Genomic DNA, 57,671 nt, shown 5'->3' on the forward strand with positions numbered 1-57,671 from the left:
AACTCTTCATCGTTGATTCTTATATTACTTCGATCAACCCGTAAAAGCATTTTTCCCGGCCCGTTATTTCGATTTATTTCTCTGCGCCACATCCCCGTTACCGGGTATGTGGCACGCTGTCTTCACAATATATCAATGAACTTGTTTCTCTTCTTTTCTACTCTCGCTCTTTCTCTAAGCGGGTGCAAATGTAGGATACTTTTTTCGTTTACGCAAAACCTTTTTCGGTTTATTTTTAAAAGATTTTTCAATTACGCTGTAACAAGCTGATTTGCAGATGAAATATTTATGTATTTTTTTTTACGTTCCAAGAACACCAAAAGACAATCCTTTCAAAAACCCGAATAATATAAACATTGTACTATGAAAAGAAATTCCAAACCAACCCAAATCGAATCACAAAATCCCTGTAAGGATAATTCGGAGCAGCATAAAAATTGTTGCCGGAAAATGAAGAATTGAAGTGTTCGGCCTTTAAGAATATCCTAGTTTGCTGCACCCTGGCATTAATAAAAAAGTCCAACATCGGGAAACCACCCAATTCCTCTTGGTTCTGCAAATAGAATTCCCCCAACACCGGATTATAGGCATCCGCGTTGTAGGCAGTAAAATATTTCAGGGTAACCCCTGTCTGAAAGTATAGCGCCTTTTTAAACCCGAAGTTCGAATAATACAAAGTATTTCTTGTAACCACTTGTGGTACGTTTAAAACATTATTGGCCTGGGAAACATCCTGATACATTACAGTATTATTGAGTGCAAAACCCTTCCATTTAAATTCCTTGGCATATTTGACCTTAAGAATATTAATGGTACCCCCCTCCTGAAACGGTTTAACAAATGCCTGCTCCCCACCTTCAACCACAGTTTCCGAAGGGTCGGAAGCAAAGTAGGTGTAATTGTCCAAAGAAGTGTATTTAGCCATTAAATTGCCAAAAACCTTGGATTCCAGATCAAATTGAAAACCGTTATTGTTTATCTTATTAAAGTCGCCAGTATGTTGCCAGTTGTAATTACTGTAATCACTTTGATATAACAAGAAATTAAAATTGGGCATACGCGAAGATGAGTGCAAGGAAAATTTAAGCTTATTGTTCTTGTTAATGTCGTAACTGGCGAAGGCGTCCAATAAATTCCCCGACAGATCCCCGGATACATTGACCTGTGCCGACCCATTCAACTGAAAACCACCGATCTTCTTTACGTATTTGGCCCCGGCAGAGATTTCATCGCCACTTAACTGGCTTTGAATAAGCTGGGTAGGCGTTTGCAATACCGAATTAAAAAAATAGTTGTAATGGTAATGATTGATAAGCCCCGTCAATACCCCTAATGTCTTATTTGAAAATTGGGCATAGACCTGATTATAGGTCGTTTTTAAGCTAGCCTTATCCGATATACTGGAATCATAGCCATCCCCAAAATAGTCGTTTTGGGCGGTTTGTTTATATTGATAGTATTTGGTCTCATAAGTAAATTCATGTCCAAGCGCCAAAGAAGTTGTCCTAGTCTTGCCCGAATCTATCTTACTGCCAAACAAAATATACCGATGATCCAAATAATACCTTTTCCCCAATAGGCGGTTGGTTGCATTGGAAAAAAGCACATCCAATCTTGAGCGGTCCTTAAAATCGGAATCCCCGGATTCAAATTGCAGTTCCTTATTGGACAATCCGCCATTTTCCTCTGCCAAGGAATTTTGAGCCGCGCCGTGCGCCCTTAAATTATAGCGTTTGTCCTTGGTCTCATAGTTGGCAGTCATCTTAAAATTCCCAGACTCAGCTTCACTATATTGATATTTGCCCAGAGACCTAAAACCCTTAAAACCTATTGAAAAATTTAATCTTTTAGAGGTATTAAAGGCCAACAATGCATCCAGAAGCTGTCCTTGCTCAAACGTGGTTTTAAACATTAGGTCGCTCATTGGGGTTGCCACATTATAATAATCAACATCCCGGACTTCCATATAGTTATAGTGCTTCGCACTGGCACCCAACTTGGGATAGGTATCCTTTACATCAAAATTAACCCCCAATTTATTATAAGGTTGCCCGACATTGGCAAACGGCATCAACTCAAAATCGTCCTTCCGCAAAAAATTATATTTATACTCCTTCTGTATGGAAATCGTCGTATCCAAAAAGGTAGTATCCCTTTCATAACCAATGATCTTGTAATCCCTGATGGTCACATCCTGCCCCTTGTCCCCCTCCTTCTTTTTAGGCGGTAGATTTCCAACTTTACGCCCCATATTAGCCTCACCTGGGTTTCCTGGAGGGGCAACAGCATCTTCCTGTGCACTAATGGCCTGACTAAAAAACACTATTAAAAGTGCCAACAAATATCTCATGCTACAAACTTACGTCGACAAAGTTAATTTTTTTGTCCTTAATGAAATGTGAAAGTTTAAAAAACAGAAAAACAACATCTTATCTGCCATAGAAATGCTAATGCCAACAGCACCCAATGCACAGTACCTATCCCATTTTAAGAACAACAAACGAAAACGACAAAAAAAACCTGCAGGGGATACCTGCAGGTTCTTAACCCTATCAAGAAGGAATATTCTAGTTCAAATCCCAGAACAATTTAGTCTCCGCCTCATCGCCGCCTATGGCAGCAGAAGCAGTTCCATAATTGGCTCCGTTTAAGGATTGTTCTATAATTGGATAGGTATATCTGTTTGGAAAACCTGAAACGGCATCAGTAGGAACTGCCATAGCCGGATAATCCAATAACCTGATGGATGTCCAAGCCTCCAAGCCTCTATTGTATAAGGCAATCCACTTTTGGGTTCCAATAACCTCTTTCCAAGGTGTGGTAGCCGTACTTGCCAAAATAGACAGGTCATAATCCACATTAGGCTGCGCCAAATAATCGGCCGCCTCTGTAGCAGTTCCTCCCCAATCCAGAATGGAGGCCGTTATAGCCGCATCATAATGTTCTTTGGGAGTTCCACCCACCTCAAATAACCTTGCCCGTGCTTCCGCCAATAAAAATCGCACCTCGGCATAATCCAAAATTATCCCAGGAAAAGTTGCTTCCTCCACTTGGGCAGAGACATGTGAATAAGTAGTATAACTGGATGTTTCCCCTATGTTACCTCCTTTGTAGGTACCGTCTTCGGTGGGAGTAAAATAAAGGGGTCTTCTTGGGTCGTCCAAAGCATTCATAACGTCGATGATCGTAGTGGCGGCAACAAAATCCTTTCTTCCGCTCAATACCAAATTATCGTGAATAGGGTTTGTATTGGGATCTGACCCCAAATAGGTATAGGATGCATTGTCTGCATTACTTGTAAACACCCCTGTTGCAACGGCACTCTCCACAGTGGACTTGGCAAATGCAGCATCCTTATCGGACAAAAGTATACCCATTCTCAATTTTAGGGAAGCAGCAAATTTCTTCCATTGTGCCACGTCACCTCCATATATTCTATCGGCACTACCAAAACTTCCTGTATTAACATCCAAAGCACTTATTGCAGCAGTCAATCTACCAATCAAATCCTTATAAATGGTTTCACCGTCATCATACTTCGGTAGCAGGTTGTTAATATCCAAAGCTTCTGAATAAGGAACATCCCCAAAGGTCTCTACCAGGATACTGTAGGTGTACACATTAAGAATTTCGATAATGGTCAGCTTGTTAGGTTTTAACTCTTCTAGTTCCGCCGTAAGATAGGTGGTTTCAGAAATAACCCTTTTTGCCTCATCCAAGTCCTTTAAAACATCTTTGTACAAAACACTCCAATGCTTTTCAGGAATAGTTCTGGTAACCTGATCATAGTTACTTTCGTCCGTATAGGTGGTTTCCTGTAAGTATTGTGCCCAAAGTTTAGTATTGTTATTGTTCACATTTAGATCCACCACTTGGTCTACCAAACTTTTCTGCGCTCCGGTGAATAAACTTTCGCCCGGCACGGCCAATGGATCCTTAATATTCTCGTTCAGACTCTCCAAATCACTGGAACAAGAAGCAAAAATCACGGCAGTAATTAATATTGCTAGTTTTTTCATTTTTATTTTTTTTAGAATTGTAATTTAAGATTGACACCAAGATCCCTTGTAGTTGGTAATGATCCAACGGAATAACCTTGAAGGTTACCGGCAGACAAACCACTTTCTGGATCTGCATGAGGCAAGTTTTTATCTATAATCCAAAGGTTTGATCCAATAACGCTTAAACTAGCATTGGTCAAGAATGTACTGGCCAACAATTTGCTAGGCAAATTATAAGTAAGTGCCACTTCACGTAATTTTACATAACTGGCATCATAAACAAATGCTTTATCCGGTAAACCTCTTCTATATCCAAGAGCTCCGAATCGGTCGGCCCTGATCCTAGAAGTGTTTGTTGTTCCATCAGGATTTACACCTTCATTGATAAATCCACCACCATCGGCCAAGGTATTCCTTACGGGATTACCCAGATCGTTAATAAAGACAGTCTCGGCATACAGACCTGTTGCAAGGCCGTAGTATTGATCCAAGGAGAATATGCTGCCCCCTTGTTGAATATCGATCAAAAAGCTTAACGAGAAATTCTTGTAATTAAATTTATTGGAAATCCCCATCAACCAATCTGGATTGGTGTCTCCAATTTTTTGATCCGAAGTAGACGTTTTAATATACTGTCCATCCGCTGGATCAACTACCCTTTCACCATTTAGATAGGTGTAATCCGTTCCATAAATTACTCCATAGGGCTGTCCTACTTCCGCATTAAGGGTTACACCTCCTTGGAAATCTCCCAATTGCAAGGTCTGGATTCCATCTTCCAATGATACCACCTCATTTTTATTCTTGGTCCAGTTGACCATGGCTGTCCAACTAAAGTTATCGGTCCTGACTGGATTTCCGGAAATGGAAAGCTCCACACCCTTGTTCTCAATTTCACCTGCATTCAATATCTTTTTTTCATAACCTGTGGCTCTAGACACCGGAACTCCAAAAATTTGATCAACAGAATTGGTCTGGTAATAAGCAAGATCAAAACTCAATCTATTACGTAAAAACTTCATTTCCAAACCAAGTTCAAAGCTTTCGGTTTTTTCGGGCTTCAAATTAGGATTCTTTTTCTCATTGTCAACAGAAGTACTTGGCGCCCCTGGTGGAATGTTCACGTTATAGGTATCGTATAGATAATCGAAAGGTGCACTGTTCCCCACTTCCGCATAGTTAGCCCTCAATTTACCAAAGGTTACAAAATCAGCATTCAAAAGATTGGTAAAAACGAAACTAGTGGCTACGGAAGGATAATAAAAAGTACTATTGTCCTCAGGCAATGTAGAAGAGTGATCCCTTCTTATGGTGGCATCCAAGAAAAGTATACTGTTGTAACCCAAAGATGCGCTGGCATAAATACCATCTATACCTACTTTTTCATCATTTTCAACCGGAAGTCCAAGTGGTCCTGTACTGTTCTGCAAAGAGTAAAGTCTTGGGACACTCAGCCCGCCACTCGTAGCAGAATAAATAGATTGAAATTCACTTCTTCTAATGTTGGTACCCAATATCCCTTTCAAATTAAATTGATCGGAAAGGTCCTTTTGAAAATTAAACATGAAATCGTAGTTGGTCTCTGTAACTTCCAGATTTCTTCTTCCATAACCTGAATCCACGTTACCCCTGTTTCCTGCACTATCCGGAATACCAAATTCTGTTGGCACACTACCGTTGGCCCTTCTTTCCTCTTGTATCTCGGAATAGGTATCTGTCGCCGCTCTTGCAGTAAAGTTCAACCAATCCGTAAACTTATAATCCAAGGATACATTACCTATAAAACGATTTCTAGAATCGTTTTGGTAATTCTCGTAACGGGTCCAATATGGATTGTCCCAATAAATCGGTGCCGAACCGGCATCAGTACTTGCAGGGTTCCACGTTACGTTCCTTTTCGTATTAAAATAGATATCCTTTAAATCCTTAATATCCACGTTGGTCTGCCACCATTGCTTAAAATTACTGACAATGTTATCACTATAACCCGTAGAGTTACGGCCCAATGCCTTTGTATTGATATAATTGGCATATCCAGTAACCGTTAATCGATCCGTCAATTTAAAGGATCCACTCATGGAAAAATTGTGTTTTTTAATGGAACTGTTCGGCATTAAACCGCTCTGATCAAATTGGGTGTAATTCAATCTAAAAGAACCATCATCCTCATAAGACCTAGCAAAAGAAACCGAATTGGTCGTTGTAACCGGAGTCTCAAAAAATGTGATTGGCCCGTTCTTGGCATTTACCCATGGGGTAGCCGTTCTATAATTTGGAGAATCCGGATCCAAGGCATCCCACTGGTAGATCAACAGATTTGGGTCGAACCTTCCACCATAGGAAGCATCTTCTGTAAACGGCACGGTTAGATCGGCAACACCATCACCGGTAACATCCTGCATATTATAAAAATCATCCTCATCAGGCCCGTAATAAGGTCCATAACCTGCACCGTATTGGTTTTGGTACTTGGCAAATGTACTTTTATCTATGGAGCCTATTGTAATTCCAGAACTAACAGTAACCCCAATGCCTTGTGCATCCTTTCCTTTTTTGGTGGTTATCATGATAACCCCATTGGCTGCCCTTGAGCCATATAAGGCAGAAGCGGCCGCTCCCTTTAAAACGTTTACCGATTCAATATCATCAGGGTTGATATCAGAGGCGGTATTACCGTAATCATAATAGTTACCACTTGCCTCACCTTGATATTTGGAATTGGTATTCGTATTGTTTACCGGCACACCATCTATAACGAACAGCGCCTGGTTACTCCCGGTCAACGAGGCATTACCCCTAATCACCACATTGGTGGAACCCCCCAGGTTGTTATTTTTTTTGATCTGAATACCGGAAGCCTTTCCCGAAAGGGCATTTACAAAGTTTCCGCTCTTCACTGTATTCAAGTCCTCACCTTGAACCTCCTGTGTAGCATATCCCAAGGATTTTTTATCCCTTGAAATACCCAAGGCAGTAACTACTACCTCCTCCAAGGCCTGGGCATCCTCCTGCATAACAACATCGATTGTGGACGTTGCGCCTATTACTTTTGTAACACTCATTTGTCCTATATAACTGAACAATAAGGTTTGCCCTTCACTCCCTTGAATGGTATAATTACCATCAAAATCAGTTTGTGTTCCATTAGTGGTCCCTTCCACCAAAATGTTTACGCCAGGTAAGGCCAGACCCATTTGGTCGGTCACCGTACCAGAGATAGTTTTTTCCTGCGCGTAGGAAAAACTCATAATTAGCCCCATGATCGGAACTAAAATCCAAGTTAGTTTTGATTTCATTTACTTTTTTTTAAGAATTAGTCTGCCACAAACTTGTAAAAAATTCGTTAAAAAACCTAAGAAATTTAACAGAAGGATTACAATTTGTTAAACTTATGCCTATTATTATTTTTTTGTTAATATTTTAATGAATTAACAGCGTTTAATTTAAAGAATATTGCCAAATTCTTATATATTCTTAACCTAAGAAGATTCCTACTATGTGTGTTGTAGATACTTTAACAGTTTTAAATAACCCAATAAATCCTATATTGCCTTTTTAGCCCCTGGATATTTTCTTGTCCCTATTCTTCCGTGGTCACTTACCAACTTCCTTCATTCCAGAATTAGAACCCAATCCGGGACAATTCCATACCGTTCTTAAGAATTTGTTTACAATGGGCATTCAACCCTTTTTTAAATTTTTATATTTGACTTTCACAGAAGAAAAGCACTCACTTTTGTTAGGCTTGACTCACATGCAACTATCCAAATTCAGGAAGTATTTGCATACCCAAGAACAATAGAACCATGCATAAATGCTAAAAACTTTCTACAAATACGAACTGGAAGCAGGAACCGATGAAGCGGGTCGTGGTTGTTTGGCAGGACCCGTAACCGCTGCAGCCGTTATTTTACCAAAAGAGTTTTCGAACAGCACCCTTAACGACTCCAAAATTTTATCCCCTGCCAAAAGGGATTTACTTAGGCCAATAATAGAAACCAATGCCAGTAGTTTTGGAATTGCCCATGTTTTTCCAGATGAAATTGACAAAATAAACATTTTGAACGCTTCCTTTTTGGCCATGCACAAGGCCTTGGATCAATTAAACACGGCCCCCGAACTTATCATTGTAGACGGCAATAGATTTAATCCCTACAAAAACATCCCCCACGCCTGCATTATAAAAGGAGATGGAAAATACCTAAGCATTGCGGCCGCTTCCATCCTGGCAAAAACCTTCAGGGATGCCTACATGGAGAAAATCCACTTGGAATACCCCATGTACAATTGGATAAAAAACAAAGGCTATCCCACCAAGGAACACAGGGCGGCCATACGGAAGTACGGTATTACCAAATATCATCGAAAAACTTTTAGACAATTACCCGATCAATTAAAACTAGACGTTTAAAAATCCTAAATTTGTTGAAAGATTTATTTATGAAAATCAAATTATTTGCGGTACTCTTCTTAATATTGACCGGATGCTCGAAACAAAGCCCCAAAACCTCCCCAATACTCTATTACGTTCCCCAGAATAGTGCCATTATTATAAAAATAAATGACAAGCCCTCTTTTTCCAGTGAACTGGAGAACAGCGACCTTCTTAAGACCTTGTCCGCTACGACCTCCTATAACGCCATTCAGGAAAAGCTGAAAGCACTGAAATATATCCAACCCAATGGAGAGAGTATTTTGGCCTTTGTGGAATTGGGAAAGGCAAATTTTGAATTGTTATTGATTGCCGAAAACAGTGATGACCTTTTCCAAATTGCCGAAGGAAGCAATAAAGTAATTGAAAACGTAGGTTATGAGGGAAAGAACTTTGACAGCTACAGTGTGGACGGGGCAAATTTCTTTTCAACGGTTTTAGACGACAAAATTATAGTTAGTACCGCCCAAATGTTGATCGAAAATATTTTGCGCAATGAACAGGATTTAACGGCAGACGAATCCTTAAATAAATTGTATCAGATTGCCAATAACCAGAGCAGTGCCAATATTTTCATAAACACCAATAAAAGTAATTCCTTGCTCAACCACATTATGTCCGATGGGCATCAAATTGACATTTCCAAATTTACGGACTGGATATCCCTGGATTTTAACACCAATAAGGACCACCTAAAACTCAATGGCATTAGCATGGCCAACGATTCTATCATAAACTTTAGTAATCTTTTTAAAAACAGCCATGCCCTAACGCCAAAGACACCAACTCTGGCCCCAATGAACTCGGATGCCATTTTGGCCTTTACTTTTGACAATTATAAAGACTTTGCGTTAAACCAAAAAAAATATTTGGACCGTTCCACAGTTATAGACACTACCTTTAAGGCAGTGGAAGAAATTGGATTCGTGTATCTGAACAATGAAAAGGCCGCAATTCTCCACACCTACGGCTCCGAAAATATCCTTAACTACCTGGATAAATTGGAGAAAACTTCAGAAGAATACCAAGGCAATGAAATTGTTGGACTCTCCAAGTCCGACTTCCTTAATCATTATTTCAACCCACTAGTACAGGATTTTGAAGCAAATTATTATACGATCATAGAAAATGCTTTTGTGTTCTCCCCTACTCCGGAGACCTTAAAGACCATCATTGGTAATTTTAAAAATGTTTCCACTTTTGAAAAAACATCTGTTTACAAAACAGCAAAAGAGCAATTGGCAGACGAATCCTCTATGCTCTTTGTCTCCAACGCCAAGGGTATTGAATATTTTTTGGACCAATACATAGTCAAGGACATCGCTAAAAATATTAAAACCAAGGAATTAACAGAATATTCCTTTGCCGCGCAAATGGTAGCGGACGATAATTTTCATCATACCAATATACTTTTTCAAAAAATCGCCCACGAAACTACCCTCAACAAAACCATTCCCTATTTCACCCTACAGTTGGATACAGAAATCGTGACACCTCCCCAATTTGTAAAAAACCATAGGACCAACAAGGAAGAAATTATAGTTCAGGACCAGGACAACAATCTCTATCTAATTTCTACGGACGGCAAGGTAATTTGGAAAAAACAACTAAGTGGTAGGATCCAAGGACGTGTAGAACAGGTAGACCTATACAAAAATGGAAGATTGCAACTCGCATTCACTACGGACAATCAGTTTATGATAGTAGACAGAAATGGTAAGGATGTGCCCCCCTTTACCTTCACCTACGAAGGAGGCAACTTAAACCCCTTGGCTGTATTTGATTACGACCGTAGAAAGGATTACCGGTTTTTGGTAACACAGGGAACAAAAATATTTATGTACAATAGCTCGGGACAAATTGTAAAGGGCTTTAAGTACACGAAGTCGGCAAATCCCATCCTGGGCACACCCAAACATTTTAGGGTAGGCAAAAAAGATTATTTGGTCATGAAACAGGAAGGCGGAGAACTAAAAATATTGTCCAGAACCGGTGATACACGGGTTAATGTCTCGAACAAAATTAGCTTTTCCGATAATGAAATACTGCTACATAAAAACAAGTTTACCGTTACTGACACCAAAGGACGTCTTTTCCAAATAGACGAAAATGGCAAAACAAATGCAGCCAACCTAAACCTGCTCCCCGACCACGGTTTGGATGCCACAAGTAATACCCTGGCCATTATGAACGACAATGTGCTGACCATAAGGAGCAAAAAGGTGGAGTTGGAGCTTGGGGTATATTCAAAACCCAAGATTTTCTATTTAAACGACAAGATATATATCAGCGTTACGGATATACAGAACCAAAAAATCTATCTTTTCGATAGTCAGGCAGAAGCTATTTCCAACTTTCCCGTACCCGGCAATTCCAGTATCGATCTAATTGATATGGACAACGATCATAAGCTGGAGCTTGTTGCAAAGGATCAGGATAACTCCATAATAGTTTATAAAATAAATTAGGAAAAACACATCATTTAAATATTCCTGACAATTGATAAAAAGGTGAGAATTTTCTGCTTTTTTTAATCTTAAAAATAATACTCAATTTCCCCATTAATCCTACATTTTTAGGCTTATCAATGCCTAGTGGCATTTCTTTTTTTACAAATATTTCCGATGTAAATGTTAAACATTGGTTGTAACACACCATTAATACATAAAAACATGCAAGATATACACCTATCTCTGCACAAGCCCGAAATTTTGTTAAATTTAGTTGGTTTATCGACCTAAAGTTGATTGAGTCAAAAACACTACGAGAACATAAAAAACGAAAGATTATGAATCCCTTAAAGGCATTCCCCAAAACAATTCCAGCTATTCTATTGGTTTTCTTTTTTTCCGCCTCCCTACAAGGCCAAATCTTGAAAAAATTGGGCAAACGTGCAGAAAGGGCCGTGGAGCGGACCGTAGAAAACCGTGTAGATAGGGAAGCTTCAAAAAAAACAGATGCCGTATTGGACAGTATATTGGAACCTGGCTCTAAAAAACCAACTTCCAACCCACAAATAGACAGCCCATTACCTCCTTCGGACCAAGGCAATCACGGAAATACCGGCGACAACTCGGGCAACGGAACCAAGGTTGCCCAGGGTACTGCCAAGACAATCCAAGTATATAGTAAATTTGACTATGTCCCCGGAGACAAACCTCTATTTTTCGATGACTTTTCCAACGATTTTATTGGTGACTTCCCTTCCAAATGGGATACGAACGGGAGTGGGGAAGTGGTAACGATCAATGAGTCTTCCGAAAAATGGTTGGAATTCTTGCCGGGATGGAATACCTATTACATTCCCATTGCTCCCAAACTTCCTGAAGATTATACCATTGAATTTGATTTGTTGACCTCTGGACTGGATCAGAAAACTTCCTCTACAGCAGGTATAAGCTTAACCCTCAGTGATGACCCAAAATTCAAGGCAGGCCAGTATTACGGTTATGTATGGTTCCCTGTAGGACAATATGGCGCCTTCAATATAAGGGTAAAGAACTTCGATAAAGTAGCGGGAAGTGAGATAAACAATGCCATTAGGGCCGATATAAGGGACGAAGTACTAAATAGACCCCATATATCCATTGCCGTTAATGGTCAGAGATTCAGGGTCTGGGTCAATGAGCATAAATACGTTGATATTCCAAAATTTATCCCTTTGGGAGAACATATTTCTTCCTTAAAATTTAATGTCAACAATTTAAAAGATGGAAAGGAACGAATATTTATCACCAATTTAAAAGTGGCCGAAGGAGGGGTAGACCTCAGACGCAAATTGATTGCCGAGGGGGAAGTTTCCACCAATGGCATTCTGTTCGATTCCGGCTCGGCCAACATCCAACCTCAATCCATGGGGATCATACGACAAATTTCGCAAGTTTTGCAGGAAGAAAAAGGAATGAACCTTATGATAGTTGGACATACGGACGCAGATGGATCCGGTGATGCCAATTTAAGCCTATCCCAAAAACGAGCTGCTGCGGTAAAAAATGCCCTAGTAAATGTTTATGGCATTGCAGACGGCCGTTTACAAACCCAGGGCAAGGGAGAAAGCGAACCCATTGGGGACAATAATACTCCAGATGGCAAAGCCCAAAACAGGCGTGTCGTATTCAAAAAAATATAACTTAAAAAAATATTCAATCTAAATAATAAATATGAGAACACTTACCTTAGTTTATAGTTTTTTTCTTGTAGCCACTACAACTTTTTCACAGGAATGTAGCAAATACTTCCCAATGGATGAGGGTACCAAATTCCAAATTACCAATTATGACAAGAAAGATAAAGTGTCAGGAGTATTGGATTACGTGGTTAAGGAATTTGTTGGCAATACAGCTACCTTATATTACGAAATGCACGATGAAAAAGGCAAAATGATTTTGAGTTCGGATTATGGAGTTACTTGTACGAATGAGGGGATTAAAGTAGATTTTAGTTCCATGATGTCGCCCGAAGTAATGGGGCAATACAAGGATTTGGAAGTGGAAATGACCGGAACCGATCTTTTATACCCCAATAACCTCAATACCGGACAGTCACTACCCGATGCCGATGTATTGATGACGGTTAAGATGCCTCCCCTTAATATGAAAATGAATATGAATTTTTTCAACAGAAAAGTAGAAGGCAACGAATCCATAACCACCCCAGCCGGCACTTTTGATTGCTATGTAATTACCTTTGATACGGAGGCCAAAATGGGTATTAAGATGACGAACAGCAATAAGTTGTGGCTGGCTGAAGGTTACGGCATGGTACAGCAGGAAACCTACAATAAAAAAGGTAGCCTAATAAGCAAGAGTGTGCTTACCTCTTTTGAAAATTAAGTTAAAACAATAATGGAATCAAGTACTTTTCCCGGGGTTTAGCTAGGGACAAGGTTATTTATGGAATTGAATACATTTACACGTATTAGCCAGATTAGCTTTAAGACAACTGTAATCTAGTTCCCCAATAGCTCTAAACATAAAGGAGTTTACTCTTAAGACAGTATCCTGCGACAAACACCGAGACTTACACTTCGGCTTTTTGTTCTATAATCCCTGCTTCAAAAAGTGTTGCAAAATGTCCAAGAAGCCTTTGCTTCACCTCGGCCATATCCACTTCCCGTACGCCAAGCTCCACATTTAAGGAAGTAACGGCCTTCCCTTTGATACCACAGGGAATCATCAAGTCGAAATAGCCCAAATCCACATTTACGTTCAAGGCAAATCCGTGCATGGTAACCCATCGACTGGCCCGCACCCCCATGGCACATATTTTTCGTGCAAACGGTGTACCCACATCCAACCAAACACCTGTTTCCCCTTTAGAACGCTCCGCTTTAAGTCCGTAGTCAGCCAAGGTCAAAATAACCATCTCCTCCAAAAGCCTCAGATATTTATGAATATCTGTAAAAAAATTATCGAGGTCCAGTATAGGATAACCAACAATCTGTCCCGGGCCATGATAGGTTATATCCCCGCCCCGGTTTATCTTGTAAAATTGGGCACCTTTTTCATTAAGTACATTTTCATCCACCAACAGATTTTGCATGTCACCACTTTTTCCCAAAGTGTAGACATGCGGATGCTCTACAAACAAGAAATGATTGGGTGTTTCCAAGTGGGAACCCTCCCTCCTATTCCTTATTTTTAAATCGATAATAGATTTGAACAATTGTTCCTGGTAATCCCAAGTATCCTTGTAATCCTTACATCCCAAATCTTCTAAGAGAATACTTTTATTCATGTGGCAAAGATACAAACTCTCCCCATAAACCAAACCACAAAACCCTAGCTTGGATTGTTAAGAATGACCAATGCTGCAATTACACCGGGCACCCATCCACATAGAGTAAGCAGAAAAACTATTACAAAGGAACCGCACCCCTTGCCTATTACGGCCAGGGGTGGGAAAATAATGGCCAATATGACCCTAAAACAGCCCATGGTTATTTCGATTTTTGATTGATGAAGTCCCATTACGGGACAAGTATACCAATAAGACTAAAAAACGAACATTTTGTTACAAGAAATTGGGAATAATTTGAATATGCTATTTTGAAAACGATCAATTCTGATTTTAGGATTGATAGATTAATGCAGAGTACCTATATTTGCAGCCTTAATTTATAAGAATATGCAGCTTTCGGAACAAGAAGTGATTAGAAGGGAGAAACTTGGCAAGCTAAGGGAATTGGGCATCGATCCCTATCCCGCGGCTCTATACCCAGTAGATAGCACTTCTAGAAATGCCAAGGAAAATTATGAAGAAGGTAAAAAGGTAGTGCTTTCCGGAAGACTTATGTCCAGAAGAATCCAAGGCAAGGCTTCCTTTGCCGAACTACAGGACAGCGAAGGCCGTATACAGGTCTATTTTAATAGGGACGAAATTTGCACTGGAGAAGATAAAACCCTGTACAACGATGTATATAAAAAATTGTTGGATATTGGCGATATTATAGGGATAGAAGGGGAACTTTTCACCACACAGGTTGGCGAGAAAACCGTCATGGTCAGGAATTTTACTTTGCTAAGTAAATCCTTGCGTCCCTTGCCCTTGCCCAAGGTAGATGCCGACGGAAAAGTTTACGATGAATTTAACGACCCTGAATTGCGCTATCGTCAGCGATACGTGGATTTGGTAGTAAACCCAAGCGTTAAGAAAAACTTTATTAAGCGTACTAAAATAACCAATAGTATGCGCCAGTTTTTTAACGATGCCGGCTATTTGGAGGTCGAGACCCCTATTTTGCAACCCATTCCTGGAGGCGCCGCTGCCCGTCCGTTTATGACGCACCATAATGCACTTAATATTCCTTTATACCTAAGGGTAGCCAATGAGCTATATCTAAAGAGACTGATTGTTGGTGGCTTTGATGGCGTTTATGAATTTGCCAAGGACTTTAGGAACGAAGGCATGGATCGCACCCATAATCCTGAGTTTACGGTCATGGAACTTTATGTGGCCTACAAGGATTACAATTGGATGATGGACATGACCGAAAAACTTTTGGAAAAAGTAGCCATCGATTCCAACGGCACTTCCAAAGTAACCGTTGGCAAAAATGAGATCGAATTTAAGGCCCCTTACCCTAGGGTCCCTATTCTGGAGGCTATAAAAATACATACCGGTTTTGATGTTGCCGGGATGGACGAGGTGGAACTCAAGGAAGTTGCCAAAAAACTAAATATTGAGGTAGATGATAGTATGGGTGTTGGCAAGCTCATTGATGAAATTTTCGGTGAAAAATGTGAACATCACTACATACAACCTACCTTTATCACGGATTACCCCAAGGAAATGAGTCCTTTGTGCAAGGAGCACAGGGACAATCCCGCATTAACCGAACGCTTTGAACTCATGGTAAACGGTAAGGAATTGGCCAATGCCTATTCCGAGCTGAACGACCCCATTGACCAACGGGAAAGGTTTGAGGAACAACTTCAACTTTCAGAAAAAGGCGACGACGAGGCCATGTTCATTGATCAGGATTTTCTGAGGGCCTTGGAATACGGAATGCCACCTACAAGTGGTATTGGCATAGGTATTGATCGCTTAGTGATGCTGATGACCAACAATGCCTCCATACAGGAAGTTCTGTTCTTCCCACAAATGAGACCCGAAAAGAAACAATTGGAGCTTAGTGAGGAAGAAAAAGAGATACTTGCCCTTTTAAAACCAGAAGGTAAACTAGCGTTGGACGAACTTAAGACCCAAGCCGGACTAAGCGGCAAAAAATGGGACAAATCCATGAAGGCCCTTTCCAAGCACGAGTTAATAAAGGTTGCCACCGAAGGCGAAATTAAAGTGGTTCTTTTAAAGAAATAATCTCCAAGGAATTCAATACAAAATTCCAAAATTGTTTTAAGTGATTCTATTCTTGGGATAGAATCACTTAAATCCTTATCCCTTTTAACCATCCTCCCCTCTCGGGACAATAATTGTGGTTGACAAAGCCTTTGCAATTCCATATTTTTATAAGCACATTGTTCCAATGTAATTGGAATTATAGATTGAACAACATCCGGAATTAATAGAGAATATCCAACAACGACGTCATATTTGATAACAAATGGGGCTTATTTCCCACACAATTGCCGAAAATACCCCCTATTTATTATCCCAAAAATAGGATATTGCAGGTTGATGGGATTGGATTCTTGAACTGAAGTAAATAACGGAGGCTAATAAAAAACCTTTATATTAGTCTGGTGCAAAAAAGTATTGGCATTAGACAAAATCCGGGTTGCACCCAATTTTATGAAGCAGTATCATTATAATCTTAAAATATATAGCCGAGCTTCTTACTGCTATCCTACCCCAAATATGAAGAAGTGTATGGGTTTGAAAACATGGATATTGAATAAAGATAAAAAAACAATAGCGTGAAAAAGAAAGTATCATATGGTCTTTTATTTATAGGTATCATTATACTTATTATTTCTGTCTGGAGCCTTCTTAAACCCTCGGACACCGTTGATTTTAGTGCCGATATAAAACCCATCCTGAACAAGAACTGTATTACCTGCCACGGAGGGGTAAAGAAAAGTGGCGGATTTAGTCTATTATTTGAAGAGGAGGCCTTTGCCGATACAGAATCGGGAGGGCCCGCCATTATCCCCGGCAATGCCGCCAAAAGTCCGTTCATCCAGCGCTTAAAGGAAGATGACCCGGAATTGCGCATGCCCTATAAAAAATCCAAACTTTCAAAAGAGGACATAGAACTATTGACCAAATGGGTCGATCAGGGTGCCAAATGGGGCAAACACTGGGCCTATACCCTACCGGAAAAAGTGGACGTTCCCAAAGCTGCCCAATCGGCCGGTATTTCTTCCAGGGATGCCCAAGGATTTATTAAAAATGACATAGACCACTTTATTTTAAGAACCTTGGAAAATAACGGCTTGGAACCAAGTCCGCCTGCCGAGCAAAACGTATTGGCGCGCAGACTGTCCCTGGATATAACGGGACTACCACCGGACGATTCCCTGTTCACTGATTTTACCTCCGGAAAAATTACGTACGAAAATATGGTGGACGAGCTTCTCTCCAGGGATGCATATGGTGAAAAGTGGGCCAGCTGGTGGTTGGACCATGCGCGTTATGCGGACACCAAAGGCTATGAAAAGGACATGGGCAGGACTATGTGGCGATATAGGGACTGGGTAATAAAGGCATTGAATAATGACATGCCCTTTGACCGGTTTACCATTGAACAACTTGCGGGCGATCTTTTACCGGACCCTTCCGTGGATCAACTTATAGCTACAGCCTTTCACAGAAATACAATGAACAACGACGAGGGCGGGACCGAGGATGAGGAATTCAGGGTAGCCTCCGTAATAGACAGGGTAAACACCACCTTTGAAGTATGGCAGAGCACCACCATTGGATGTGTACAGTGCCATAGCCATACCTACGACCCCTTTAAGAACAGGGAGTACTACAATCTCATGGCTTTTTTTAACAACACCAGGGACGAGGACACTTCAGAGGATGAGCCCAATCTACGATTTTACTCCGGGGAACAACAGGAGGAAGTGGATAGGATTTTCCAATGGATCGCCAAAAATGAGAACAGGGAAGTGGCCAAGGCCTATTACAATTTCCTACAATATTCCGAACCGATCTACCATGCCCATTTGGCCAAGGATTATACCAATGGAAATTTGGCGGACACGAAATGGCTGGCCCTAAGGGACAATGGCTCCTGCTACCTCCCCGATGTCCATACCCAAGGTGCCGACCATATATACCTGAAGTATTCCTCCTCTATAGATGGAACCAAAGTGACCATCAGAAAGGATAATGCGCAAGGGGAGATCCTGTCCCAATTTACGACGAACAGGACCAAGGGAAGGGAAATCCAAAAGTTCCCGTTCAAAAGAACAGACGACAAAATAAACTTATATATAGAGGCCGATAACGACAGGATTTCTCCCAAAAGCGCCACCAGTTATATCTCCTGGTTTGCATTTCTCCCGGAAATAAAGGCCGGGGATAATTCCGGATACTCCCAGATCGATGACAGCTTTATGAAACTGTTGAACTCCAACACCCCTACACTGCCCATCATCATTGAAAATCCCGACTACCAAAAAAGGGCCACCCAGGTCTTTGAAAGGGGCAATTGGCTCATGAAAACCGATACCGTTGAGCCCGCCACTCCACAAAGTCTCAATGCCTGGAACGATGCCTGGCCAAAAAATAGGCTCGGGCTGTCCAAATGGCTGGTCAGCAAGGAGAACCCGCTAACGGCACGTACCCTTGTAAATAGGGTATGGCAGCAAATTTATGGCCGCGGCATAGTAGCCTCCCTGGAAGATATGGGGTCACAGTCCGACCCGCCATCGCACCCCGAATTATTGGACTGGCTGGCCTTAAGGTTCATGAACGAGCACAATTGGAGCATAAAGGCCCTGGTAAAGGACATTGTTATGTCCGGTACCTACCGCCAGAGTTCCAAGAACAATGCCAGGTTATACAATTTGGACCCTGAAAACCAACTCTATGCACGGGGCCCCAGAATTCGATTGGGAGCGGAACAAATTCGCGATCAGGCCCTGGCCGTCTCCGGACTCTTAAGCACCAAAATGTACGGACCAAGTGTTATGCCGCCACAACCGGAAGGCATTTGGCAAACGGTGTACAATGGCGGCAATTGGTTGGAAAGCCAAGGGGAAGACAGGTATAGGAAGGCCGTATACACCTATCTAAAAAGAACCAGCCCATACCCTTCCTTCCTCACTTTTGACGCCGGGAGCAGGGAAGTATCAACGGTACGCAGGACCGTGACCAATACCCCATTACAGGCCCTGGTCACCCTAAACGATCCCGTTTATCTGGAAACGGCCTACCATCTGGCCAAATTTATGGCCCAGGGAAGCAATGTGGACAATAGTATACGCCATGGCTACAGGAAAGCCGTTTTGGCCGATATTTCGGACGAGAAACTTAACGTCCTAAAGGAACTGTACAACACTTCACTTTCCGATTTCCGGGAAAAACCGAAGAACATCAAGGAATTCATTCCTTTTGAAACCGGTACGGATGCCAATTTGGCGGCATTGACCGTGGTGGCCAATGCCATTATGAACTTGGATGAATTTTTAACAAAATCGTAGCTATGAACAGTTTGGACCGATTGATAAAAGAAAAATTACAACGGGAAATCCAGGCCAGGACCCGTCGACATTTTATTAAAGATTGCGTCGCCGGGATGGGCGGTTTGGCCATGGGCTCCTTCTTTATGTCCTGCAATTCCTTTCTCGGCAACAATGAAAAAGGAAAAATCGCCCTTACAGAAAGGGATGTCAACCCATTGGCCTCCATGGCCCCTCCTTTCCCTGCCAAGGTGAAGTCAGTTATTTACCTGCACATGGCAGGTGCCCCCTCCCAACTGGAAATGTTCGATTACAAGCCCGCCCTCCAAAAGCTGGACGGACAGGTCACCCCACAATCCATGTTGGAAGGCAAGAAATTTGCCTTTATCAGGGGAACGCCCAAACTTTTGGGGCCACAGGCGGAATTTAAACAGTACGGGGAATCCGGGAACTGGGTCTCCAACTTCTTGCCGCACTTTTCCAAAGTTGTGGATGAAGTCGCTTTCCTAAAGGCAGTGAACACCGATCAATTCAATCACGGGCCCGCCCAATTGTTCATGCACACCGGAAGCCCCAGATTGGGCAGGCCAAGTATAGGGTCATGGGTCACCTATGGCCTGGGTTCCGAAAATCAGAATTTGCCAGGATTTGTAGTACTGACCTCCGGGGGGAAAACACCGGATGCGGGAAAAAGTGTCTGGGGAAGCGGTTTTTTACCATCGGTCTACCAAGGGGTCCAATGCAGGTCCAAAGGGGATCCGGTTCTGTATATAGACGATCCCAAGGGCATTGCGCGAAATCTTAAAAAAAGCACCATCGATGCCATAAACAATATCAACAAAAAAGAGTTCGACGAATATTCCGACCCCGAGATCCTGGCCAGGATCAATCAGTACGAAATGGCCTACCGTATGCAGACCGCAGTGCCGGAAGTAATGAACATCAACAATGAACCCGAACATATCAAGGAAATGTACGGGGTGCGACCGGGCAAGGAATCCTTTGCCAACAATTGCCTTCTGGCCAGAAAGCTCGTTGAGGACGGGGTGCGTTTTGTACAACTGTTCGATTGGGGCTGGGACAGCCATGGAACAGGCCACGATACGGCCATAGACCTGGGGCTGAGAAATAAATGTACCGAAATAGACAGGCCCATGTCCGCCCTTCTCCTGGATCTTAAACAAAGGGGGCTATTGGACGAGACCTTGGTGGTCTGGGGAGGCGAATTTGGCCGGACCCCAATGCAGGAAAACCGGGAAGGTCAGGAAATGGCCTATAAGGGAAGGGACCACCACGGGGATGCCTTTACCATGTGGATGGCCGGTGGGGGCATAAAAAAAGGCGCCAGTTGGGGGATCACCGATGAAATCGGGTTTTCCGCCCTGGAGGGCCAGGTCTCCGTGCACGATGTACACGCCACTATGATGCACCTTCTAGGTTTTGACCACGAACAGTTTACCTTTGATTTTCAAGGAAGGCCCTTCCGGCTTACCGATGTGGAAGGACATGTAATACACGAAATTCTCGCCTAAAACACAAACCGACCAAACCAATATAATGCGATTTATCATCATACTTTTTGGATCCTTACTATTCTCCTATGGTCAAGAAAAGGTCCTTTTTTTTCAAACCGATTGGGGGAAACAATTGTCCTGGGACCGATTTTGCGAACAGGCCAAGACCTCGGGCTATGACGGAGTGGAGTTAATTCCTTTAATCAACAAGCTTAAAAAGAACGCCTAAAATTGAACCAATAATCTATGGAAATTATTCAACAATTGATAGGGCGCCTGCACCCCCTTGTAGTACATTTACCGATAGGGTTCATAATGGCCGCCCTATTATTGCAATGGTATGACAGAAAAAATAAGGAATGGTCCAAAATAATAGGGATCCTGTTTCAATGGGCCTTTATTTCAGCAACCATAGCCTGCATAAGTGGATATCTGCTTTATACAGGCGAAGGGTATTCCTTTGATACCATAAAATTTCATTTGTGGTTCGGCATTGTTACCGCCTTGTTTTCCCTGTTGATGTATTTGCGACTGGCGGCCCCTTCTAAGATGGACTTCCTTAAGCGGGTACCAGTGGTCCTTTTATCTTTCTCGCTATTATTCCTGATTTCGTTCACCGGCCATCTTGGGGGAAATATTACCCATGGATCGGATTACCTCATCGAACCACTGCCCAACAGCATTAAATCCCTTTTGGGCGCTGGCCCAAAGGTTTATGAAATGCCAACTATAGAGGAGGAAAATTGGGAGGAGGCCGTACTCTATACGGACCTGGTACAGCCCATATTGAACAACAAATGTGTTAGCTGCCATAATGCCAAAAAAGAAAAGGGGGAATTGCAATTGGAGGAAGAAAATGGGATCCTTAAAGGGGGTGAAAACGGTGCCGTCATAGAACCCAATGATCCCCAGAACAGTTCTTTGTACGCCAGGCTGGTACTACCACTGGACCATGAGGACCATATGCCCCCAAAGGACAAGACCCAACTTTCCAAAGAAGAGATCGACATCATTGAAAGTTGGATCGCCAACAGCAACTCTTTTGACAAAAAAATCGGGGAACTGGGGTTGAAAAAAGAGTTGTTACAGGCCTTTTTCCCCAAGGCAAAGGATAACACCTACCCTGATGTCAAGGTTGCCGAAGTTCCCAAGGATACTATTTCCGCCATAAAGAAAAAAGGTTTCCATGTGGAACGGGTAAGTGAAAACAGTAATTTTATACGCGTATCCTGCATCAACAGACCCACTTTTAAGGATAAGGATTTTGATTTGCTGTCCCCTGTCAAGAATCAAATTGTTTATCTTGATCTTGGCAAGACCCTTATCACCGATGCCGTTTTTGAGAAAATAAGCACCTTGCCCAACCTTACCATACTAAAAATGGACAATACCGGAATAACAGGTAAAAATATTGAACATTTGGAAAAACTTGAATACTTAAGAAAACTCAACCTAGTGGGCACCAATTTTCAGGAGGTTCATCTGGCCCATTTAAAAAGGTTCAAAAAATTACAAACAGTTTATCTCTTCAACACACCTGTTAAAAAACCCGATTATGTTGACAGACCAAAGGAAGGGGAATTGTTCATTGATTATGGAGGTTACGATCTGCCTAAAATAGCTACCGATTCCATAGTTTTCTAGTTTGTCATCCAACTTGTTATTTTGATCGTAAAATACTGGTTTACTTTAAAATACTGAAATGAGAACGGTATATTGATGTCTGTACCAACGTATTCCAAATTAATCTGGTTTGAAAATCTTCTACGCAGTTGTTTTAAGCCTTTTTTTTGCCGTTTGCCCTATTACACAAAACAATTTTTGTGGACTCCCCCAGTGGAATCCTAACACCTCATTCAATTGTCCTACGGCAACTTGGTTACCTATAGGAAGGCCGAACCCGGAATTACGGATAAAATACTCTACATTGGGAAATGTCCATCCTAAAATATTTTACGGTACAGTGGACAACAATTAAAATTTGATTAGCTTGGGGATAATTTTTAATTAATTGGAATCCAAGCCACAAAAACTAAAGCTACTTATCGGTTACATTTTTATAAATGACAGAAATAACCTAGTTTAGAACACCATAAACCTCCCATATGGATTTGAGCAAGAAATTAGGATTATTATTAGGCCCCATCATTTTTTTTATTCTTTTAAATTTACCCAATACCCTAGTCTCAGAAAAAGGCGATGCAGTAATAGCGGTGGCAGTTTGGATGGTAGTTTGGTGGATTACCGAAGCTGTTTCGATTTCGGTAGCGGCCTTGTTGCCCCTTATTTTGTTTCCCCTTTTAAAGATTATGCCCATTAGCGAGGTAGGAGCCAATTATGGGAGTCCCATCATTTTTTTGTTTTTTGGAGGATTTGTGATGGCCTTGGCCCTAGAAAAAGTAAATTTACATAAACGCATTGCCCTTAACATCATTAGAATTACCGGAACAACACCGAACAAGGTAATCCTGGGATTTATGATAGCTACAGCTGCTTTAAGTATGTGGATAAGCAATACGGCCAGTACGGTTGTTATGCTTCCCATTGCCATGTCTGTAATTGGTCTTTTGATCAACGACGCGGACGGCTTTACCAAGGATGATCGCAACTTTGCCCTCAATGTAATGTTGGGAATCGCGTTTTCTGCAAACGCCGGGGGAATTGCCACCGTTATTGGCACCCCTCCCAATTCAATTTTAATTGGCTTGCTGGAAAATGAATACAATATTGAAATCTCTTTTCTTAAATGGATGCTTATTGGGTTACCATTTTCAATTCTCTTGGTAACCATTTGTTATCTGGTCCTGGTAAAGTGGTTTTTTCCCAATAAGCAATTAAAATTTACAGGTTCCAAACAGATTATTCAGGAAGAATTAAAAAAATTGGGGCCAATGAGCCGAAAAGAAAAAATGGTACTCACCATCTTTGGAATAACGGTTTTCCTATGGATTTTTAGAACATTGATCAACGGTATATTCCCGTCCCTGGGACTATCGGACACTATCATAAGTATGATAGCCGCCGTTTCCCTTTTTGCCATTCCCTTTAACCTTAAAAAAGGGGAATTTATAATAGGCTGGAGCGATACTGAAAAATTGGCCTGGGGAATTCTGATATTATTTGGCGGTGGACTGGCCTTAGCGGAAGGTATGTCTACAAGTGGTATTGTAGATATGGTGGCAAACGCCATTTCCACTAGCGAAATAAGTATATTATTTACGGCATCCTTGTTAATACTGCTGATGCTCTTCATGACAGAACTAATGAGCAATGTAGCCTTGGTTGCAGTACTTGCTCCAGTAGTTGCGGGAATAGCGATAGGTCTAGAGGTTCCTATACTCTATTTACTGATTCCTGTGACCATAGCCAGTAGCTGCGCCTTTATGTTGCCCATGGCCACACCTCCCAATGCCATTGTTTTTGCCAGTGGTTATATAAAGGTATATCAAATGGCAAGGGTAGGAATAGTTCTTAACCTTATTTCTGTGGTATTACTGATCCTTTTGTTCCAATTTGTAATTCCCCTACTCTTTTGATTTTTCAGCATCGGAAAGACATCAAAAAAGTAAAGTCTTTGTTCCCACAAAGACTTTACACATGCTTAATTCAAATAAACTATAAAAAGAAATTCTCTATTCAAATAGACTTGTAAACTGTAAAAATGTTACAGATTGTTTGTAATTTTTTTCTTTGGACCGATATAATGCAAGAATCCGGGCCCTAGATTCCATAAAAACTCACATTTTCGTTAATTATTTTGTAATTGGACAATAATCCAAACCTACTTCCAAAATTTAAATTATTTTTAGTTCTTTGAAAGATTACAAAAGCAGCCTGAAATATGATTAAAAATTTACTCGCGAAAGTGTTATTTACATTTTTACTTATTGGATGTTTCCATACTACGGAGGCACAAATATTTAAAAAGAAAAAATCCGAAACATCCGACACCAAGGAAAAATCCAAAAAAGGAGAAATAGAATCCTACGAAAAGGTAATCACCAAAGAAGCAAAGACGGACAAAGGCCTTTTTGATGTACATATAGTTGATGACAATCATTTCTATGAAATACCGGACTCCCTATTTAACAAGGAAATGCTAATGGTCAGTAGAATTGCCAAAACAGCTACAGGCATTGGCTTCGGAGGGGGAAAAATAAACACCAAGGTCCTTAGATGGGAAAAATTACCAAAAAAGGTCTTACTTAGAGTAGTAAGCTATGATATTGTGGCTGCGGATTCACTACCGGTAAGTGAAGCCGTGGTAAATTCCAATTTTGAACCCGTACTGTATTCATTCAATATAAAGGCTTTTAAAAAAGACAGCCTGAATCCCGCTACGGTAATCCAGGTAAACGATCTATTTGAAAAAGATGTAAATGCCCTGGGCATGCCAGATTATTATAGGAAAGAATACAAGGTGTCGCGTTTGGATGAATCCAGAAGTTATATCAGTTCCTTAAAAAGTTACCCCTTGAATATCGAGGCAAGACATGTAAAGACCTATGTGGCAGGCAATCCTCCTTCCAATGGAAGTTTGGGATCCATTTCTATTGAAATAAATAATTCCATAATTTTACTGCCGGAGGAACCCATGAAACGGAGATATTTTGATAAGCGTGTGGGTTGGTTTGCCCGTGGCCAGGTAGATTATGGCTTGAATGCACAGGAAAGTAAGACCGTGCGTTTTCTTGATCGTTGGCGACTTGAGGTGAAGGAAGAGGATATAGAAAAATTTAAAAATGGAGAACTTGTAGAGCCTAAAAAACCCATTGTCTATTATGTTGACCGGGCTACGCCCAAAAGTTGGGTGCCCTTTATAAAACAGGGAATTGAGGATTGGCAGGTGGCTTTTGAAGCTGCCGGCTTTAAAAATGCTATTTTGGCCAAAGATCCCCCCACCCCGGAAGAAGACCCTGAATGGTCCCCTGAGGATGTGCGTTATTCTGTAGTCCGCTATCTGGCATCACCAATTCCCAATGCCAACGGACCACATGTAAGCGACCCAAGGACCGGTGAAATATTGGAATCCGATATTAACTGGTACCACAATGTAATGACCCTGTTAAGAAATTGGTTTTTTGTACAAACGGCTGCCATTAACCCCGATGCCAGGGGCGTTGCTTTTAAAGAAGAGGTTATGGGCCGCTTAATCCGATTTGTGTCCTCGCACGAAGTTGGACATACGTTGGGACTGCCCCACAATATGGGAAGTAGTATAGCCTATCCTGTTGATTCGCTCCGCTCTGCTTCCTTTACCCAAAAATATGGTACGGCACCCTCCATAATGGACTATGCCAGATTTAACTATATTGCCCAACCCGGAGATGAGGGTGTGGCCCTAATGCCAGAGATTGGGGTCTATGACAAATACGCCATTGGTTGGGGATATCGCCCCATATTGGACAAATCCGACAAGGAGGAAAAGGAGATTCTGGATAGCTGGATCCTAAAACATTCGGGCGACCCACTATACCGCTTTGGCCACCAGCAGGTAGGCGATGTTGTTGATCCAAGTTCCCAAACCGAGGATTTGGGGGACGATGCCATAAAAGCTAGTGCCTATGGTATTGAAAATTTGAAAAGAATAACTCCAAAACTCATTGAATGGACCGCGGAAAAAGGCAAGGATTACGATGATCTAAGCACCATGTACGGGCAGGTAATTGCACAATTTAACAGGTACATGGGCCATGTCAGCAATAATATTGGTGGTGTTTATGAACAGTATAAGACCTATGATCAGGAAGGAGCTGTATATACTCCCGTAGATAGGGAGCATCAAAAAAATTGTTTGCTATTTGTGCAGGAACAATTATTTCAAACCCCTCATTGGTTGATCGTCCCAAACATATTTAATAAAATAGAGTATTCGGGTTCCGTGGAGCGCATAAGAAACCTACAAGTTAGAACGCTGGACAATATTTTGAGTCTGGGCAAATTGGCCAGATTGATTGAGAACGAAACTGCTAATGGCAAAGACGCATATTCCATACTGGAAATGATGGGTGACTTAAGAAAAGGGTTATGGTCCGAAACACGAAATGGGAGAACAATTGATACCTATAGAAGAAATCTTCAAAAAGCGCACATAGAAAGATTGGCCTATCTGATGACCACTGAAGATAATTCCAAAAAAGGAAATTCGGGTGGATATCAAAAATCCACCCCGATCAATACCAGTCAATCCGATATACGCTCCATTGCAAGAGCGGAATTGAATATTCTTAGAAAAGACCTAAAAAGTGCAATCAATAGAACAACGGACCCTATGAGCAAGTATCATTTACAGGATGCCGTGGAACAGATAGAACTCATTTTAAACCCCAACAGTTAGATTCATCATAAATTGAGGGCTACCATTAATATTATGAATATCAACTTTGTATATAAATGAAAAGGGCTATCTTTCTCCATAGCCCTTTATAAATACCTAAATTCCTGATTTTTCCGTTGAATGGACACCTTTTAACGATAAAATGTAAAATTTAACAATATTTATTTCCTAGCATTTAATATTTTTCCTACTTTGAGACCATTATTAACACCCCCCAAATTATGTCTTATAAAATTAAAAGCTTATTATATTTTGTTGGTTTTTTAGCCTCGGCTGTGCTTTACTATGCCTTGGAGCCTGAATATAACAATAATACCAATCGGGATTCAGCTGAAGTTATACATCTACAGGCCGATGATCTGGATATTGACACTAAGGTTGCCAAACTGGAGAACATTCAAGAATAGCCCCGCTTATTCCTTATTGGCATATTCCTGACCACATTAAATGATATTTTTACAACAATTATAAAAGGGTTTCACAACATTCATCATTTTTGAGACAATAGATTATATATCTTAGAGGTGTTATAAAAAACCCCAAATCTATGTCCTACAAAATAAAAAGTCTTCTATATTTTATTTGTTTTTTGGTGTCCGCCTTGGTTTACAATAAACTATCGGACAACACCGAGGTAAAAAAAGACGTAATCTCAACTGAAAAATCAACGGTTACCAATGAAGCTTTGGCCGATAATTCGGAAAATCAATTCATAAACGTACAATAATAAAAATCCAATAACCTATTTTCAAAAAGGGCATAAACCAAGGTTTATGCCCTTTTTTTTATTGACTATTACAGCGGTAACCAATCCATTGGGATTAATAATTCTCCTCGCTATAACAACTTTACTCCCCATACCCACAAAGGCCATCTGTTAAAATTGCCCTAAAAAAAACTTTCCCATTAAACCAATCCGTTAATGTCATGTCCTATATACATAACAGAAAATATTAAACAGATGAAAAAATTAGTTGTATTAATTGTATTAATGGCAGGCATAACTGCCATAGCACAAAAACCTGAGCGCAATAGAGGAGACAGAAACCATATGAAGGATATGACTCCTGAACAAATTGCCACCTTGCAAACGAAGCAGATGACCTTGGCCTTAGACCTTACAGATGCCCAACAAAAGGAAATTCAAAGTCTAAACCTGGAAAATGCATTGAAGCGTTCAGAGAAAAAGAAGGAAATGAAGGCTAGAAAGGACAGCGGTGAGACGAAGAAATTAACTTCTGAAGAACGATACGCTATGAAAACCGCCATGCTGGATCATCAAATTGCCCAGAAAGAAAAGATGAAAAAAATATTGGATAAGGAGCAATATGAGAAATGGGAGAAAATGAAAAAAAACCGCGAAGGCCATAGAAAGGGAAGGGGAATGAAAGACGATACTAGGAGGTCCGGAAGAAAATAAAATTTATTATCTTCTAAAATACAGAAGGCTAAATAAGCAAAATGGTGCTTATTTAGCCTTCTTACTTTTGTAGATCAATGTAAGTCATTGACTATATTGGATAGTGCAGCGATGGTCTCATCCAAATCTTCATAACTGAGGGCATCGTTTAAAAAGTAACTCTCAAAGGCACTTGGCGGCAGATAAATCCCCTGGTTTAGCATACCGTGGAAATACTTCTTAAAAACGGCATTGTTTCCTTTGGCCGAAGATTCAAAATCTACCACTGGTTCTTCCGTAAAATGGATTGAGATCATGGAACCAAACCTGTTCATCTGAAAAGGAACATTATTATCGTTCAATACCTGTGCCATTCCTTCCCCCAAGTATTTGGTCTTATCGGCCAAACTTCTAAAAACTTCCGGATTATTGTTCAATTCGGTCAACATGGCCAGTCCGGCACTCATTGCCAAGGGGTTACCGCTTAAGGTTCCCGCCTGGTACACAGGACCATCCGGAGCTAAATGCCCCATAATCTCCTCTCTGGCCGCAAAAGCCCCAACAGGCAATCCTCCTCCAATTACCTTTCCGAAAGTCACAATATCGGCATCTACAGCCAATACTTCCTGTGCACCCCCTTTGGCCAATCGGAATCCGGTCATAACCTCATCAAATATCAGCAGTATATCCTCTTGATCACAAAGATTGCGCAACCCCTTTATAAAGTTTTCGTCAGGAATAATACAACCCATATTCCCAGCTATAGGCTCAATAATAATAGCAGCAATTTCTCCTTTATTCGCAGTGGTCAGGGCCTTAACACTTTCCAGATTGTTATAGGTCGCCAAAAGGGTATCCTTTGCAGTTCCCTGCGTAACTCCTGGGCTATTGGGACTACCAAAGGTAACCGCACCACTACCCGCCTGAATTAAAAACGAATCGGAATGTCCGTGATAACATCCCGCGAATTTTATTATTTTATCCTTACCTGTAAACCCCCTGGCCAAACGCACGGCACTCATGCAGGCTTCCGTACCACTGTTAACAAAACGGATCTTATCGATATTGGGAACCATGGAAACTGCAAGCTTGGCCAATTGGGTTTCTATTTCCGTTGGCATTCCAAACGATGTTCCCTTTTTTGCTTTCTCAATTACCGCGTCTATTACCGGAGCATAGGCATGACCTAAAATTAACGGCCCCCAGGAGGCAATGTAATCTATTAATCGATTACCGTCCTCATCGTACAAATATGCTCCTTTGGCTTCCTTTACAAAAACAGGATTACCTCCAACGGCCTTAAAGGCCCTAACAGGGGAATTGACTCCTCCAGGAATATAACGCTGTGCCTCGGCAAATAAAGCACTGCTTCTTCTATAAATCATAGATTATCTAATTTTTTCTGATTTTACAGTCAATTTCTGGCCCTCGGCCAAATTGCTATTGTTCATATTGTTCAACTTCATCAATTCCGGGATGGAGACAAAATAGCGCTTGGAAATGGAATATAAGGTATCTCCCTTTTGAACAACATGGATTTTATGTTCGTATTGTTTTGGTTCCTTTTTTACAATACCGCCCGATTTTAAAACGGTCATGTCATATTTATCCAATCCATACCGCTCTATAAGTGCAATCAACTTATGCGGATACTTACGATCCGTTGCATAACCGGCCTCTTTTAATCCATAGGCCCATCCTTTGTAATCATCATGATCCAAATTGAACAAAAACGCATATCTGGCCCTGGTGGATAAGAATATACTGTGGTCCCTAAACGAATACATGGGATGGTTATATTTTCTAAAGCACTCTCCTTTTGCGTCGTCATCATGAAAATCATAATCCCCATCCCATCCTGTATGGCATTTAATTCCGAAATGATTATTGGTTTTGGCACTAAGGACACCTCTACCCGCCCCACTTTCCAATATGCCTTGGGCAAGCGTGATACTCGCTGGTATTCCATATGCCTTCATTTCAAATTGGGCCATTTCCGCAAAGGTTTCTATATATTCTTCCGTGGAATTTACTGTAAATTTCACAAAATTACCATTGTCCTCCGGAAGGGAATAGGCGCCCTCACTTTGTGATTCTCTTAGTGGTTTGGTATCCCTATTGGTTGTGGAAACGGTTGTCCTTGGATTTGGCTTTTTGGCATAAGTGGTTCTCTTTTTAACACCACAACCCACTAGGAACAAACCCAATATTGTTGTAATAGCAATTCTTTTTATCATACTTTTATTAATGGAAGATTCTTCTTTTTTAATACCAAATTCATTCCTGCTATCCCCTGTAGACCACCACTATGTATGGCCAAAATTTTGGTTCCAGGTTTAAAATAATCATTTTTTACAAGATCCAAAATTCCGTACAAAAGCTTTCCCGTATATACCGGATCTGTAGGAATATGGGTCTTTTCCTTAAAATAATTAATAAAGTCTATAAGCGTTTCAGAAACCTTGGCATAACCCCCAAAATGATAATCTGTGTTGATTTCCCAGTTTTCTTTGGTTGTAAAATTACAAATATCTTTTCTTAAAAAATCACCTTTTAGTGAGGGAAACCCTATAATTCTCTGATTACGAAGGGAAGAATTGATAATTCCGGCCAGGGTACCGCCTGTGCCCACACTGGAACATATAACATTAAAAGCCCTATCCTCCTGGCTTAAAATTTCTTCACAACCTTTCACGGCCAACAAATTTGTACCCCCCTCGGGAATTAAATAATTTGGCCCAAATTCCTTGTTTAACACTTCTAAAAATTCCCTATTCGACTTTTCCCTATACGCAGATCTAGAAACAAATTTAAACCCCATCCCGTGTTTATGTGCCTGGGACAGCGTAGGGTTATGCCTCCAGTTTCCACTAAGCTCTTCACCCCTAATTACTCCAATGGTTCTTATTCCGTGTATTCTTCCGGCATAGGCAGTAGCAGCAATATGATTGGAATAAGCACCTCCAAAGGTAAGAATGGTGTCCAAGCCCCTTTGTTTGGCTTCCAAAATATTGTACTTAAGTTTTCGGTATTTATTGCCTGAAATGAACGGATGTATCAGGTCCTCTCTTTTTACGGATAGAGCTACTTGTTTTTCAACTAAAATAGAAAGATCTACTTTTTGATTTATTCCCTGCACGTTGAAGGCTTTTCGGCCCAAAGATATTTAATAAAGCTAAACGGTCTTCTCTCCTGTAGATAATTTAAATTGGATTCATTATCATAGGCCTCACGTTCAAAGCTGATATTTTGGTAAGCTCTATAGGCGTCAAAATAAATTAGAAACCGAATAAGGCCCTCTAGCGAATACAGCAAATAAAAAGGAACTATTAATAATTCCCGTTGTTGTCTTAAATGTATTCTTTCATGATTAAGCAGAGTGGTATCCTTTTTTAAAGAAGCGTTCTTTAAAATAATGAAGGGCCAGAGAGACAGTCCAACGTAATTCTTATAAAACAAATGCTTAAATACTACAATCATTAATTCGGATAAATAACGCGCTCATCAAATATAAGGGGGTACGATCCAAAATATTTTCCATAATCGGCTTACTACGAACAAAATAGGTTAAAGTGCAAAAAGCATGCTAAACTCTGTTAAATAACCCTCACTTAACAGCCCAGCTAAAATTATTTGATAGAAATCCCATAAATTTACATCAATGAAGAAATTTATACCAATTGAGGAAGGGGATTTTTACCTTTCAGAGGAGGGATACAAAGTGTTCACCGAACAATATCATTTAAAAAGGGGGTATTGTTGTGAAAGTGGCTGCAGACATTGTCCTTACGGCTACAACCAAAAAACGAATGCACAGCGCCACAAATAAGGTATTCGGCATGATTTTTGAGTTTGATTATATTGAATATCACAAGTACTAATTCAAATATTAAAGCTATGAAAAAAATTAAATCTTTAGTCGTTCCGGTCTTGGTGCTGCTCTTTGCCAGTTCCTGTACATCGGTACGCGTATTATCGGATTACGATAAAGAAGCAAATTTTAATTCGTTTAAAACCTATGCCTTTTACAAGACTGGTATAGACAAGGCCCAAATATCGGATTTGGATAAAAAGAGAATATTACATGCCATAGATGATGAAATGAGTTCTCGAGGTTTTGTGAAATCTGAAAACCCTGATATTTTATTGAGCATATTTACCAAAGAGAAACAACAGGTAGACGTATACAACAACTATTGGGGTGCGGGTTATTATGGCTGGGGCTGGTCTCCATTCTACTGGGGATCTCCATATTACGGAGGAAACAATGTTAGCACGAGGACAGAAGGCTCTTTATATATTGACATCATCGACGCCAAGAACAAGGAACTGGTTTGGCAAGGAAGGGGCGTTGGCACCTTGAACAACATAAGGAATATGGAAAAGAAAGAGAAAAGGATACAAGAATTCGTTTCTGAAATATTGGAAGCCTATCCTCCTGGATCTGCTTCAAATTAAATATTCTGTAGATAAAACACCCATTGCCTCTAGCATCTTTAGATAATATTTAGCATAAATTACCCTAAAAATCCCCCTTATAGTCAAAAGGGGGTTTTTTATATCCATCCCAAAAATTTCATTGCCCATAGTGTTATCTACCATTAACCCATTTTTCAAGCAACCAATTACTACATCCAACTATATAATAATAGAAGGTCGCCCTTTGCGACCATAGGTGCTTTTTGTATCTTTAATAGGAATAAAACAACATCTATGTCTTTTGAAAGCAACTACATTCTAGATAAGCTTCCCAAGCATTTGAAGCAGTATATAAAACCGCAGAATTATGAGGATTATTCCCCTATAGATCAGGCGGTATGGCGTTACGTAATGCGAAAAAATGTAGATTATTTAAGTAAGGTGGCCCATAAAAGTTATTTGGAAGGGCTAAACAAAACAGGGGTTTCCATAGATTATATCCCCAATATGTACGGAATGAACCGTATTTTGAAAGAAATAGGGTGGGCGGCCGTGGCCGTGGATGGCTTTATTCCCCCTTCCGCCTTTATGGAATTTCAAGCCTACAATGTGTTGGTCATAGCTTCTGATATTCGGCAATTGGAACATATTGAATATACCCCTGCACCCGATATTATACATGAAGGGGCGGGTCACGCCCCCATCATAGCCAATCCCGAATATGCGGAATACCTGCGCAGGTTTGGGGAGATAGGATCCAAGGCCATTTCCAGTGCCAAGGATTACGAACTATACGAAGCCGTAAGACATCTGTCCATTATAAAGGAAGCCGAAGGCACCCCTACAGAAGACATAGACAAGGCCCAAAAGAAAATTGAAGACCTGCAATTGAATATGGGGGAACCCAGTGAAATGGCCCTGATACGAAACCTTCATTGGTGGACCGTGGAATACGGGTTGATCGGCACCGTGGAGCAACCAAAAATTTACGGGGCCGGTTTACTATCCTCTATCGGGGAAAGTGCTTGGTGCATGACGGACAAGGTTAAAAAAATACCCTATTCTTTAGAAGCGGCACATACTTCCTTTGACATTACACAACCGCAGCCCCAATTATTCGTTACTCCGGACTTTGCCTATCTGAACCAGGTGCTGGAGGAATTTGCCAACACCATGTCCTTGAGGCAAGGTGGCCTAAGTGGCTTGGAAAAACTCATAAATTCCAAGGATTTGGGAACAGTGGAACTAAGCACCGGTCTCCAAATATCAGGAAATTTTAAAAGTGTAATTGCCCAAGATGGAAAACCGGTTTATATGCAAACCAAAGGCAATACGGCCCTTGCCTACCGTGAAAAGGAATTGATAGGACACGGCATTAAGCAACATTCAAACGGATTTGGTTCGCCCATTGGAAAATTGAAAGGCATAAATCTCGCCATAGAGGATATGAGCCCCCGCGATTTAAAAGCCTATAATATCTATGAAGGTGAAGTGGTGTCCCTTGAATTTGTAGGTGACATAAAAGTTTCCGGGGAAATTATTACGGGCACCAGAAACCTAAAAGGTGAAATTATACTGATTACCTTGGCAAATTGTACGGTTACCCACAATGAAAAAACACTTTTTCATCGGGACCAAGGCCTTTACCATATGGCTGTAGGCGAGAATATTGTTTCCGTATTCAATGGCCCCGCGGATTTAAAGAGCTTTGACCTAATTACACATAAGGTAACGGACACCACCATAAAATCGGTCAAAACGAACCAAAGGAAACAGTTGGAACAATTATACAAGCAAGTCAGGGAATTCAGGGAAGGTAAAAACGTAACCATCTCTAGAAACAAAATTTTTCAGGAAATAAAAGCCAACCACCCAGAAGATTGGCTGCTTGCTGTAGAATTGTACGAATTGGCAAAAAATAATGACGATGTAAATTTTGCCAAAGAATTGAAATCGTATTTGGAAGCCCTTAAACACCAAAAACCCCAACTTGGCCACCTAATAGATGACGGTCTGGAATTGGTTGACAAAAGTTTGGTAGTATAACCTTGTACCTAATTTTTCATTTGGATTCCCTATATTTATGCCCCTACCCTTAATAGATCTGAAATGAAGCTTTTAACTTGTTTTGTGTGTTCCCTTTTTGTTTTATCCATGTATACAGCGCAATCCCAAACCAATTATGACGAAAGTATGGTCCCTTCCTTTGAGATCCCGGATCCGTTACTAACCTTTAATGGGGAAAAAATAAAATCGGTTAAAGAATGGGAAAAAATAAGACGCCCGGAGCTACTTCAATTTTTTGAAAACAACGTTTACGACAAGATTCCAAAATCCCTTAAGATAGATTCCTATACCATTTTAGAACAGGACGACAACGCCTTAAACGGAAAAGCCAAGCGCAAGCAAGTAGAACTTACTTTTAAGAACAATGGTAAAACCTTACGTTATACCATTTTGATTTATCTCCCGAAGAATAATGTAAAGGCTCCTGTTTTTTTGGGTTATAATTTTTATGGCAATCACACCATCACAGAGGATAAAGCTGTAATAATTTCATCGGCTTGGGCCAATAACAATGAATCATTCGGAATTGAAAACAATACCTTGACCGAGGAGTCCCGAGGCAAAAGAACACATCGTTGGGCAGTAGATAAGATATTGGATGCCGGTTATGGCCTAGCTACCATATACTATGGTGAAGTGGATCCTGATAGAAATGATTTCTCGGACGGGGTACATAGTTTATTGTACCAAAAATCCCAAAATCAACCTAAACCTGCTGAATGGGGCAGTATTGCGGCTTGGAGTTGGGGCATGGCAAGGGCATTGGACTATTTTGAAAAAGACCATGATATAGACGCTTCCAAAGTAATTTCCTTCGGCCATTCGCGATTGGGCAAAACATCGCTTTGGGCAGGCGCTACGGACCAAAGGTTTGCCGGGGTAATTTCCAACAACTCAGGCTGTGGGGGTGCCACTCTTTCCAAACGCAAATTTGGAGAGACCTTAGCGGTCATAAATGAAAGGTTTCCACACTGGTTTTGTGACAATTTTAACCAGTACGGCAACAATGAAGAGGTCTTGCCCATAGACCAACACCAACTTTTATCGCTTATTGCACCAAGGCCGCTCTATGTAGCCAGTGCAGAAGGTGACCAATGGGCCGACCCCAGGGGCGAATTCCTTTCCGCACATTATGTAACACAAGTTTACAACCTATACGGCAAAAAAGGAATAGAAACCATGGAAATGCCCAAGGTAAACGAACCCATCCATAATACCGTCTCCTACCACATCCGCACCGGCAAGCACGATGTTACCGACTACGATTGGGACAACTATATTAAGTGGGCCAATGTCTTTGTAAAGTAAGGGAGGAGTTGCCCATATGGGCAGTTTTTTAATCCAGCAACTTTAATTCTTCAAAATTTTGGATGTTCCTATCCCCATAGGTCAGTGTCCAACCCATGGAATTGGTAAGTACCAAAAATTTGGACAGCTCACTTAGAAGTCGGTTCTGGGCATTGGACTTTAAGGTTGAGGCCTCAATTTTTTTCAGGAGGGACGCATTAACATTCCGTTTAATTTTGTTGTAATCCTCTGCATTGAACTGGTTTAAATAATCCGAAGTAACATCATAATATTCAAAATCGGGGTTTATCTTAATTTCCGGTTCCGGGATACTTATTATCCGTAGGGTCTTGGTTGTCTCGTCGATGTCAAATTTTATTAGACTTAGGTCATAGGCTACGGTCACCTCGGCATTGACCACCACCAATGCTTTTTTATCGGCAGTAATCAAAGCACCAAATAATTGCTGGGAATCTTTATAATTATACACTTCGGCAAAGTGTCCTTCGGTAACGATCAATTTGGAAACGTTATTGATCTGTTCCTGAATAAGCATTGAATTCTCCTTTAAAATGGATTTCTTTTCTTTCTCCTCCGAACAGGAACGAAAAATTAAAACAATAGCCAACGTAAATATAACACCAACAAAAAACCTTTTCATATCATTAAATATATGTTATAATCAAGAATTATAATGCTAATTTTTAAATAAGATTATTGCGTTTTGCTTTTTCTACCGCTTCCAATTTATTATGCACTTGAAGTTTTACATATATGTTTTCTATGTGCTTTCGAACGGTACTGGGTGATAAAAAAAGATTTTCTGCAATTTTAGTATAACTAAGGCCTTTGCCCAATTGCTCCAAAACTTCCACCTCACGGTTTGTCAGGAAGACTTCTTCCTGGGTCGCAATATTTTGCAAAGCTATTGGGTTTCTAAGTAATTTAAGGGTTCTTAGTGCTACTGAAGGAGTCATGGCCGCTCCTCCATTTAATGTGTCCAAAATTCCTTTGTATAAGGTATCTGGGTCAACATCTTTTAGCAAATACCCATCAGCCCCTACTTTTATAGCATTAAAAATATTCTCATCATTATCAAAAACCGTCAGCATAACAATTTTAATCTGGGGGTATCTCGTCTTTATTCTTTCGGTAGTCTCAATACCACCTAAAATAGGCATTTCTATATCCATCAAGATCAGATCCAAATGGGGATTTTCTTCCAGTTTTTCCAAGCATTGCAATCCGTTGACCGCTTTCCATTTCACCACTATAGCCTCAAAAAAAGCAAGCTTATCCTCTACTGCTTTTAACAGAAAAGAACTATCATCTACAATAGCTATTTTAATTTTAATTTTCATTTTCTAATCTCTAACAGGTATATTAAAAACAATTGAAGTTCCTTGGCCCAACATTGAAGTCAATTTTAATTCACTATTTAAATCCTTAGCTCTTTTTTGCATATTGGACAGGCCATTGCCCAACGTAACTTCGGAAAGTTCAAAACCTACGCCATTATCGGTTACTTCTACATGAAAATAATCCATTGTTTTATGAATGCTGACCTCCATAGTATGTTCTAATTCTTCACTATTTGCAAAAGCGTATTTTAGGGCGTTATTAACAGCCTCTTGAATGATTCGGTATAGATTTACCCCTTCTTCGGCAGTAAAGGAATAGGTTGGGTCTATATCCGAATCTACCGTAAAATTAAATTTTATATGTTCTGATGCTCTGGTTACGGTTGCCATAAAGATGTTCAACCGATATTGTAAGTCATCAAAAGTGATGTTCTCTTTGTTCATTGCCCAGATCGTATCGCGCAATTCATTAATCGTGGTTTTGGTGAACATCCCAATTTCACTTAATTTGTTTTTTATTTTATCCTCTCCAGCGGTTAAACCATACTTTAAGGTATCTATTGATGAGATAATAAAGGTTAATTGACTGCCAATATTATCATGTAAGTCCCTTGATATTCTCAACCTTTGATCCTGTAATCTATTTTGGGTCTCTATATGAACCAAAGCTGTTTTTAATTCGTTTTCCTTTAATAATTGCCTGTTCTTCAATCGCTGTTGCCCGTAAAAAAGATAACCAATCAATCCCAATAAAAAAGCCAAGGAAAGTAGACCATAAATTAGATTGTTCTTTTTGTCGATCTCTATTTTGTTTTGTGTCAATTGCAATTGCTGTTCAGACAATTCCTTCTCTTTCTTTTCTGCCTGATATTTTGCCTCCAACTCAAACATTGCCTTGGTTTTGGCAATCTGAAACAAACTATCTTTTTTATTAATAAACGCTTGACTAGTGGTATAGGCCAGATCACTATCCCCTTTATCATAATAGGCTTCCGATAGTAATTGTAGTGCATTGACCTCGAATTCTTTAAAATCCTTCTGTCGGGCTACTTCCAAAGCATTATCCAATTGAGCCATTGCAACATCATATCTTTTAAAACCCAATTGGTTTTTGGCAAAACCTATCCTAGTATTGGTTAGTTCATATTCATTATTATCTGAAGTAAACATATCCATAGCCTCCAAATAGGTTTTTTCGGCTTTCCCATGTTGGCCCAAACTATCTTCCGCTACGGCAACATTATTCAACATATACGGCACATATCTATGGTATCCTAATTTTTTATATCCTTCGGCAGCATCAAGTGCATAACTTATAGCGTTGTCAAATTTTTTTAAACGCAGCATTACCGAACCTATATTCCCGGTAGTAACCGTAATCCCAAATGTATTCTTACTTTTCTTATATAATTCAAGTGCTTGTTGGTAATAGTCCAACACCATAGCATATTCTCCCTGCTTTTTATAAACGATGCCAATATTGCTCAATACCATTGGCAGTAGGTCCGGATCAGTAGTATTATTTCCATAAATCCTCAACGCCTTAAAATAATGCCCAAGTGAAGTTTTAAAATTTCCCCGCTCATCCTCTATAATCCCTAAATTATTATAGGTATCGGCCAAGCCAATACTATCTGCCTTTAAATAATTGATAGAAAGACTTTTGGAGTGGAAATAAATGGCACTATCGTAATCTGCTTTGGCCTGATAAGCACTGGCCATAGAATTATACACAGATGCATAAAGTTTATCTTGTTTCGTTTTTTTTGCTTCCGATAGCGCCGCCTTTGCATAAACCAAAGCACTATCCAATTGTATGTTTCTATATTGCCAGGAAATCTCGTTTAAAGTGCCAACCAGGAGTTCTCCATTTTGAGTTTTTGAAACCCCTAAAAGGCTGTCCAGCTTTTTTTGCTGAGCATAACATTTTAATATCGTTAGAACTGCTAACAAAAAAATTAGACCTTGCCTTTTCATTAGTACAATTATCGTGAAAATTTCTAATTTATACTATACTTTGATCTAGCAATGATTCTTTTAAATTATACGTTATAAAACTATAGCTATTTAATCCATTTTCCCTGGCGGCAGAAGCAACACGATGGTTCTCTATACATTCCTGATAATATCCTACAAGATCTCTATGGGCATTGTCCAGTGCATTGTTTTTATTTTTAAAATACAACATTACACCAAAAGCGATGGCCAAGGTAGCAAGAACTATCAAAATTGAAATAGGCATACTTTCGGCTTTAAATACAGAACCCATCCTGACTATTTTGAATGAAGAAAAAATGTCAGGACGGGTGCAAACTTTTCAAACTATTTATTAAGGTATGAAGGCCAAGAAAGCCAAATTATCTTGAGCATTAAATAGGGCTACAATTAGGACCTTTTCCTGAGATAGCCCCCAATCAATAATTATGATTACTTGCCAAGTATTTCGCTGGTATGATATTCAAGTAGTTTTTTACCTGCCAAATATATTCCTTCTGCATATTTGCCTCCATCAGGCTGGAGCCATTTGGTGGTTTCGCTATAATTATCACCTCGAATAGAAACTATCGGATTCAGTAATGTAGCCGTTGCCTGGGTTTGAGTGGAATAGGCGGCAATCTTTTCTTTCTTCATAACGCCATCAATTTCCAAATCAGATTTCATACTTCCTAAGTATTGAGATTCTGGACTCCCACCAATTTTCAATTTTCCACGTGTAAAATTCACATAACTGGAAAGTCCGACCGCTTGTTTGGATTTGTCGAACATGCTTGTTAATCCTGCTGAAGTTTTTTCATCCGTTACGGTATAGGTATCGGCCAATCTATAATCCACAAAAAGCTTTACTTTGGCCTGATTGCCTATATTCCAATCTGTCCCCAAGGAAGAAAAAACATAAACCAATGAAACATCGGCTATTAAGGCATCATCCAATTCACTGGACAAATTTTGAGCTGTTTTATCAAATCCTCCCAATTTGGAAGAGAATGCATTTCTATCTTTATAATAATAAGAGTAATCTGTAGGTACAACCGCAATAATCCCTGTCATATCGGTTTCAAAAAGCATTGGACCAACAGCCTTTTCCCAGCCCTTATAGGTGTCGGTTTTACCGGCTTCTTCACTTGTTATTAGCTCATATCCCTTATTTTTAAAATCCGCTATAAACTCAGTATATAATTGATCCGCTTTTGCCTGAATGGCCTCTTTGTCCAAAGACGCCAATCCAACGGCCGCTTTTGCTTTGGAAGCGTTTTTAATACTTCGCCCAAATCCACCGGCTTTTTTTTCATCGACCGCCTCCTTATAAATTTCAAAATTTATAGTAAAGCTCGAGATATAGATTTTCTTTGGTCCATCACCAATTTTATTGGATTTAAAACCATCATCTTTTGGTTTAAATTCACCCAATTGTTGTGCTTGCACAGCGGTTATAACAAAAAGAAAAATCGTAAGGTGTAAAAAGTTAAATTTTGATTTCATGAAGTTTAAGGTTTAAATTATTTGCCTCAAAACTCCAATAAAACAGAATACAAAACCATAGGGCAATTGCCTTATTTTAGTCAGAATTTCATAAAAGGATACTGCTCTTGAAGCAAAATCATCCTTTCTTTAAGATGTCGTAGAAATTTTTGATGCTTTTCCGATTCTAGATTAAAAGGGCGGTGATTTAATCCTTTTTGAATAGCGGCCACTTCATCCATAGTCTTATAGGAAGTATCGGACATCCAACTCTTTTTAAATTTTTCCCAGATATAGTTAATCGCCAGATCATTGGGATGTACCATATCCGTTTCATAAAACCGATAATCCCTAAGTTCATCCATCATTAGTTCATAACTCGGGAAATACAAGGCATTCCCTGCTTTTATTATTTGGTGAACCGCGCTAATCAAATGTGCCTTACTTTGTTGATTTTCTACAAAACCATCCTTTAAGTGTCGCACCGGGGAAACCGTAAAAACAATCTTGGCCAAGGAATTTATGGACCGAATTTGATGTACAATTGCCTCTAGACTATGATTGATTTTTTCTATTGAGAGTAGTTGTTTCTGAAAGGCCATCTGAGGAACCTTATGGCAATTGGCCACTTCCTTTCCACTCTCCTTCAATTGATAGGTCCAAGCCGTCCCTAAAGTTACAAAGATATGGGAAGCCTTGGCTATCCATAATTTGGTTTCCAATAAACCCGAGTTTAGGCTACCGAGCAATTCTTCCTTTGTAACAGAGGACAAATCCGAATGCGCATCATAACACTGCCAGCGCTCATTTAAAAAAAAAACCTCCTCCCCTAGGTAATGTTTCTGATGAATGGCCCTGGAAATCAAGTTTTCAATAGCCAAAGGGTGAAATAAAATTCCAAAAGGATTTTGTAGTGTTTGGAATTTATAGAAAGCCAGCTTGTCTCCTATATTGTTGGCAAAACAGGACCCAAGTACTATAAGCCGACTAGCATAATCAATTTGATTTTCAGCTTGTTTTAAAGGTACCTGTGTTTGAAGTTTCATGTATCAATTTTAAGCATTACCTTCCTTAAGCAACCCTAAAGCCTCCTTTAGATTTCACAATTATTCGGATTCTGACTACTGTTTTATTCTATATAAGCCTTAGCTTTCTGGAGCACCTCTTCAATTCCTGCTGGATTTTTACCTCCGGCCGTAGCAAAAAACGGTTGGCCGCCCCCGCCTCCTTGAATATACTTTCCTAGCTCCCGCACAATGGTTCCGGCATTCAATTTCCTCTCTTCTACCAGTTCTTTGGAGATATAGCAGGACAAAAGTGCTTTTCCTGCGCTCTCCGCAGCGAAAAGTAAAAATAGATCCTTTCTATTCTGACCCATCTCAAAGGAGATATCCTTTATTCCCGAGGCATCCAAATCCACCTTCTTGGCCAAGAATTGAATTCCGTTTACTTCTGTAAGGGCATTGAGCAAATCGCCCTTCAAATTTTTGGCTTTGTCCTTCAAGAGGATTTCCACTTCTTTTTTCAACCTTAAATTTTCCTCTTGCAAAGCCTTTAACGCCTTTACGGGTTCCTGGGGATTGTTCAAAAGCTCCTTAATTTCCAACAGGGTATTATTACTTTCGGCATAGAAGTCCTTTACCGCATCCGAGGTTATGGCTTCTATTCTTCTTATGCCCGCGGCAACTGCGCCTTCCGACCTAATCTTAAAATGCCAGATATCGGCCGTATTCCGCACGTGGGTACCCCCGCATAGTTCTATGGATTGCCCAAATCGAATGGTTCTGACCGCATCCCCATATTTTTCTCCGAAAAGGGCCATAGCCCCCTGCTCCAAGGCCTTTTCCATAGGCACGTTGCGCTGTTCCTCCAGCGGAAGTCCATTACTAATACGCGCATTCACAAAACTTTCTATTGCCGACAATTCATCCGTACTAAGCTTGGCAAAATGGGAAAAATCGAAGCGCAGGTATTTGGAATGCACGGCCGAACCTTTTTGTTCCACATGTGTCCCCAAAATTTCACGTAGGGCCTGGTGCAATAAATGCGTAGCTGTATGGTTACATTCGGTTCTTTTGCGCTGCTTTGCATCTACTACAGCCTTGAATTTATCCGTAGTGTCCTTGGGTAAATTTTTCGCAATATGAACAATCTCATTATTTTCTTTTTTGGTATCCAAGATATATACCACATCCCCATTGGGGGCTTCCAAATACCCCTTGTCCCCAACCTGTCCCCCTCCTTCGGGATAAAATGGGGTTAGGTTGAACACAATCTGATACTGCTTTCCTTCCTTTTTGGATGTTACCTTTCTATACTTTACAATCTTTACCGTGGTTTCCAAATGGTCATAACCCACAAATTCCTGCTGCGGATCATCGGCAAGAACAACCCAATCCTCTTTGGACACTTCAGATGCCGATCTGGAACGATCCTTTTGCTCCTTCATGGCCGTTTCGAAACCTTTTTCATCCAGATCATAGCCTCTTTCACTTAAAATTAGGGCTGTTAAATCTATGGGGAATCCGAAAGTATCGTAAAGCTCGAACGCTTTTCTACCGTCTATTTTTTTGTCTTTGTTTTCGGCAACAATATTGTCCAACAATAATAATCCTTGGTCCAACGTCTTTAAAAAGGAATGTTCCTCTTCCTTCACCACATTTTCTATTAACTGGCGCTGATCCTTAAGTTCGGGAAAGGATTTTCCCATGGTATCCGAAAGTACCTTTACCAATTGGAACATAAATGGTTCTTTGGTGTTCAAAAAGGTAAATCCGTAACGTATGGCCCTTCTTAAGATTCTCCTAATTACATAGCCTGCGCCGGTATTACTGGGCAACTGTCCGTCTGCAATGGAAAAGGAAACCGCCCTAATATGATCGGCAATTACCCTTATGGCAATATTAATTTCTTCATCCTTACCATATTTGGAATTGGTGATGGTCTCTATCTCCCTGATGATGGGCGTAAACACATCCGTATCGTAATTGGATTGCACTCCCTGCATTACCATGCACAAACGCTCAAAGCCCATTCCTGTATCCACATGTCTGGCGGGTAAGGCTTCCAATTGTCCGTTGGCCTTCCTATTGTACTGCATAAAAACCAAGTTCCATATCTCCACTACTTGCGGGTGATCTTGATTGACAAGAACTGCTCCGGATATTTTAGCCTTTTCCTCGGCAGAACGGATATCCACATGTATTTCCGAACAAGGTCCGCATGGCCCTTGGTCTCCCATTTCCCAGAAATTGTCCTTCTTGTTACCAAATAGAATCCTTTCCTTTGGCACTATTTTACCCCAAAGCTCCAAGGCTTCCGTATCCTGATCAAGTTTATCGGCATCCTTACTTCCTTCAAAAACCGTTACGTAAAGACTATTTTTATCAATTTTGCAAACCTCGGTCAAAAACTCCCATGCCCAAGCAATGGCCTCGGTCTTAAAATATCCACTTGCCGGCCGGGCAGGGTCGCCAAAACTCCAGTTCCCCAACATTTCGAACATAGTATGGTGATAGGTATCCTTTCCAACCTCTTCCAAGTCATTGTGCTTACCACTTACCCTAAGGCATTTTTGGGTATCGGCCACGCGATTGTACTTAGGTACAGAGTTTCCAAGGAAAAACTCCTTAAATTGATTCATGCCCGCATTGGTGAACATTAAAGTTGGATCATCCTTGATGACCATAGGTGCAGAAGGAACAATTTTATGGCTTTTTTCCTTAAAAAATTCTAAAAACTTGGCTCTAATTTCTTGGGATTTCATGTAAATTGGTAAGCTTTTTATATATTTAACGGTTGTTAGAAAACATTTTGCAAAATTGTAAGTTATCTATAAACAAGACCACAAAAATAGGATAAATTAGATACATGTCTAAGGTAAAATATTATTACGACCCGGACACCCTATCTTACCGTAAGATAGAACCCAAAAAGTCCAGAAGATTTAGAAATATTGCTCTATTTTTTCTAGGGTCATTTCTATTTGGATTTTTAGGACTCATATTACTTTTAAACACCAATTTGGTAAACACCCCGCGCGAACTTTCCTTGGCACGAGAAGTCAAGAATTACGAACTTCAGTTTGAATTGTTGGGCAAAAAAATGGAGCAGATAGAAAATGTTCTGGCCAATATCGAAGACCGGGACAACAATATCTACAGATTGTATTTTGAGGCCAACCCTATACCTGAAGAACAGCGAAGAGCTGGATTTGGTGGGGTAAACAGGTACAAATCCCTGGAAGGCTTCAACAATTCCGAAATGATCATCGCCACTACCAAAAGGCTGGACATCATCCAAAAACAAATGGTGATTCAATCCAAATCCCTGGACGAGATTACCAAGTTGGCGGAGGAAAAAGAAAAATTATTGGCGGCCATCCCTGCCATACAGCCCATAAAAAATGAGGACCTAACGCGTATGGCATCTGGTTATGGTTGGCGTTCCGACCCATTTACCAAGGCTAGAAAAATGCATTGGGGTATGGATTTTACCTCTCCTAAGGGAACTCCTATATATGCTTCTGGCGACGGAACCGTTACCAGAGCGGACAACAATGCCTCGGGTTATGGAAAACACATAAGAATAGATCATGGCTATGGTTATATGAGTCTTTATGGCCATTTAAGTCAGTACAACGTTAAAGCCCGTCAAAAGGTAAAAAGAGGTGACCTCATCGGATTTGTGGGAAGTACCGGAAGATCCGAAGCCCCACACCTGCATTATGAGGTCTGGAAAGACGACCAACGTATTAACCCGATCAACTTCTATTACGGCAGTTTAACCGCGGAAGAATTTGAAAATATGTTGAAATACGCAACCCAAGAAAATCAATCCCTGGATTAATGCATATAGATCTTCCGGAAAAACGATATTATGGTATTGGTGAAGTGGCCGATGCCTTTGATGTGAACACCTCACTTATCCGTTTTTGGGAAAAGGAGTTTGACGTGCTCAAGCCTAAAAAAAATGCTAAGGGCAATAGAAAATTCACACCCCAGGACATTAAAAACCTTCAGTTGATATACCATTTGGTAAAGGAACGCGGTTTTACCCTGGAAGGTGCCAAAACCCATCTAAAGGAAGATAAATTAAAGACCTTGTCTACCTTTGATGTGATTCAAAAATTGGAAAAAGTTAAGGCTGAACTAATTAAAATAAAGAACCAACTATAAATAACACTAAACACACTGATCATGAAAAAATGGTTAATTCCGGTTATTATTCTTGCCGTTTTGGGAATAGGCTTGTACCAATGGGCCGTAGGCTTTAACAATACAGCTGTTAAACTCAAGGAAACATCTACCCAGACCTGGGCCAATGTAGAGAGCGCCTATCAAAGGCGAAACGATCTTATAGGCAATCTCGTCAAGACGGTACAAGGTGCTGCCGACTTTGAAAAAGGTACTCTTACAGCCGTTATAGAAGCTAGGGCCAAGGCCACTTCTGTCAGTATAGACCCCACCAACATTACCCCAGAGCAACTTGCAAAATTCAATGAGGTACAGGGTGGACTTAGCGGTGCCCTGAAAAGTCTTTTGGTCACCGTAGAGCGTTATCCTGACCTGAAAGCCAATCAAAATTTCCTTGAACTGCAATCCCAGTTGGAAGGCACTGAAAACAGAATAAACATAGAGCGAAATCGATTTAACGAAAGCGTCCTGCCCTATAACAATCACATTAAAACTTTTCCAAATTCCGTATTGGCAGGCCTATTTAATTTTGATGAATTGGCTTACTTTAAATCGGAAGCCGGTGCGGAGCAAGCTCCAGACGTAAATTTTGAATTCAACTAAAGTACCATGTCCAAAGTAGAAGATTTTTTGACGGCCAAGGAGGAATTGGAAATAGTGAATGCTATTGTAGAGGCCGAAAAAAACACTTCGGGGGAAATTAGGGTGCACATTGAACCCATGACCAAGAAACCCCATTTTGAACGTGCCCAAGAAGTATTCCACTATTTAAAAATGGACAATACCAAAGAAGAAAATGGGGTGTTGATCTACATTGCCGTTCATGACAAGAAATTTGTTATTTATGGCGATAAAGGCATAAACAGGGTGGTCCCCGATAATTTTTGGGACAACACCAAAACGATACTGGAAAATCATTTTAAAAAAGGGAATTTTAAACAAGGGATCATAGAAGGAATACTCATGGCCGGCAAAGAACTGCAAACCCACTTTCCTTGGCGACACAATAACACCAACGAATTAAGCAATGAAGTATCTAAAGGGTAGTCTCTTATTCCTGGTATTATGCAGCTTCTCCATAACTGTTGCCCAATTTAAAATTCCTGAAAAACCAAAACTTCAGGAACAAACAAGTGTTTACGATTATATAAATTTACTTTCTGCCGAACAAAAAACCAGTTTGGAGCAAAAATTGATCCGATATGCAGATAGTACTTCCACCCAGATCGTTTTAGCCATTATCCCTTCTACCCAAGGGGAAAATATCAATTTTCTAGGTGCTAACTGGGGACATGCCTGGGGTATAGGACAGGCCAAGGAAGACAACGGTATTTTGATCTTATTGGCCAGGGACGATCGAAAAATTGCCATCAACACAGGATATGGAATAGAGCCCACATTAACAGATGCCCTTTCCAAACGTATTATAGAAACAGTAATCATCCCAGAATTCAAACAGGGGAATTATTACGCCGGACTCAATAAGGGAGCTGATGCTATTTTTAATGTGCTGAATGGAGAGTTCAAGGAAGAGCGCAGTTTCGACGAAAATCCTGGATTTCCATTTCAGACCGTACTTCCTTTCATCATTTTTATAGTTATCCTGATTATACTTTCCAACAAAGGGAAAAGAGGGGGTGGCGGTAAGGGAGGCAACCATAAGGGCATGGACCTTTGGGATATAATTGTGCTCAGCAATATGGGCCGGGGCGGTTACAGATCCGGATCTTCGGGTGGAGGATTTGGCGGTGGAGGCAGTTTTGGCGGCGGCGGTTTCGGAGGAGGCTTCGGCGGCGGAGGCTTTGGTGGCGGTGGTTCCTCAGGAGGTTGGTGATGGTTTTAATGTGAAAATGTACCAATTGCTTAATGTAACAATGTATCAATTTGTTAATTTGAGGATTTGAGGATTTGGAAATGAAAATGTATTGACATTCAAACCTTAAACCCTTCAAACCGGTAACAGCGATCGCAAGAAAAAAAAATAATCAAGTATTATTGAAAAGAATACAATAAGGGTTCTCTTGATAATGTATCAATGTATTAATGTGTTAATTTGTTAATTTAAGGATTTGAGGATTTGGAAATGTATAGGCATTCAAACCTTAAACCCTTCAAACCAGTAACAGCGATCGCAAGAAAAAAAAAGATAATCAAGTATTATTGAAAAGAATACAATAGGGGTTCACTTGATAATGTATCAATGTATCAATGTGTTAATTTGAGGATTTGAGGATTTGGAAATGAAAATGTACAGGCATTCAAACCAAAAACAACTTATACATCCTAGAGGATTAATTGTAATAACGTCTTCCCCCTCCACTATTTGGCCTTTTACCTCCAAACTGATCAAACTTATAGGTAAAGCTGGCCATAAAATACTGTTGCAGTACGGTACCTTGAAAATCCTGAATAAAATCCTCCCCTGTAGTTCTTCGGGTATTTATATTTTGATCCAACAAATCATAGGCCAAGACTTTAAGGGTGCCTTTATCCTGTAGCATTTGAAGACCGAGACTCATATTCCAAAAAAGGGCATCCTTCTTATATCCTGGACCCACATTGCCATTGTAGCTGTATTTTAAATCATTGCCCCATATTAAATTCTTGGGCCAATAGGTTGTAACCCTTAGACTGGCATTTTGGGATGTAAATTTAATATCGTCTACACTTTCCAAATTATAGGTAGTATTGTTAAAACCTATTCCATACCCTGGTTCAATCTCTATCTGTTCCTTATAATTGTAGGTAGTTGAAACATACGGACTTACATCAAAGGATTTCGCTTTTAATTCCACCCCATTGGTAAAACTTACTTGTCGCCCAAAATTTAACCTTGGTCTAACGTTAAATTTAATGGTATATAGACTGTCTTTCTTAATTTGTTTGGAATACCCTACACCTCCGTACCCACTATAGTTTCCATCTACATTGGTATAGCGTGTAGTTCTTAAATAATTGTCATCGGTGGTGGAAATAGCGGACACCCTATCCTTTTGAATATCGAATCCTGAATACAGAAAAATCCCAGTTCGTTCCTTCCAATTATAATTGTTGTAATTAAAATCTATACCATGATTAACACTGGGCAGTAAATTGGGGTTACCTATTACCACGTTCAGTGGATCATTAATATTGGGTACCGGTTGCAATTGATTGACCGATGGCACATTGAGCCTGGAATTGTACCTTAGGTACAAGCGCTCGTTCTTGCCCAGATTATATCTAATATTGGTCCTGAACATCAGATTCTTATATGAATTTGAAAAAGTGGTGTTCTGAAGAAAATCTTGATTCTTTAAATCCGTCATCACATAGGTGGCATTGACTCTGAAATTCAACTTTTCCCCATTACTGCGTATTCCAAAAGAAGGGGACTGTTGTATATTTCCAAAGGTAAAATCCGAACTCAAAGCCATGTTAAAATCGGTATATCCATTGGTTGCAGTGTCGAAATCCATTACCTGTTTGGCATTGTCCCTTTGATCATTTTTATATTCATAACCAAAATCCAAGAACAGTTTACTGGTCAACGGTTGTCTATAATCCAGCTCCAATTCATAGGAATTTCTTTTATTGTCTATTTCCGAAAGCTGATCCAGGGTTTCTATACTTGGATCATCCCCAAATATCTCTCGGTACGAATTTAAGTTGGACGTATTCAAATTTTCAGAATTGTCATTGGAAAAGGAAATACTTATCATTTTACCAATGGTATCCAGCTTTTTCATAATTCCAATACGATTGGAAAAACTACTTTGAACACCGTCATTGACCGATACCCTATCATTTCTATTGATCAAATCTCCATTTTGATCCGTGGAAACCCGATTATTACTGTTGACAGAGTTGGTCCTGTTAACGCTCAAGGAGGGCTGAACCGTCACCCGAAGCGTTTCATCAACATCATAATCTATGTTGGCCGCTCCCCGATTGGAATTGGTAGAACCCTCAAAATTGGATATGTTGTCCGTAAAATATCTACTATCGGGCAAGATGTTTTCCCTACTTGTCTTCTGGTCATTATAGGAATCGCTGTATCCAAAAAAGTAATTGGCATCGATTTTATATTCCCCCTTTTCGGAATTGGCATAGCTAGTTCCAAGATTTGATGAAGTAGTAATTCCATTGCCAAAATTATTGATCAGCCCAGATTCCCGTGCCCCAGAATATCCCCCATCGGTATTCCCCACCATGTCGTAAATCTCATCAAAGGAAAAACCTGAATTGTTAATGTTATTGGAGCTTGCTATAAAACTTATCCTTTTCTTATCACTAAAATAATTGAGCAGTCCGTTTAGCTGATATCGATCATCAGTGCCATAGCCCGCTGCCATTCTTCCCAAATAGCCCTTGTTCTTATCTTCTTTTATGGTAAGATTTATGGTTTTGTTTTCCCCATCGCCAGCTTCCCCCGTAAATTCCTCGGTTTTGGTTTTGGTATCGGTAATTTGAATCTTGCTTATTATATCTTTGGGCAAACTTTTGGTGGCTACTTTAGGGTCGTTACTAAAAAAAACCTGACCATTTACCAGCACCTGATTTACCTCCTTACCATTTACGGTAATCTTCCCATCGCTATCCATCTCTACCCCAGGCAACTTTTTCAGCACATCCTCTACAGAGGCATCTGGTTTCGTTTTAAAGGAATCAGCATTAAATTCCAAGGTGTCCTTTTTTATGGTGATGGGAACCCTATCGCCCACAACAAGAACAGCATCCAATTCCTGTGCTTGCTCCTCCAATGGCACACTCCCCAAATCTACTTGGGCTTCCAGTTTCACTTTTAAACTATGTGGCTTGTACCCATTATAGGAGAAGTATACGTTTAACTCCTTGAGATTGGTATCCCCTTCCAGTTCAAACAACCCTTTTTGATCGGATACGGTATAGGTTACCAAGGAACTATCCTTTAATGATTCCGCATAAATTGTGCATGCTTCCAATGGAGCCTTGGTAATGGCATCGACAATCTTCCCGCTCAACACGAAATCCTGGGAAAAAGAATGGCTAAAAAATAGAATGGAAAATAGGATAGAAAGGTGAAATTTCTTCATTTGGTAATTCTGTCTTGGATTCTTGGTAGTATGGTAAGCCCCCAAAAATAACCCTTGCCCTACTACGACCCAAATGGTTAACAGAACTTTAAGACCTCACTTTTAGAAATACCTCAATACCAGTGCAGATCCCTATTTCTTTCTCATAAATACCGTTACCGGTACCCCGGTAAAATCAAAATTCTCCCTTAGCTTATTCTCCAGAAATCGCTTGTAGGGATCCCTTACATATTGTGGAAGATTACAGAAAAAAGCGAACTGTGGATAGGGGGTTGGCAATTGAGTACAGAACTTTATTTTAACATACTTATCCTTATAGGCCGGTGGAGGATAATTTTCTATAATGGGCAACATGATATCGTTCAGTTTTCTGGTAACAACCTTTTTTTGCCTATTTTCATAGACTTGAACTGCTGTTTCAATAGCCTTATAGATACGCTGTTTGGTCAGGACGGATACAAAAAGAATGGGCACATCTGTAAAAGGAGCTATGGCCTCCTTTATTTTTTGGGTATATTGCTTAATGGTGTTGGTTTCCTTATCCTCAACCAAATCCCATTTATTAACCAGGATCACTATTCCCTTGTTGTTGCGCTGAGCCAACCAGAAAATATTTTCCACTTGTCCGTCGAAACCTCGGGTAGCATCCAACATAAGAATACAAACGTCCGAATGTTCTATGGCCCTTACAGAACGCATTACGGAATAGAACTCCAGATCTTCCCGGACCTTGGCCTTACGACGGATTCCGGCCGTATCTACCAAATTAAATTCGAACCCAAACCGGTTGTATTTGGTATCTATACTATCTCTAGTAGTACCCGCAATATCGGTCACTATATATCGCTCTTCCCCAATCAGGGCATTGATAAAGGATGATTTTCCTGCATTGGGTCTTCCAACCACGGCAAAACGAGGCAAGTCGTCCTTCTCTTTTTCCTTTTCCGGCAACACCTTCACCAAATCGTCCAGTAAGTCGCCCGTACCACTACCGTTTATACTGGCAATGGTATAATACTCCCCTAGACCCAAAGAATAGAACTCAACGGCATCCTCGGCTCTTTTTCCGTTGTCTACTTTATTGACCACCAAGAAAACGGGCTTATTTACGCGCCTTAACAAATTGGCTACATCCTCATCCATTCCGGTAACCCCAGATTCCACGTCTACCATAAAGATAATGGCGTCTGCCTCATCGATGGCCAATTCTACTTGCTTATCTATTTCCTTTTCAAAAACGTCATCGCTCCCCAACACATATCCACCGGTATCGATCAAAGAAAACTCTACTCCGTTCCAATCACTCTTACCATAATGACGATCTCGTGTAACCCCACTTACGGCATCAACAATGGCCTCTCTTCTTTGAATCAATCGATTAAAAAAGGTTGATTTGCCTACATTAGGTCTTCCTACAATGGCTACAATAGCACTCATACTTTTAATTTGATGCAAAAGTACTATTTATATCCGAAGAAAAAACAGTATCTTTTATCCTAATTATCAGCCATCTAGTTTGAAAGTGTTACCCAACGAAATTATCCTAAGACCAAGATTCCAAATTAATCTAAAAGGTCCTGCGAAATCCATATTGCAATTATTCCAAAATGAGGACACTCCTCCTTTTGTCGTAAAGATTTCCGATCATCATGTTTTTATAAAATTCAATAAGGCAGAATCCCATTTTTGGTCGCCCCAACTGCAGATAGAAGTGGTGGACCGGGAAGAAGGCGGCAGCACTATCTACGGATTGTTTGGTCCCAACCCTACCTTATGGACATTTTTTATGTTCGTGCATTTCGGAGTGGCCACATTGTTCATTATTTTTGGGGTATGGGCCTATTCCAATAATGCGCTGGGTAAAGAAACGGACCTGCAGATCGGATTAATGGCCTTAATGGTCATTGTATGGATTGTTCTTTATGTATTTGGTAGGATAGGAAAAAGAAAGGGTAAGCCCCAAATGCATCAATTGCATGAGTTTATGTTACGGCATGCCAAGGTTGAAAGTTTAAAGTTTCATGGTCTTAGCGGAGATTGAGCGTAGTCGAAATCGAATAGGGTCAGAAAGAAAAACTATTGAATGCGGCTTCGGCTCCGTTCAGCCACCAAGCAATAATCGGAGAATGTTATTCATCCAAATAAATACCTAGAGTTACCAAAACACACCAATGGGTCCGGCCTAAAATGTGCGACTTCTAGTCGTCCAAAAAATAGACTCTGTCGAAGTGACTAATACAAAAAATAATCCCCGAGTATACAGGGCAGATACCCGGGGAATACTTACAAAACAAATTACAATCTATTTTATTTCGTAAATCGCTACGGTGTTGGAAACTTCATTGGTGATAATTACCAAGGCATTTCCTGTTGGGCTATTTTCCTCTGAAATAGTCACCAGACCTTCGGGAGCAATATCCGAGGAATCAAAAAGCCAATTTACGTATTCTGGACTATTGGGATTGGTAATATCATACACCAAAACACCACCTGTACGCTCCAAACCAACAAATAACAAAGTAGAACTGCCCACCTTCAAAGTGGTTACAGATTCTGGCTCGGCACCTTTATCATCACTTCGTCCATCGGCTTCACCCTCATCGGCATTAAAATAAGATGGGTTAAGCTCTAAAGTCCTTCTTCCAATTTCATCGGCACTGTCATATACCAAAGTCCCAGAAGTAGACCAGATTGTAAAAGACCTTCCTCCGTAGGCATATATTTTATCAAAGTCTCCATCGCCATCGATATCACCATTTGCCGTGGTAATTTTTAACCTTCCCAAATTTTCCTCCATTTGTAGATCAGCGGCATTAGGGAAAGCTAACGGATCCAAGATTACATCTTCTACCCTTTCCTCTTCGGAATATCCATTGTAATCCCTAGAATCCCCTTCATTGGCCGTAATAATATAATCCATGCCATCTAGCTTGGCAAAAGTAATGGCATCCGGCATATAAAAACCAAGCACTGGCCAATTCCGAAAGTTCCCTACCACATCATCCTTATTGCTGGCGTCCATCATATTTGCCCCAAAAGAATAATCCTTTACACCTAGACCAAAAACATTGGCAATGGCCTTATTCTTTAAATCGACCACGGCAATACCATTATTTTCCTGAAGCGTTACATAGGCAAACTTACTATCGTCCGAAACTGCCACATATTCCGGTTCCACATCCTGGGCAATACTTGCCGATGGACCAAAAACCCTAAAATCGTTCCCTATTGAAGCCGCACTATAGGAAGTAAAAAACATAGTATTAACCTCATTTTTTTGAACGTCCACTACAGAAATGGACCCCTCTGGATCTACCGAATAATCAGCATTTGGTTCCCCTTCATTGGCAGAAATTATATATTTTCCATCAGGACTAAAAGCAACCATGTCTGGCAATGCACCTACATTATATGTATTTACCAAGGCTTGGGTCTCGGTATCATAAGTCTGTACTGTACCATTCATTTGTTTATTGGCATTTTCTACAGCTACAACCAAAAGTCCGTCGTGAACAGCAACACTATTTGGAGTTCCCGCCAATGAAATTGAGCTTAATTTTACTGAGGAGGAAGGAGATGAAATATCCCAAACCGAAACTTCGGACTGGACCGGATTTACGATAAACAATTTGTTGGTCTTGGGATCAAAGGCACTGATTTCAGCAAAACCTTCCTCTCCTGTTCCATTGGAGAACCCACCTATTTTGGCGAATGTAAGGGTTGATACATCTACGTCGTCATTACCGCCACCATGGCCAATATGATCTTTGATACAAGAGGTGAATAGCATTCCACCTACGAAAAGTGCTAAAAGTGTTTTCTTCATTTTCTTTGGTTATTTATTAAAACCAAAGATGTAAACCGGCTATAAGCTAAGCGTAAAATAAATAATAACTAATTGTTAAGGATCTAGCCTAAATGGGGTGGGCAAAGAAAACTAAGAAACATTTACCTCCCTAAAAACGAACTTTTAAAATACTAACCCTGATTGTAGCCAAAGCGCTTCAACTGATTGGGATCGCTTCTCCAATTCTTGTTTACTTTTACATAGAGTTCCAAATGCACCTGTTTATCGAAGAATTTTTCCAAATCCTTACGGGCTTCCACCCCTACCCTTTTTAGGGCACTTCCCTTGTGGCCAATAATAATCCCTTTTTGGGAATCGCGTTCCACCATGATAACGGATCGCATTCGGATAATGTCCTCGTCTTCAAAGAATTCCTCGGTATCGATCTCCACTGAATATGGGATTTCCTTTTTGTAGAATTGAAGGATTTTTTCCCTGATGGTTTCGTTTACAAAAAATCGCTCCGGCTTGTCCGTTAATTGGTCCTTTGGATAATATGGCGGGGCTTCCGGCAACAATTCCAATATCCGTAGAAAGACTTCCTTCACATTAAAATTCTGCAAGGCGGATATGGGATGTATTTCAGCGGTCGGTAATTGTTCGTGCCAATATTGAACCTGCTCTTCCAAAATATTCTGCTCGGACACGTCAATCTTGTTCAATAAAAGCAAAACAGGGATTTTGGTATTTTTTAGTTTTTCAAAAAAGCGCTCGTCCTTTAAGGCCTTTTCACCAATTTCAACCATATAAAGCAATACATCGGCATCTTCAAAGGCCGATTTCACAAAGTCCATCATAGACGATTGCAATTCATAGGCCGGTTTGATGATTCCCGGGGTATCGGAAAGTACCACTTGAAAATCGTCCCCATTGACAATTCCCAAAATTCGGTGCCGGGTTGTTTGTGCCTTGGAAGTAATTATGGATAACTTTTCCCCAACAAAGGCATTCATAAGTGTGGACTTCCCCACATTGGGATTTCCTATAATATTTACAAAACCAGCTTTATGCGACATCTTTCCTTTTTAACTTTAATAGTTGCAAAGGTAGTGGAATCCTACCATCTAAATCATGATTAGGCCTAAAATTACATAAAGAAGCACTGTTACCAAACCGCCGATCAGGGCATAGGGCAACTGTGTATTTATATGGTCTATGTGATCACTGGCAGAGGCCATGGATGAAATAATGGAGGTGTCCGAAATAGGGGAACAGTGGTCTCCAAAAACCCCACCCCCTAAGGTAGCGGCCACAATTAAAGGCAGTGGTGCTCCATGGATTTCGGCCATGGGCATGGAGATCGCCATCATAATGGCAAAGGTTCCCCAGGAAGTCCCAGTTGAAAACGCTATAAGGGAGCTGATCACAAAAATAACAGCCGGTAAAAAAGCAGGCGACAACCAGTCCTTGGACCAATTTGCTATAAATTGCCCGGTACCCAAGGTATTACATGCGTCTCCTATTGCAAAGGCCAATAACATCAACAAAGCTAGTGGCATCAGTTCGCTAATTCCCTTCAGGGTCAGGTCGATCATTTCTTTGGTTTTCATAATTTTTTGCGCTCTATACATTACCATGGCAACTAAAATTGCCGTTAGTACTGCATATAGCACGGATGATGAACCAGACCCATTGCCTATGGCCTTAAAAAGATGGTCCGAAAATGAAGAGGCGTCCTCCACGGCACCCCAACCCGTATAGGCCAAATTAATTGGCATCATAAATACCATAGTCGCCAAGGGCACGACCATATTATACGCCTTGGCCTTGATTCCTGCCTTGGATTCAAAAGAGGTTATCTCACTGGACAGCATGGGTTTGGCAGTATCACTTAACAATTTCCCTGTTTCCCTGGTGCGTTTTTCGGCCTTGCCCATAGGTCCTATATCCTTTTTGCCGATAATTACCACGAAAACAATCACTATGGCGAGAATAGGGTAAAAATTATAGGCTATGGAAGCAAGCATGGTCCCAAACGGATTCTCTATTCCCTGCGTAAGCAGTAACCCCATTATAAAAGCCCCCCATGCATTAAAGGGAATTAAAATGGAGGAAGGGGCGGAACTGGAATCGGCAATATAGGCGAGTTTTTCCCTCGGAATTTTAAGCTTATCAAAAACGGGTCGGTAAAGGGTCCCAACTGTCAAGGAACTAATACTTGTCTCCACAAAGAGTAAAATTCCGGTAAGTAACGCCATAAGCTGCA

At 40.5% G+C, this 57,671-nt stretch carries 45 protein-coding genes (1 of these 45 running past the window's edge); 24 read left to right on the forward strand and 21 right to left on the reverse strand.

The genetic code is table 11. The features are described from left to right. Positions 1–361 precede the first annotated feature (361 nt). The 3 genes from QSE00_RS20470 to QSE00_RS20480 form a co-directional block, all read right to left on the reverse strand. Positions 362–2,350 carry a putative porin gene (locus tag QSE00_RS20470; protein ID WP_286107301.1) on the reverse strand — a complete coding sequence of 663 codons (1,989 nt, stop codon included), beginning with the start codon at positions 2,348–2,350 and terminating at the stop codon, positions 362–364. A gap of 217 nt (positions 2,351–2,567) precedes the next feature. Then, a complete protein-coding gene (locus tag QSE00_RS20475; RefSeq protein WP_110358355.1) occupies positions 2,568–4,019 on the reverse strand; it encodes a SusD/RagB family nutrient-binding outer membrane lipoprotein in 1,452 nt (483 codons plus the stop codon). Between the two features lie 11 nt (positions 4,020–4,030). Then, positions 4,031–7,297, reverse strand: a complete 3,267-nt coding sequence (locus QSE00_RS20480) for a SusC/RagA family TonB-linked outer membrane protein (RefSeq protein WP_110358354.1) — start codon at positions 7,295–7,297, stop codon at positions 4,031–4,033. 518 nt (positions 7,298–7,815) lie between these two features. Here QSE00_RS20480 and QSE00_RS20485 point away from each other — a divergent pair. The 4 genes from QSE00_RS20485 to QSE00_RS20500 all read left to right on the forward strand — a co-directional run bounded on the left by QSE00_RS20485 (position 7,816) and on the right by QSE00_RS20500 (position 13,265). Next, complete coding sequence (locus QSE00_RS20485) at positions 7,816–8,412, forward strand: ribonuclease HII (protein WP_110358353.1); 597 nt, start codon at positions 7,816–7,818, stop codon at positions 8,410–8,412. A gap of 29 nt (positions 8,413–8,441) precedes the next feature. After that, positions 8,442–10,901: a ribonuclease HII gene (locus QSE00_RS20490; protein WP_286107302.1), complete on the forward strand. Its 2,460-nt coding sequence runs from the start codon at positions 8,442–8,444 to the stop codon at positions 10,899–10,901. A 320-nt stretch (positions 10,902–11,221) separates the two neighbouring features. After that, positions 11,222–12,562 (forward strand): OmpA family protein, encoded by a 1,341-nt coding sequence (locus QSE00_RS20495; protein WP_286107303.1) that lies wholly within the window; start codon positions 11,222–11,224, stop codon positions 12,560–12,562. A gap of 31 nt (positions 12,563–12,593) precedes the next feature. Further along, a complete protein-coding gene (locus tag QSE00_RS20500) occupies positions 12,594–13,265 on the forward strand; it encodes a TapB family protein (protein WP_286107304.1) in 672 nt (223 codons plus the stop codon). A gap of 187 nt (positions 13,266–13,452) precedes the next feature. Here the strand turns inward: QSE00_RS20500 and lipB are convergent, their stop codons facing one another. Beyond that, on the reverse strand, positions 13,453–14,169 hold the full coding sequence (gene lipB, locus QSE00_RS20505; RefSeq protein WP_286107305.1) for a lipoyl(octanoyl) transferase LipB: 717 nt from the start codon (positions 14,167–14,169) through the stop codon (positions 13,453–13,455). A gap of 44 nt (positions 14,170–14,213) precedes the next feature. Further along, a complete protein-coding gene (locus tag QSE00_RS20510) occupies positions 14,214–14,369 on the reverse strand; it encodes a YqaE/Pmp3 family membrane protein (protein ID WP_110358361.1) in 156 nt (51 codons plus the stop codon). 190 nt (positions 14,370–14,559) lie between these two features. Between QSE00_RS20510 and lysS the strand changes: the two genes are divergently transcribed. From lysS to QSE00_RS20560, 10 genes are all read left to right on the forward strand, one after another. Beyond that, positions 14,560–16,251 carry a lysine--tRNA ligase gene (gene lysS / locus QSE00_RS20515; protein ID WP_286107306.1) on the forward strand — a complete coding sequence of 564 codons (1,692 nt, stop codon included), beginning with the start codon at positions 14,560–14,562 and terminating at the stop codon, positions 16,249–16,251. A gap of 557 nt (positions 16,252–16,808) precedes the next feature. Continuing rightward, positions 16,809–19,547, forward strand: coding sequence for a PSD1 and planctomycete cytochrome C domain-containing protein (locus QSE00_RS20520; protein WP_286107307.1), 2,739 nt, complete (start codon positions 16,809–16,811; stop codon positions 19,545–19,547). A gap of 2 nt (positions 19,548–19,549) precedes the next feature. Continuing rightward, a complete protein-coding gene (locus QSE00_RS20525; RefSeq protein WP_286107308.1) occupies positions 19,550–21,058 on the forward strand; it encodes a DUF1501 domain-containing protein in 1,509 nt (502 codons plus the stop codon). Positions 21,059–21,083: 25 nt separating this feature from the next. Next, a complete protein-coding gene (locus QSE00_RS20530) occupies positions 21,084–21,269 on the forward strand; it encodes a hypothetical protein (protein WP_181422968.1) in 186 nt (61 codons plus the stop codon). 17 nt (positions 21,270–21,286) lie between these two features. Then, positions 21,287–22,684, forward strand: a complete 1,398-nt coding sequence (locus QSE00_RS20535) for a c-type cytochrome domain-containing protein (protein WP_286107309.1) — start codon at positions 21,287–21,289, stop codon at positions 22,682–22,684. A gap of 461 nt (positions 22,685–23,145) precedes the next feature. After that, on the forward strand, positions 23,146–24,576 hold the full coding sequence (locus tag QSE00_RS20540) for an SLC13 family permease (protein ID WP_286107310.1): 1,431 nt from the start codon (positions 23,146–23,148) through the stop codon (positions 24,574–24,576). Positions 24,577–24,881: 305 nt separating this feature from the next. Next, the gene (locus QSE00_RS20545; protein WP_286107311.1) at positions 24,882–27,377 is read left to right on the forward strand and encodes a zinc-dependent metalloprotease; all 2,496 of its coding nucleotides are present in this window, start codon (positions 24,882–24,884) and stop codon (positions 27,375–27,377) included. 221 nt (positions 27,378–27,598) lie between these two features. After that, the gene (locus tag QSE00_RS20550) at positions 27,599–27,784 is read left to right on the forward strand and encodes a hypothetical protein (RefSeq protein ID WP_110358341.1); all 186 of its coding nucleotides are present in this window, start codon (positions 27,599–27,601) and stop codon (positions 27,782–27,784) included. Positions 27,785–27,924: 140 nt separating this feature from the next. Next, positions 27,925–28,104 carry a hypothetical protein gene (locus tag QSE00_RS20555; protein ID WP_110358340.1) on the forward strand — a complete coding sequence of 60 codons (180 nt, stop codon included), beginning with the start codon at positions 27,925–27,927 and terminating at the stop codon, positions 28,102–28,104. Between the two features lie 234 nt (positions 28,105–28,338). After that, positions 28,339–28,797, forward strand: a complete 459-nt coding sequence (locus QSE00_RS20560) for a hypothetical protein (protein WP_286107312.1) — start codon at positions 28,339–28,341, stop codon at positions 28,795–28,797. Between the two features lie 74 nt (positions 28,798–28,871). Here QSE00_RS20560 and hemL read toward each other — a convergent pair whose 3' ends face one another. From hemL to QSE00_RS20580, 4 genes are read right to left on the reverse strand one after another with little or no spacing between them, the layout of a single operon-like run. Then, on the reverse strand, positions 28,872–30,161 hold the full coding sequence (hemL, locus tag QSE00_RS20565; protein ID WP_286107314.1) for a glutamate-1-semialdehyde 2,1-aminomutase: 1,290 nt from the start codon (positions 30,159–30,161) through the stop codon (positions 28,872–28,874). Between the two features lie 3 nt (positions 30,162–30,164). Next, complete coding sequence (locus tag QSE00_RS20570; RefSeq protein WP_110358337.1) at positions 30,165–31,013, reverse strand: glucosaminidase domain-containing protein; 849 nt, start codon at positions 31,011–31,013, stop codon at positions 30,165–30,167. Next, complete coding sequence (locus tag QSE00_RS20575; protein WP_459076853.1) at positions 31,010–31,906, reverse strand: 1-aminocyclopropane-1-carboxylate deaminase/D-cysteine desulfhydrase; 897 nt, start codon at positions 31,904–31,906, stop codon at positions 31,010–31,012. Before QSE00_RS20575 ends, QSE00_RS20570 begins: the two co-directional genes overlap by 4 nt. After that, positions 31,903–32,256, reverse strand: a complete 354-nt coding sequence (locus QSE00_RS20580; protein WP_110358335.1) for a hypothetical protein — start codon at positions 32,254–32,256, stop codon at positions 31,903–31,905. Before QSE00_RS20580 ends, QSE00_RS20575 begins: the two co-directional genes overlap by 4 nt. A gap of 181 nt (positions 32,257–32,437) precedes the next feature. Here QSE00_RS20580 and QSE00_RS20585 point away from each other — a divergent pair, with 181 nt between their 5' ends. The 4 genes from QSE00_RS20585 (at position 32,438) to QSE00_RS20600 (ending at position 36,570) form a co-directional block, all read left to right on the forward strand. Then, positions 32,438–32,605, forward strand: a complete 168-nt coding sequence (locus tag QSE00_RS20585) for a DUF5522 domain-containing protein (protein ID WP_286107316.1) — start codon at positions 32,438–32,440, stop codon at positions 32,603–32,605. Positions 32,606–32,673: 68 nt separating this feature from the next. Continuing rightward, positions 32,674–33,234 carry a DUF4136 domain-containing protein gene (locus QSE00_RS20590; protein WP_110358334.1) on the forward strand — a complete coding sequence of 187 codons (561 nt, stop codon included), beginning with the start codon at positions 32,674–32,676 and terminating at the stop codon, positions 33,232–33,234. 255 nt (positions 33,235–33,489) lie between these two features. Then, complete coding sequence (locus QSE00_RS20595; protein ID WP_286107317.1) at positions 33,490–35,241, forward strand: aromatic amino acid hydroxylase; 1,752 nt, start codon at positions 33,490–33,492, stop codon at positions 35,239–35,241. A 63-nt stretch (positions 35,242–35,304) separates the two neighbouring features. After that, positions 35,305–36,570, forward strand: coding sequence for a glucuronyl esterase domain-containing protein (locus QSE00_RS20600; RefSeq protein ID WP_286107318.1), 1,266 nt, complete (start codon positions 35,305–35,307; stop codon positions 36,568–36,570). A gap of 28 nt (positions 36,571–36,598) precedes the next feature. Here QSE00_RS20600 and QSE00_RS20605 read toward each other — a convergent pair whose 3' ends face one another. The 7 genes from QSE00_RS20605 to alaS all read right to left on the reverse strand — a co-directional run bounded on the left by QSE00_RS20605 (position 36,599) and on the right by alaS (position 45,135). After that, positions 36,599–37,210: a DUF4230 domain-containing protein gene (locus QSE00_RS20605; RefSeq protein ID WP_286107319.1), complete on the reverse strand. Its 612-nt coding sequence runs from the start codon at positions 37,208–37,210 to the stop codon at positions 36,599–36,601. 43 nt (positions 37,211–37,253) lie between these two features. Beyond that, the gene (locus QSE00_RS20610) at positions 37,254–37,904 is read right to left on the reverse strand and encodes a response regulator (RefSeq protein WP_286107337.1); all 651 of its coding nucleotides are present in this window, start codon (positions 37,902–37,904) and stop codon (positions 37,254–37,256) included. A gap of 9 nt (positions 37,905–37,913) precedes the next feature. Further along, positions 37,914–39,887 (reverse strand): tetratricopeptide repeat-containing sensor histidine kinase, encoded by a 1,974-nt coding sequence (locus QSE00_RS20615; protein ID WP_286107320.1) that lies wholly within the window; start codon positions 39,885–39,887, stop codon positions 37,914–37,916. 28 nt (positions 39,888–39,915) lie between these two features. Beyond that, complete coding sequence (locus QSE00_RS20620) at positions 39,916–40,179, reverse strand: hypothetical protein (RefSeq protein ID WP_110358330.1); 264 nt, start codon at positions 40,177–40,179, stop codon at positions 39,916–39,918. Between the two features lie 158 nt (positions 40,180–40,337). Then, on the reverse strand, positions 40,338–41,390 hold the full coding sequence (locus tag QSE00_RS20625) for a hypothetical protein (protein ID WP_286107322.1): 1,053 nt from the start codon (positions 41,388–41,390) through the stop codon (positions 40,338–40,340). Between the two features lie 80 nt (positions 41,391–41,470). Beyond that, positions 41,471–42,415 carry a GSCFA domain-containing protein gene (locus tag QSE00_RS20630; RefSeq protein WP_286107323.1) on the reverse strand — a complete coding sequence of 315 codons (945 nt, stop codon included), beginning with the start codon at positions 42,413–42,415 and terminating at the stop codon, positions 41,471–41,473. An 83-nt stretch (positions 42,416–42,498) separates the two neighbouring features. After that, positions 42,499–45,135: an alanine--tRNA ligase gene (alaS, locus tag QSE00_RS20635; RefSeq protein WP_286107324.1), complete on the reverse strand. Its 2,637-nt coding sequence runs from the start codon at positions 45,133–45,135 to the stop codon at positions 42,499–42,501. Positions 45,136–45,239: 104 nt separating this feature from the next. On the opposite strand from alaS, the gene QSE00_RS20640 reads away from it, so the two are divergent. Genes QSE00_RS20640 through QSE00_RS20660 form a run of 5 tightly spaced genes read left to right on the forward strand, consistent with a single transcriptional unit; the run spans position 45,240 to position 48,398 of the window. Beyond that, positions 45,240–46,217 carry a M23 family metallopeptidase gene (locus QSE00_RS20640; protein WP_286107325.1) on the forward strand — a complete coding sequence of 326 codons (978 nt, stop codon included), beginning with the start codon at positions 45,240–45,242 and terminating at the stop codon, positions 46,215–46,217. Continuing rightward, entirely contained in the window at positions 46,217–46,546 is a 330-nt protein-coding gene (locus QSE00_RS20645) for a MerR family transcriptional regulator (RefSeq protein WP_031445282.1), read from the forward strand. Before QSE00_RS20640 ends, QSE00_RS20645 begins: the two co-directional genes overlap by 1 nt. 21 nt (positions 46,547–46,567) lie before the next feature. Further along, positions 46,568–47,167, forward strand: a complete 600-nt coding sequence (locus tag QSE00_RS20650; protein WP_110358324.1) for a LemA family protein — start codon at positions 46,568–46,570, stop codon at positions 47,165–47,167. Between the two features lie 6 nt (positions 47,168–47,173). Then, positions 47,174–47,611 (forward strand): TPM domain-containing protein, encoded by a 438-nt coding sequence (locus QSE00_RS20655; protein ID WP_110358323.1) that lies wholly within the window; start codon positions 47,174–47,176, stop codon positions 47,609–47,611. Beyond that, positions 47,592–48,398, forward strand: a complete 807-nt coding sequence (locus QSE00_RS20660; protein WP_110358322.1) for a TPM domain-containing protein — start codon at positions 47,592–47,594, stop codon at positions 48,396–48,398. Before QSE00_RS20655 ends, QSE00_RS20660 begins: the two co-directional genes overlap by 20 nt. A gap of 457 nt (positions 48,399–48,855) precedes the next feature. On the opposite strand, the gene QSE00_RS20665 is transcribed toward QSE00_RS20660, so the two are convergent. After that, positions 48,856–51,618 (reverse strand): outer membrane beta-barrel protein, encoded by a 2,763-nt coding sequence (locus QSE00_RS20665; protein ID WP_286107327.1) that lies wholly within the window; start codon positions 51,616–51,618, stop codon positions 48,856–48,858. 132 nt (positions 51,619–51,750) lie between these two features. Further along, positions 51,751–53,055, reverse strand: coding sequence for a ribosome biogenesis GTPase Der (gene der, locus QSE00_RS20670; RefSeq protein WP_110358320.1), 1,305 nt, complete (start codon positions 53,053–53,055; stop codon positions 51,751–51,753). A gap of 85 nt (positions 53,056–53,140) precedes the next feature. Between der and QSE00_RS20675 the strand changes: the two genes are divergently transcribed. Continuing rightward, positions 53,141–53,659, forward strand: a complete 519-nt coding sequence (locus tag QSE00_RS20675; protein WP_353477487.1) for a GTP-binding protein — start codon at positions 53,141–53,143, stop codon at positions 53,657–53,659. 261 nt (positions 53,660–53,920) lie between these two features. On the opposite strand, the gene QSE00_RS20680 is transcribed toward QSE00_RS20675, so the two are convergent. From QSE00_RS20680 to QSE00_RS20690, 3 genes are all read right to left on the reverse strand, one after another. Beyond that, positions 53,921–55,444, reverse strand: coding sequence for a choice-of-anchor I family protein (locus tag QSE00_RS20680; protein WP_286107329.1), 1,524 nt, complete (start codon positions 55,442–55,444; stop codon positions 53,921–53,923). A 152-nt stretch (positions 55,445–55,596) separates the two neighbouring features. After that, positions 55,597–56,481, reverse strand: coding sequence for a GTPase Era (gene era / locus QSE00_RS20685; protein ID WP_110358317.1), 885 nt, complete (start codon positions 56,479–56,481; stop codon positions 55,597–55,599). Positions 56,482–56,529: 48 nt separating this feature from the next. Continuing rightward, a protein-coding gene (locus tag QSE00_RS20690) for a Na+/H+ antiporter NhaC family protein (RefSeq protein ID WP_286107330.1) crosses the window boundary here: on the reverse strand, positions 56,530–57,671 show its 3' portion. 340 nt of this gene lie beyond the right edge of the window; 1,142 of the gene's 1,482 nt are visible here — the last part of the coding sequence; its start codon lies off the right edge, out of view — the gene reads right to left on this strand; its stop codon occupies positions 56,530–56,532.

The organism is Arenibacter flavimaris (assembly GCF_030291335.1).
Lineage (GTDB): Bacteria > Bacteroidota > Bacteroidia > Flavobacteriales > Flavobacteriaceae > Arenibacter.

Bases quoted from the DNA above. Each gene is read 5' to 3' on its own strand.
- QSE00_RS20590 (WP_110358334.1), top strand. From the start codon at position 32,674: ATGAAAAAAATTAAATCTTTAGTCGTTCCGGTCTTGGTGCTGCTCTTT.
- QSE00_RS20655 (WP_110358323.1), top strand. From the start codon at position 47,174: ATGTCCAAAGTAGAAGATTTTTTGACGGCCAAGGAGGAATTGGAAATA.
- QSE00_RS20510 (WP_110358361.1), bottom strand. From the start codon at position 14,369: ATGGGCTGTTTTAGGGTCATATTGGCCATTATTTTCCCACCCCTGGCC.
- QSE00_RS20545 (WP_286107311.1), top strand. From the start codon at position 24,882: ATGATTAAAAATTTACTCGCGAAAGTGTTATTTACATTTTTACTTATT.
- QSE00_RS20660 (WP_110358322.1), top strand. From the start codon at position 47,592: ATGAAGTATCTAAAGGGTAGTCTCTTATTCCTGGTATTATGCAGCTTC.
- QSE00_RS20620 (WP_110358330.1), bottom strand. From the start codon at position 40,179: ATGGGTTCTGTATTTAAAGCCGAAAGTATGCCTATTTCAATTTTGATA.
- QSE00_RS20615 (WP_286107320.1), bottom strand. From the start codon at position 39,887: ATGAAAAGGCAAGGTCTAATTTTTTTGTTAGCAGTTCTAACGATATTA.
- QSE00_RS20645 (WP_031445282.1), top strand. From the start codon at position 46,217: ATGCATATAGATCTTCCGGAAAAACGATATTATGGTATTGGTGAAGTG.
- QSE00_RS20470 (WP_286107301.1), bottom strand. From the start codon at position 2,350: ATGAGATATTTGTTGGCACTTTTAATAGTGTTTTTTAGTCAGGCCATT.
- QSE00_RS20490 (WP_286107302.1), top strand. From the start codon at position 8,442: ATGAAAATCAAATTATTTGCGGTACTCTTCTTAATATTGACCGGATGC.
- QSE00_RS20530 (WP_181422968.1), top strand. From the start codon at position 21,084: ATGCGATTTATCATCATACTTTTTGGATCCTTACTATTCTCCTATGGT.
- QSE00_RS20500 (WP_286107304.1), top strand. From the start codon at position 12,594: ATGAGAACACTTACCTTAGTTTATAGTTTTTTTCTTGTAGCCACTACA.
- lysS (WP_286107306.1), top strand. From the start codon at position 14,560: ATGCAGCTTTCGGAACAAGAAGTGATTAGAAGGGAGAAACTTGGCAAG.
- era (WP_110358317.1), bottom strand. From the start codon at position 56,481: ATGTCGCATAAAGCTGGTTTTGTAAATATTATAGGAAATCCCAATGTG.
- hemL (WP_286107314.1), bottom strand. From the start codon at position 30,161: ATGATTTATAGAAGAAGCAGTGCTTTATTTGCCGAGGCACAGCGTTAT.
- der (WP_110358320.1), bottom strand. From the start codon at position 53,055: ATGAGTGCTATTGTAGCCATTGTAGGAAGACCTAATGTAGGCAAATCA.
- QSE00_RS20480 (WP_110358354.1), bottom strand. From the start codon at position 7,297: ATGAAATCAAAACTAACTTGGATTTTAGTTCCGATCATGGGGCTAATT.
- QSE00_RS20600 (WP_286107318.1), top strand. From the start codon at position 35,305: ATGAAGCTTTTAACTTGTTTTGTGTGTTCCCTTTTTGTTTTATCCATG.
- QSE00_RS20650 (WP_110358324.1), top strand. From the start codon at position 46,568: ATGAAAAAATGGTTAATTCCGGTTATTATTCTTGCCGTTTTGGGAATA.
- QSE00_RS20570 (WP_110358337.1), bottom strand. From the start codon at position 31,013: ATGATAAAAAGAATTGCTATTACAACAATATTGGGTTTGTTCCTAGTG.
- QSE00_RS20525 (WP_286107308.1), top strand. From the start codon at position 19,550: ATGAACAGTTTGGACCGATTGATAAAAGAAAAATTACAACGGGAAATC.
- QSE00_RS20630 (WP_286107323.1), bottom strand. From the start codon at position 42,415: ATGAAACTTCAAACACAGGTACCTTTAAAACAAGCTGAAAATCAAATT.
- QSE00_RS20555 (WP_110358340.1), top strand. From the start codon at position 27,925: ATGTCCTACAAAATAAAAAGTCTTCTATATTTTATTTGTTTTTTGGTG.
- QSE00_RS20535 (WP_286107309.1), top strand. From the start codon at position 21,287: ATGGAAATTATTCAACAATTGATAGGGCGCCTGCACCCCCTTGTAGTA.
- QSE00_RS20605 (WP_286107319.1), bottom strand. From the start codon at position 37,210: ATGAAAAGGTTTTTTGTTGGTGTTATATTTACGTTGGCTATTGTTTTA.
- QSE00_RS20680 (WP_286107329.1), bottom strand. From the start codon at position 55,444: ATGAAGAAAACACTTTTAGCACTTTTCGTAGGTGGAATGCTATTCACC.
- alaS (WP_286107324.1), bottom strand. From the start codon at position 45,135: ATGAAATCCCAAGAAATTAGAGCCAAGTTTTTAGAATTTTTTAAGGAA.
- QSE00_RS20640 (WP_286107325.1), top strand. From the start codon at position 45,240: ATGTCTAAGGTAAAATATTATTACGACCCGGACACCCTATCTTACCGT.
- QSE00_RS20585 (WP_286107316.1), top strand. From the start codon at position 32,438: ATGAAGAAATTTATACCAATTGAGGAAGGGGATTTTTACCTTTCAGAG.
- lipB (WP_286107305.1), bottom strand. From the start codon at position 14,169: ATGAATAAAAGTATTCTCTTAGAAGATTTGGGATGTAAGGATTACAAG.
- QSE00_RS20550 (WP_110358341.1), top strand. From the start codon at position 27,599: ATGTCTTATAAAATTAAAAGCTTATTATATTTTGTTGGTTTTTTAGCC.
- QSE00_RS20625 (WP_286107322.1), bottom strand. From the start codon at position 41,390: ATGAAATCAAAATTTAACTTTTTACACCTTACGATTTTTCTTTTTGTT.
- QSE00_RS20560 (WP_286107312.1), top strand. From the start codon at position 28,339: ATGAAAAAATTAGTTGTATTAATTGTATTAATGGCAGGCATAACTGCC.
- QSE00_RS20540 (WP_286107310.1), top strand. From the start codon at position 23,146: ATGGATTTGAGCAAGAAATTAGGATTATTATTAGGCCCCATCATTTTT.
- QSE00_RS20595 (WP_286107317.1), top strand. From the start codon at position 33,490: ATGTCTTTTGAAAGCAACTACATTCTAGATAAGCTTCCCAAGCATTTG.
- QSE00_RS20495 (WP_286107303.1), top strand. From the start codon at position 11,222: ATGAATCCCTTAAAGGCATTCCCCAAAACAATTCCAGCTATTCTATTG.
- QSE00_RS20475 (WP_110358355.1), bottom strand. From the start codon at position 4,019: ATGAAAAAACTAGCAATATTAATTACTGCCGTGATTTTTGCTTCTTGT.
- QSE00_RS20580 (WP_110358335.1), bottom strand. From the start codon at position 32,256: ATGATTGTAGTATTTAAGCATTTGTTTTATAAGAATTACGTTGGACTG.
- QSE00_RS20665 (WP_286107327.1), bottom strand. From the start codon at position 51,618: ATGAAGAAATTTCACCTTTCTATCCTATTTTCCATTCTATTTTTTAGC.
- QSE00_RS20485 (WP_110358353.1), top strand. From the start codon at position 7,816: ATGCTAAAAACTTTCTACAAATACGAACTGGAAGCAGGAACCGATGAA.